The sequence below is a fragment of the Verrucomicrobiia bacterium genome (genome assembly GCA_035765895.1).
GTDB lineage: Bacteria > Verrucomicrobiota > Verrucomicrobiia > Limisphaerales > DSYF01 > DSYF01.
Genome location: DASTWL010000069.1, coordinates 1 through 56,463 on the forward strand (window position 1 = coordinate 1; position 56,463 = coordinate 56,463).

General features: G+C 62.6%; 36 protein-coding genes and 1 tRNA gene. 32 read left to right on the top strand and 5 right to left on the bottom strand.

Features of this window, described 5'->3' with window-relative positions:
* Positions 1 to 128: 128 nt before the first annotated feature.
* The gene (locus VFV96_13805) at positions 129 to 518 is read right to left on the bottom strand and encodes a hypothetical protein (GenBank protein ID HEU5071473.1); all 390 of its coding nucleotides are present in this window, start codon (positions 516 to 518) and stop codon (positions 129 to 131) included.
* A 170-nt stretch (positions 519 to 688) separates the two neighbouring features.
* On the opposite strand from VFV96_13805, the gene VFV96_13810 reads away from it, so the two are divergent.
* From VFV96_13810 to VFV96_13905, 20 genes are all read left to right on the top strand, one after another.
* Positions 689 to 832 (top strand): hypothetical protein, encoded by a 144-nt coding sequence (locus tag VFV96_13810; GenBank protein HEU5071474.1) that lies wholly within the window; start codon positions 689 to 691, stop codon positions 830 to 832.
* A gap of 45 nt (positions 833 to 877) precedes the next feature.
* Positions 878 to 1,414, top strand: a complete 537-nt coding sequence (locus VFV96_13815) for a MarR family transcriptional regulator (GenBank protein ID HEU5071475.1) — start codon at positions 878 to 880, stop codon at positions 1,412 to 1,414.
* Positions 1,415 to 1,622: 208 nt separating this feature from the next.
* Complete coding sequence (locus tag VFV96_13820; protein ID HEU5071476.1) at positions 1,623 to 2,060, top strand: DUF393 domain-containing protein; 438 nt, start codon at positions 1,623 to 1,625, stop codon at positions 2,058 to 2,060.
* Positions 2,057 to 2,848, top strand: a complete 792-nt coding sequence (locus VFV96_13825) for a hypothetical protein (protein HEU5071477.1) — start codon at positions 2,057 to 2,059, stop codon at positions 2,846 to 2,848. Before VFV96_13820 ends, VFV96_13825 begins: the two co-directional genes overlap by 4 nt.
* Positions 2,845 to 3,801 (top strand): TIGR01777 family oxidoreductase, encoded by a 957-nt coding sequence (locus tag VFV96_13830; GenBank protein HEU5071478.1) that lies wholly within the window; start codon positions 2,845 to 2,847, stop codon positions 3,799 to 3,801. The genes VFV96_13825 and VFV96_13830 overlap by 4 nt, the downstream gene beginning before the upstream one ends.
* Before the next feature lie 21 nt (positions 3,802 to 3,822).
* The gene (locus VFV96_13835; protein ID HEU5071479.1) at positions 3,823 to 4,647 is read left to right on the top strand and encodes a DUF2071 domain-containing protein; all 825 of its coding nucleotides are present in this window, start codon (positions 3,823 to 3,825) and stop codon (positions 4,645 to 4,647) included.
* Positions 4,648 to 4,659: 12 nt separating this feature from the next.
* Positions 4,660 to 6,024 carry an asparagine--tRNA ligase gene (gene asnS / locus VFV96_13840; protein HEU5071480.1) on the top strand — a complete coding sequence of 455 codons (1,365 nt, stop codon included), beginning with the start codon at positions 4,660 to 4,662 and terminating at the stop codon, positions 6,022 to 6,024.
* A 41-nt stretch (positions 6,025 to 6,065) separates the two neighbouring features.
* Positions 6,066 to 6,890 (top strand): metallophosphoesterase, encoded by an 825-nt coding sequence (locus tag VFV96_13845; GenBank protein ID HEU5071481.1) that lies wholly within the window; start codon positions 6,066 to 6,068, stop codon positions 6,888 to 6,890.
* Positions 6,891 to 7,024: 134 nt separating this feature from the next.
* Positions 7,025 to 8,035: an ABC transporter substrate-binding protein gene (locus VFV96_13850; protein HEU5071482.1), complete on the top strand. Its 1,011-nt coding sequence runs from the start codon at positions 7,025 to 7,027 to the stop codon at positions 8,033 to 8,035.
* Complete coding sequence (locus VFV96_13855) at positions 8,032 to 8,844, top strand: ABC transporter ATP-binding protein (protein ID HEU5071483.1); 813 nt, start codon at positions 8,032 to 8,034, stop codon at positions 8,842 to 8,844. Before VFV96_13850 ends, VFV96_13855 begins: the two co-directional genes overlap by 4 nt.
* Complete coding sequence (locus VFV96_13860; protein ID HEU5071484.1) at positions 8,841 to 9,605, top strand: ABC transporter permease; 765 nt, start codon at positions 8,841 to 8,843, stop codon at positions 9,603 to 9,605. Before VFV96_13855 ends, VFV96_13860 begins: the two co-directional genes overlap by 4 nt.
* 151 nt (positions 9,606 to 9,756) lie before the next feature.
* Positions 9,757 to 11,442 (top strand): NAD-dependent malic enzyme, encoded by a 1,686-nt coding sequence (locus VFV96_13865; GenBank protein HEU5071485.1) that lies wholly within the window; start codon positions 9,757 to 9,759, stop codon positions 11,440 to 11,442.
* A gap of 179 nt (positions 11,443 to 11,621) precedes the next feature.
* Positions 11,622 to 13,418 (top strand): RNA polymerase sigma factor RpoD, encoded by a 1,797-nt coding sequence (gene rpoD / locus VFV96_13870; protein HEU5071486.1) that lies wholly within the window; start codon positions 11,622 to 11,624, stop codon positions 13,416 to 13,418.
* A gap of 103 nt (positions 13,419 to 13,521) precedes the next feature.
* Positions 13,522 to 13,597 (top strand) — tRNA-Ile (locus VFV96_13875).
* A 229-nt stretch (positions 13,598 to 13,826) separates the two neighbouring features.
* Positions 13,827 to 15,821 (top strand): enterotoxin, encoded by a 1,995-nt coding sequence (locus VFV96_13880; protein ID HEU5071487.1) that lies wholly within the window; start codon positions 13,827 to 13,829, stop codon positions 15,819 to 15,821.
* A gap of 234 nt (positions 15,822 to 16,055) precedes the next feature.
* Positions 16,056 to 21,281: a LamG-like jellyroll fold domain-containing protein gene (locus VFV96_13885; GenBank protein HEU5071488.1), complete on the top strand. Its 5,226-nt coding sequence runs from the start codon at positions 16,056 to 16,058 to the stop codon at positions 21,279 to 21,281.
* 237 nt (positions 21,282 to 21,518) lie between these two features.
* Positions 21,519 to 22,544: an L-threonine 3-dehydrogenase gene (gene tdh, locus VFV96_13890; GenBank protein ID HEU5071489.1), complete on the top strand. Its 1,026-nt coding sequence runs from the start codon at positions 21,519 to 21,521 to the stop codon at positions 22,542 to 22,544.
* A gap of 13 nt (positions 22,545 to 22,557) precedes the next feature.
* Positions 22,558 to 23,520, top strand: a complete 963-nt coding sequence (locus VFV96_13895) for a cysteine synthase family protein (GenBank protein HEU5071490.1) — start codon at positions 22,558 to 22,560, stop codon at positions 23,518 to 23,520.
* Positions 23,521 to 23,540: 20 nt separating this feature from the next.
* Complete coding sequence (locus VFV96_13900) at positions 23,541 to 24,818, top strand: DUF3472 domain-containing protein (GenBank protein HEU5071491.1); 1,278 nt, start codon at positions 23,541 to 23,543, stop codon at positions 24,816 to 24,818.
* Positions 24,818 to 27,007, top strand: coding sequence for a hypothetical protein (locus tag VFV96_13905; protein ID HEU5071492.1), 2,190 nt, complete (start codon positions 24,818 to 24,820; stop codon positions 27,005 to 27,007). Before VFV96_13900 ends, VFV96_13905 begins: the two co-directional genes overlap by 1 nt.
* 74 nt (positions 27,008 to 27,081) lie before the next feature.
* Here VFV96_13905 and VFV96_13910 read toward each other — a convergent pair whose 3' ends face one another.
* The 4 genes from VFV96_13910 to VFV96_13925 are packed head-to-tail and all read right to left on the bottom strand — an operon-like array spanning position 27,082 to position 31,947.
* Entirely contained in the window at positions 27,082 to 28,455 is a 1,374-nt protein-coding gene (locus VFV96_13910; protein ID HEU5071493.1) for a sugar porter family MFS transporter, read from the bottom strand.
* A gap of 11 nt (positions 28,456 to 28,466) precedes the next feature.
* Positions 28,467 to 30,224 carry a class I mannose-6-phosphate isomerase gene (locus VFV96_13915; protein HEU5071494.1) on the bottom strand — a complete coding sequence of 586 codons (1,758 nt, stop codon included), beginning with the start codon at positions 30,222 to 30,224 and terminating at the stop codon, positions 28,467 to 28,469.
* The gene (locus VFV96_13920; GenBank protein ID HEU5071495.1) at positions 30,221 to 31,174 is read right to left on the bottom strand and encodes an ROK family protein; all 954 of its coding nucleotides are present in this window, start codon (positions 31,172 to 31,174) and stop codon (positions 30,221 to 30,223) included. The genes VFV96_13915 and VFV96_13920 overlap by 4 nt, the downstream gene beginning before the upstream one ends.
* A complete protein-coding gene (locus VFV96_13925) occupies positions 31,171 to 31,947 on the bottom strand; it encodes a GntR family transcriptional regulator (protein HEU5071496.1) in 777 nt (258 codons plus the stop codon). The genes VFV96_13920 and VFV96_13925 overlap by 4 nt, the downstream gene beginning before the upstream one ends.
* 307 nt (positions 31,948 to 32,254) lie before the next feature.
* On the opposite strand from VFV96_13925, the gene VFV96_13930 reads away from it, so the two are divergent.
* The 12 genes from VFV96_13930 to VFV96_13985 form a co-directional block, all read left to right on the top strand.
* Positions 32,255 to 35,581, top strand: coding sequence for a polysaccharide lyase family protein (locus VFV96_13930; GenBank protein HEU5071497.1), 3,327 nt, complete (start codon positions 32,255 to 32,257; stop codon positions 35,579 to 35,581).
* A 20-nt stretch (positions 35,582 to 35,601) separates the two neighbouring features.
* Complete coding sequence (locus tag VFV96_13935) at positions 35,602 to 36,804, top strand: HupE/UreJ family protein (protein HEU5071498.1); 1,203 nt, start codon at positions 35,602 to 35,604, stop codon at positions 36,802 to 36,804.
* 90 nt (positions 36,805 to 36,894) lie between these two features.
* Positions 36,895 to 39,360, top strand: a complete 2,466-nt coding sequence (locus VFV96_13940; GenBank protein ID HEU5071499.1) for a glycoside hydrolase family 2 TIM barrel-domain containing protein — start codon at positions 36,895 to 36,897, stop codon at positions 39,358 to 39,360.
* Between the two features lie 144 nt (positions 39,361 to 39,504).
* Positions 39,505 to 42,159, top strand: coding sequence for a hypothetical protein (locus VFV96_13945; GenBank protein ID HEU5071500.1), 2,655 nt, complete (start codon positions 39,505 to 39,507; stop codon positions 42,157 to 42,159).
* Between the two features lie 44 nt (positions 42,160 to 42,203).
* On the top strand, positions 42,204 to 44,549 hold the full coding sequence (locus VFV96_13950) for a hypothetical protein (protein ID HEU5071501.1): 2,346 nt from the start codon (positions 42,204 to 42,206) through the stop codon (positions 44,547 to 44,549).
* A gap of 249 nt (positions 44,550 to 44,798) precedes the next feature.
* On the top strand, positions 44,799 to 45,980 hold the full coding sequence (locus VFV96_13955) for a glycine C-acetyltransferase (protein ID HEU5071502.1): 1,182 nt from the start codon (positions 44,799 to 44,801) through the stop codon (positions 45,978 to 45,980).
* Positions 45,977 to 48,232 (top strand): carbohydrate-binding protein, encoded by a 2,256-nt coding sequence (locus VFV96_13960; protein HEU5071503.1) that lies wholly within the window; start codon positions 45,977 to 45,979, stop codon positions 48,230 to 48,232. The genes VFV96_13955 and VFV96_13960 overlap by 4 nt, the downstream gene beginning before the upstream one ends.
* Before the next feature lie 14 nt (positions 48,233 to 48,246).
* Positions 48,247 to 50,076: a hypothetical protein gene (locus tag VFV96_13965; protein ID HEU5071504.1), complete on the top strand. Its 1,830-nt coding sequence runs from the start codon at positions 48,247 to 48,249 to the stop codon at positions 50,074 to 50,076.
* Positions 50,077 to 50,086: 10 nt separating this feature from the next.
* Positions 50,087 to 52,450 (top strand): glycoside hydrolase N-terminal domain-containing protein, encoded by a 2,364-nt coding sequence (locus VFV96_13970; GenBank protein HEU5071505.1) that lies wholly within the window; start codon positions 50,087 to 50,089, stop codon positions 52,448 to 52,450.
* A gap of 297 nt (positions 52,451 to 52,747) precedes the next feature.
* Positions 52,748 to 54,331, top strand: coding sequence for a sulfatase (locus VFV96_13975; GenBank protein HEU5071506.1), 1,584 nt, complete (start codon positions 52,748 to 52,750; stop codon positions 54,329 to 54,331).
* Between the two features lie 28 nt (positions 54,332 to 54,359).
* Entirely contained in the window at positions 54,360 to 55,919 is a 1,560-nt protein-coding gene (locus VFV96_13980; protein HEU5071507.1) for an arylsulfatase, read from the top strand.
* A gap of 115 nt (positions 55,920 to 56,034) precedes the next feature.
* The coding region (locus VFV96_13985; protein ID HEU5071508.1) for a sulfatase-like hydrolase/transferase at positions 56,035 to 56,463 on the top strand (429 nt) is incomplete at its 3' end.

Sequence of the window (56,463 nt, forward strand, 5' to 3'; positions counted from 1 at the left end):
ACGACCCGACCGTGTGGCAACACGCCGAAGAAAAACTGAAGCTCAAGCAGATTCAACGCCTCCACCAATCCGCCACCGCCCTCGGCTTTAAACTCATCACCACCACCTGAACTTACACGCCTAGTTTCTTACGAGACCGCGTCCAACTCGTCAATGGCTGGTAAGTGTGCATACATGAATCCGGGTAGCTGGGCATCCCCCAGCGCGAAACCAGTGTCATCAATCTGTCGTGAGTCGCGCAATCCGAGAAGCGCGCCGAGTGCAAGGCAGGCAAACGAGCGGAAAACAGCCGCCGCCTCTCCGTGGTCGTGAAGGTCATGGTCTGAAAGCTCGCCGTCGCATCGGCGACGAATGAACTCGTAGTGCTGGCGTGACCAGTCCTTGGTCGCTCGGTGATATGAGAAACCGACAATCGCCATCTTGATGTCGTCGTCATCCTCTCGATTGGGTGTGGTCAACTGACGCGCTGCGTCGCGGGCAACTGGAAACGCACTCAGCAACCTCGCGAACTCATCCATTGGCTCGATAGAGGGCATAGGTGCGAGCGGTCTAGACAGTATGGCTTTCGTTGAAGGTGGAAGGGGTGTCTGCTCTCCGGAGCAAACGTGGGTTGCGCCGCGGGAGCGGCGCCGAGCCACCCGTTGTGGGACGCACGCCCCAGACAACGCAGGCACGAAGCGCAAACACCATGAAGACCTATCTACTCCGCCCGGCCCCGCCCGTCCAGCGCCAAACCCGCCGCGCGGCCAAGCCCGCCGCGGACGTCAGCCTTGGCCGGCCGCTGCCGCCCGCCGCGCCCAGCCCGAACTTTCAGGAAAAGAACTTGCCTTGAGTTTTAATTACGGTAATTTCAGTTCAGACAGAAATAAACGACACCATGCCAAAGCTGAGTCCAGTCCAAGAAAAGTTCATCCTGCACTGGGGCGAGATGGGCACCAAGTGGGGCATCAACCGCACCGTGGCGCAGATTCACGCGTTGTTGTTCATCGCCGAGGCGCCGCTCAATGCCGACGACCTGGTCGCGACGCTGTCCGTGGCCCGGTCCAACGTCAGCAGCAGCCTGAAGGAATTGCAGGGCTGGGGCATCGTGCGCCGCGTCCATGTCATGGGCGACAAGCGGGATCATTTTGAAAGCATGAAGGACGTGTGGGAGATGTTCCGCGTCGTGCTCGACGAGCGCAAGAAGCGCGAGATCGACCCGACTATCGCCATGCTCCGCGAGTGCGTGGCCGAGGCGGAAAAGGACAAGGCGACCAACGCATACACCGAGCAGAAGCTGCGCGAGCTGGCGGATTTTTTCGAGACGACGACGGCCTGGTATGGCCAGATCCGTTCGTGGCCGACGGCGGCGCTGAGCAAGTTTGTGAAGGCCGGTGACAAGATCCGCAAGCTGCTGGGCATCGGGGGGGACTGATGAATAGCCACGTAACAGCAGCATTGATTTCGTCCCATGGTGAACTTCCGCCTCCAACTTTGGATGCGCATTGGAGTAGTGAACCCACCCCTGGCCCCTCCCAAGAGGGGAACGCGCATGCGATCCCCACCAGTCTGGCTCCCCTCCCAGGAGGGGGCAGGGGTGGGTTGGCTCCCTGGAATGAACATTTTTTTGAGACCAATTTTCTGTGAATACCGAAATGCCAGTAAATGACGCCAGTGCGCGAGGCCGGGTGTTTTACGACGCCGAGTGCCGGTTCTGCGTCGCCGGCCGGCGGCGCTGGGGCGGGCTGTTCGAGCGGCGCGGGTTTGCCTGGGTGCCGCTGCAAACGCCGGGCACGGCGGCGCGGCTGGGCATCACGGAAAACCAGTTGAGGGCGGAAATGTGGCTGCAACGGGCGGATGGTCGCACGTTCAGCGGCGTCGGAGCCTGGAGCGAATTACTGCGCCGCGTGTGGTGGTTGTGGCCGCTCGGAATGCTGATCGCCCTGCCGGGTTTCAATGCCTTGGCGCGTCTCCTCTACCGCTGGATTGCGCGGAACCGTCATTGTCTGGGCGGGAGTTGCCAAATTCATTCGCATCCACATCCGACACATCGCCACAGCGCCTTTCTGGAATTGCCATGACGACGAACCTCCCGCCCACCGGAGCCCCGCGCCTTCGCCGGTCATGCCTGGCGGTGCCGGAGGTGCGGGGGGTGATTGAGCGGCGCGTGCTGGTCAACTTTCGTTGCGCGCCGGCAACCGTGGCCGCGCTGCTGCCGCCGCCGTTCCGGCCCAAACTTGTGGGCGGATTTGCCGTGGCGGGCATCTGCCTCATCCGTCTCACGGCGCTGCGCCCGGCCGGTTTGCCCGCCAGCATCGGGCTCACCTCCGAGAATGCGGCCCATCGCATTGCCGTGGAATGGGAGGAAAACGGCATCGTGCGCGAGGGCGTGTTCATTCCGCGGCGCGATACGGATTCGTGGTTGAACCGGCTGGCGGGCGGGCGCCTGTTTCCGGGCGTCCATCAGGCCGCAGCCTTTCGGGTTTGGGAAACCGGCCAGCGGTTCAAGCTGGAAATGCGCGGCGCGGACGGCACGACATTCGTCCGTGTCTTGGCTCGGTTGACCGACACGCTGCCGCGCGGGTCGGTGTTTGGCACGCTGGCGGGAGCGACGCGCTTCTTTCAGGCGGGCGCGTTGGGCTGGTCGGCGCGCGCCACGACGGGCGCGTTCGATGGCCTCGAACTGGACTGCGACCTGGGGCACCTGGAGCCGCTCGCCGTCGAGCATGTCGCCTCGAGTTTCTTCAACGACGCAAGATATTTCCCGCCCGGCACGGCGGAGTTCGACAGCGCGTTTCTCATGCGCAACATCGCGCACCGTTGGATCGGGCGCGGCCGGATGGAATGCGGGGGAGGCGCGGCACCATGAACCGGCGCATCGTCCTCGCAGGCGGCCGCGGCTTTCTGGGACAGGCGCTGGCGCGGTGGTTTGGCGGGCGCGGCTGGGAGGTTGTGATGCTGACGCGCACGCCGGCGCGGCGAACGGATGGCGTGTGCGAAGTGGGCTGGGACGGTGAAACGGTGGCCGATTGGGCCGCCACGTTGGACGGAGCGGCCGCGGTGGTCAACCTCGCGGGCAAGTCGGTGAATTGCCGTTACCACGAACGCAACCGCCGCGAAATTCTGGCCTCCCGGCTTGGTCCCACGCGCGTTATCGGTGCCGCCCTCGCGCAATGCACCACGCCGCCACGCGTGTGGCTGAACGCCAGCACGGCGACGATCTACCAGCACACGTTGGGTCCGGCGTGGGACGAGGCGGGTGAAGTCGGTGGGACGCCGGAGGCAAAGGACGAATTTCCCGTTGAAGTCGCCACGGCCTGGGAGCGGGAATTTTTCGATGCGCCGACACCAAACACGCGCAAGGTAGCGCTGCGCACGGCGATGGTGCTGGGCCGCGGGCGCAACAGCGTGTTCCCGATGTTGCGGCGGTTGACGCGGCTGGGGCTCGGCGGGCGCATGGGCAGTGGCCGGCAGTTTGTTTCGTGGATTCACGAGGCGGATTTCTGCCGGGCCGTGGAATGGCTCATCGCGCACGGCGAAATCGACGGAGTCGTCAACGTGGCGGCGCCGAATCCACTGACCAATGCGGCGATGATGCGGACGTTCCGCGAATTGTGCGGCATGCCGTTCGGGTTGCCCGCGACAAACTGGATGCTGGAGATCGGCGCGGTTTTGCTGCGCACGGAAACGGAACTCATCCTCAAGAGCCGCCGCGTCGTTCCGGGGCGTTTGCTGGCCGGCGGGTTTGCGTTTCACTTTCCGACGTTCTGCGAGGCGGCAGGGGATCTGATGGGGCTCAAACCAAGGCAGCCAATGGCTTGAACGGCACTGATGTCAAATGTCATGCCCACCCAAAATCAAAACATCAGCCAAGCCGCCCGCGCACGGATGCTTTCGCTGCCCCGCGAACCGTTCCTCGTCGCGGATTGGCTGAACGTGATGATGATTCACCTCGAAGTGGACGCGGACACGTTGCAGGCGGTCACACCGTTTCAACTCGATCTCTGGCAGGGGCGCGCGTTTGTGACGCTGGTGGCGTTCACGCTGCGCGGGATGCATCCGCGCTTGGGCGGGCGATGGAGCCGATGGCTTTTCCGTCCGCTCGCGACGCATCGCTTCCTGAACGTGCGCACTTACGTCAAGCAGGACGGCGAAGCCGGGATTCATTTTCTCGCCGAGTGGCTGGACAGCCGGCTGGCAGTGGAACTTGGGCCGCAGGTTTTTGGGCTGCCGTATCGGCTTGGGCGCATTGAATATCAAAACGAATGGCAGTCAGGCGGGTTGCGCGGGCGGGTGGCGGATGCAGGGACGGGCGCGGTGCTGGCGTATCAAGCCGGAGCGGAGCCCGGCGCTCCGGCGTTGAGGGAGTGCGCCCCCGGCTCGCTGGACGAGTGGTTAATGGAACGTTACACCGCATTCAATTGCATGCGCGGCCGGCGGTTGTTCTTTCGCGTCTGGCATGAACCCTGGCCGCAAGTCCCGGTCCTCGTCCGTCTCGCGGATCGCCGTCTGTTGACGGCTCATTGGCCGCTTTTTCATGACGCGCCGGTGGCGGGGGCCAATTACAGCCCCGGCGTGCGCGCGGTCTGGATGGGCTGGCCGCACCGGCTTGGTTGCGGGACTTTCAGGCTGCCAACTATGGCTTGTCGGCCCGGGGCGGTTCGCTAAGACTTTGCGCACCTGATGCGCACACTGATCAAACACGCCCTTGCCGCGACGGAGCCGCGCGAAACCATCACGCTTGGCGGCTGGGTTCGCACGCGTCGAGACAACAAAGGCTTCAGCTTTCTCGAACTCAACGACGGCTCCTGCCTCGCCAGCATTCAAGTGGTGGCCGATGCGGGCATTCCCGGCTACGAGCGCATCGCGGAATTCACCACCGGGGCCTCGGCCATCGTCGAAGGCGCGCTCGTGGCGTCCCCGGCGGCGGGGCAGAAATGGGAGGTGAAGGCCGCACACATCCGGCTCATCGGCGGTGCGGACGCCAGCTATCCGTTGCAGAAGAAGGGGCACACGCTGGAGTTTCTGCGGAGCATTGCGCATTTGCGGCCGCGCTCGAACCTGTTTGGCGCCGTCTTTCGCACGCGCAGCCAGCTGGCTTACGCGGTGCACGAGTTCTTTCAGCGCCGCGACTTTGTTTACGTCCACACGCCGGTCATCACGGCGAGCGATTGCGAGGGCGCGGGTGAGATGTTCCGCGTCACAACGCTCAAGGGCAACATCGACGATCAGCCGACGACGGATTTCTTCGGGAAAAAGGCTTATCTCACCGTGAGCGGCCAGCTCGAAGGCGAGACGTTTGCGTGCGCGTTGTCGAACATTTACACGTTCGGCCCGACGTTTCGCGCGGAGAACTCGAACACGGCCCGGCACGCGGCGGAGTTTTGGATGATCGAGCCGGAGATGGCCTTCTGCGACTTGCGGGGCGACATGGATCTGGCCGAGGAGTTCATCAAGTCACTCGCCAAATATGCGCTGGAGCATTGCGCCGAGGACCTGGCGTTCTTCGCGAAGTTCGTGGACAAGGGCCTGCACGAGCGGCTGAAGTTCGTCGTCGAACGGCCGTTTGTGCGTGTGCCCTACACCGAGGCGGTGGAAATTCTCACGCAGAGCGGGAAGAAGTTCGAGTTCCCGGTGGCTTACGGCCAGAACCTGCAATCCGAGCACGAGCGCTTCCTGACCGAGGAGCATTTCAAATCGCCGACGACGGTTTTCAATTACCCGCGCGAGATCAAGCCGTTCTACATGCGCGTGAACGACGACGGCAAAACGGTCACGGCGATGGATGTGCTGGTGCCGGGCATTGGCGAGGTGATTGGCGGCGCGCAGCGCGAGGAGCGGCCCGACGTGCTGGAGCAGCAGATGCAGCACCACAAGCTGAATCCCGCCGATTACTGGTGGTATGCCGAGCTGCGGAAATACGGCACCGTGCCGCACGCGGGCTTCGGCCTGGGGTTTGAGCGGCTGATCATGTTCCTGACCGGTGTGGCCAACATTCGCGACGTGATTCCGTTCGCGCGCACCCCCGGCAATGCCGAGTTTTGAAATTGAAACGGCGGGCGACCCGCGCTAAACCGGGTCAACCCATGAACCCATCCGGCCGCCAGCCCGTCAGTCGTCGCGCCGCCCTTGTGCGGCTGGGCCGGCTGGGGCTGATGGCGGGCGTGCTGGGCCCGCTGGCGCTGCGGAGCTGGGCGAAGCCGGCGAAGTCCGAATTCAAATTCCTCGTCGTCAATGACACCCACTACCTGACGGATGAGTGCGGGCGTTATCTGGCCGGGCTCGTGCGCCAGATGAACGGGGAAGGAGCGGACTTCGTGTTGCACGCGGGCGATCTCACCGACCAGGGCGAGCCCGCGCATCTGACGGCGGTGCGGAAGATTTTTGCCGGGCTGGACGGATCGTTTTATCCGGTCATTGGCAATCATGATTACCTCACACCGAAGGACCGGCACGGCTACACGGCCGCGTTTCCGCGCCGATTGAACTACTCGTTTGAACGCCACGGCTGGCAGTTCATCGGCCTCGATACCACGCAGGGTCAGGAGTATTTCAACACCCGCATCCAGCCGGCGACGTTCAAGGCGCTGGCCGGCATCCAGCGGCGTCTCGACAAGGCCAAACCGACGGTGGTGTTCACGCATTTTCCGCTCTGTGCCAGCGTGCGCACGCGACCCGTCAACGCCGACGATTTGCTGGTGCAATTCGACGGCTGGAACGTGAGGGCGATGTTCAGCGGCCACTTCCACGGCTTCACCGAATGCGAGCGCGGCGCGGCCCGGCTGACCACCGATCGCTGCTGCTCGCTCAAGCGGAACAACCACGACGGCGCCAGGGAAAAGGGCTACTTCGTCTGCACCGCGAAGGCGGGGGAATTGGCCCGCCAGTTCGTCGAATACAAGGGCGTCTGAGCGCGGGCGTGGCGGCGGCGGCGCGGTGGCGATTCGGGATTCCCAAAGGCGCGCCGGTGGGGTAGCTTGGCAGCGTGAGACACAGGAATGGATTTCCTGTTCGCGGCCTTGCCCGAGGTGTGCTTTGCGGGTGGATGGCCGCTTTTTTGTTCATCAGCCTCAACCTTCGCGCCGCGGAAAAAACCGTCATCCGCGTCGGTCATTTTCCGAATCTGACGCACGCGCAGGGCGTCATCGCGCACGGGCTGTCGCGGGCGGGCCGCGGCTGGTTCGAGGAACGGCTCGGCACCAACGTTACCGTGCAGTGGTTCGTGTATAACGCCGGTCCAAGCGCGATGGAGGCCATCCTGACCAAGTCGCTCGACCTGGCCTACGTCGGACCCAACCCCGCCCTCAACGCCTTCATCAAAACCGACGGGCAGGAAATCCGCATCGTGGCGGGCGCGTGCAGCGGTGGCGCGGCGTTGGTGGTGCAGCCGGACGGGCGCATCAAAACCGATGCGGATTTCAAGGGGCGCCGGGTGGCGACGCCGCAAATGGGCAACACGCAGGACGTGGCGGCGCGCGCGTGGCTGCGCAGCAAGGGTTTCAAGGTGACGCTCACCGGCGGCGACGTGCGCGTCATTCCCACCACCAACCCCGATCAACTCACGCTGTTCCAACGCGGTGATCTGGACGCGGTGTGGACGGTCGAACCGTGGGTGACACGGCTGGAACTCGAAGCCGGCGCGAAGGTGTATCTGGAGGAATCCTCGCTCTGGCCGGACACGGGCGGGCGCTACGTGACCACGCATCTGGTCACCAGCGTGCGTTTTCTCGACACGCAACGTGATTTGCTCGCGCGCTTCGTGGCGGCGCACGTGGAACTGACAGAATGGATCCGCGCGCATCCGGACGAGGCCCGCCGGTTGTTGAACGATGAATTGAAGGCCGAGATGGGCCGCGCGTTGCCCGAAACCGTTTTGACGCAGGCGTGGCGCCGGCTGGAATTTACCTGCGATCCCGTGCGCGCGTCGTTGCTGAAATCCGCCGCGGATGCGCAGCGCGTCGGGCTGCTGCGGGAAACGCCGGACCTCGCCCGGATTTATGTGCTGAATCCGCTCAACAGCGCCCTGCGCGCGCGCCAGTTGCCGGAGATCAAATGACCACGCCTGTTGTCGCTCCTGTTGAACCGCCGGCGGCCAAGCTGGTGGTGGACGGCGTTTCCAAACATTTCCAGACCCGCGAGGGCACCCTCGAAGCGCTCGGGCCCGTCAGCTTCAGCGTGCAGGAGGGGGAAATGGTCTGCCTCGTCGGCCCCAGCGGCTGCGGCAAAAGCACGATGTTGAACATCATCGCCGGCTTGGAAACGCCGGATGCCGGACGGGTGCTTGCCGATGGCCAGCCGGTTTCCGAACCGGGACCGGATCGCATGGTGTTGTTCCAGGAGCACGCGCTGTTTCCGTGGCTGACCGTGCTGGGCAACGTGTTGTTCGGGTTGAAGCTCAAGCCGAACCTGACCGACGCCGAGCGGCTGGAGGTGGCGCGGTTTTACTTGAAGCTGGTCGGGCTGGAAAAATTCGAGCAGGCGAACATTCACGAACTGTCCGGCGGCATGAAGCAGCGCGTGGCGCTGGCCCGGGCGCTGGCGCCCAACCCGCGGCTCCTCCTGATGGACGAGCCCTTTGCGGCGCTGGATGCGCTCACGCGCGAGCAGCTTTACGGGGATTTGCAGCACATCTTCGCGCAACGCCGCAAGACGGTGGTGTTCGTCACGCACAATGTCCGCGAGGCCGCGTGCCTCGGCGACCGCGTGCTGCTCTTCTCGCCCCGGCCCGGGCGCATTCACGAGGCGTTCGACATTTCCCTGCCGCGTCCGCGGGAAATCAACAACGTGCAACTGACCGAAACCGCCGCCGTGATCACGCGGGCGTTGAAGCGGCATCTCCAGCCGGCGGAGGCGGTGGGCGAATGAGAAGCGCGGTGACGGCGGTCGTGTTCTTCCTCGTCCTTGTGGCGGCGTGGCAATGGCTGGTGGCCATTGGCGTGCTCTCCCACGTGTTGCTGCCCACACCGCTGGAGGTGGTGCAATACTACCTCACGGCGGTGCGCGATGGCACGATGTGGGACGCCGTTTCGGTCACGCTCCGGCGGCTGGCGGTGGGATACCTGGCCGGCGCGGCGCTGGGCGTGCCGCTCGGCTTCATCAACGCCCGCTTCCGGCTGTGTCATGATTCCTTCGGCCTGCTGGCGCTGGGATTGCAGGCCTTGCCGAGCATCTGCTGGGCGCCCCTGGCGCTGTTGTGGTTTGGTCAGACCGAGTGGGCCATGTTTTTCATCGTGGTGATGGGCACGGTGTGGTCGGTGGCGCTGGCGACAGAATCCGCCGTGCGCAACCTGCCGCCGATTTACCTGCGGGCAGCCCGCACCATGGGCTCCCGCCGGTTGCACCTGTGGGTGAACGTCATCGCGCCGGCGTCGCTGCCGTTCATCATCGGCGGCATGAAGCAGGGCTGGGCGTTTGCGTGGCGCTCGCTGATGGCGGCGGAAATTTACATCACGATCCTGAGCGGTTTCGGCCTCGGTCATCTGCTGCACTATGGCCGCGAACTCCACGCCATGGATCAGGTGTTTGGCATCATCATCGTCATCGTGGCCATCGGCCTGCTGGCGGACAAAATTTTGTTCGGCCCGGTGGAGCGCTTTCTTCATCACCGTTGGGGGACGAATCGGTGAGCAAGTTGGGCCGAAGGTTTATTCCGCGGCCGGGTTCCCGCCCGCAAAAAAAGCCAAGCCCTTGCCAAACGCCGCGTAGTATTGCCCGCCGCCCGCTTTAGCCTGTCACTGGACTGGCGTGGCCCGGAACGGGCGGGGCCAGGCATTGACCATGAGCGCTTCCATTCCGTCGGCGCCCCGGCACTTGCGGGGTGAAACCATTCTGCGCGACCCGCGCCACAACCGCGACGCGGCCTTCACTTTGGCCGAACGTCACCAGCTCGGCCTCGAAGGCCTGCTGCCGCCGGCGGTCCTGACCCTGGAGCAGCAGGTCGAAATGGAGCGGCAGAAGCTCCAGCAAAAGACCGACCCGCTCGAGCAATACATCGGGCTCGTGGCGCTGCTCGACCGGAATGAAACGCTCTTCTACCGGCTGCTCAGCGAGCACATGGACTGGCTTACGCCCATCATTTATACGCCCACCGTCGGCCTCGCGTGTCAGCGGTTCAGCCACATCCTGCGCCGGCCGCGCGGGCTCTTCATCGGCCCGGAGGATCGCGGGCACATCGCGGACCGCCTGCGCAATTTCGCGCATCAGGACGTGCGGCTCATCGTGGTGACCGACAACGAACGGATTCTCGGGCTGGGCGATCAGGGCGCGGGCGGCATGGGCATTTCCATCGGCAAGCTCGTGCTGTATTCCGGCGGGGCGGGGATTCATCCGCGGCACTGCCTGCCCATCAGCCTGGATGTGGGCACGGACAACAGCGCCCTGCTGGCGGACCCGTTTTACTGCGGTTACCGGGCGCGACGGTTGCGCGGTGCAGAGTATGACTCGTTGGTGGAGGAATTCGTTCGCGCCGTAAAGGCCGTCTTTCCCCGCGCGCTCCTGCAGTGGGAGGATTTCAAGAAGAACAACGCCTTCCGCCTGCTGGAACGCTACCGCGAACGCGTCACGAGCTTCAACGATGACATTCAGGGCACGGCCGCGGTGACCCTGGCCGGAATTCTTTCGGCGCTGCGCCTGACGGGCCGGCCGTTGCGCGAACAACGGTTGTTGCTTGTGGGCGCCGGCGCGGCCGGCGTCGGCATCGGGCGGCTGGTGCAGTCGGCATTGCTGGCCGAGGGGCTCGACGAGGCCGAGGCGCGGGCGCGGCTGGTGTTTGTGGATTCCGAAGGGCTGGTCTGCGAGGGCCGGGCCAATTTGGATCCGCATAAAAAGGAATTCGCCCTGCCGCGCGCGAAGCTGGCGGAGTTCGGGCTGGTCAAGCCGTTGCCGAAGTCGCTGGATAAAATCGTTGAAATCGTGCGGCCGACGGTGCTCGTCGGCACCACCGGCACACCGGGCGATTTTACGCCGGCGGTGCTCCGGGCGATGGCGGCCCATTGCGAGCGGCCCATCATTTTCCCGCTGAGCAATCCGACCAGCCAGGCGGAATGCACCCCGACCGAGGCCCTGCAATATTCCGACGGCCGTGCCCTGGTGGCAACCGGCTCGCCGTTCGCGCCGGTGACGTTCAACGGGCGGCGTCACGTCATCGGCCAGTGCAACAACTGCTTCATCTTTCCGGGCATCGGGCTGGGCGTGATCCTCAGCGAGGCGAGCCGGGTCACGGACAATCTCTTTCTGGCCGCGGCCCGGGCGCTGGCCGAGTTCACGGCGGCGCGGGCCGCGGAAGGCGCGTTGTTTCCGAGCTTGAAGGAGCTGCGCGCCGTGAGCCGGCTGGTCGCGTTCAAGGTGGCGCAAATGGCACGCGACGAAGGCGTCGGCCGCACGCTCGACGACGCGGCCATCGAGACCGAGCTGGATCAATTCATCTGGAATCCGGTCTATCCCGAACTGCCATCCGAGAAATAGCCCGTGCACAATGCGGTGCGATGCCGTTTGTGACGCGCGGCGGGGAACGTGCGGACCGCTGCGTTGCCGGCGCGCGTCACGGAATTGTTGCCCGTGAATCGCCAAGGCCGCTTGACGGGGCGGCACCGCGTTTCCATATTGCACCAAGCATTCACCACCAACACGTTGCCGCACGCCGCATGTCCGCCAAAAAGTCCAAGAAATCCCCCTCCCGCAACGGCGTCAAAACAGCCCGGCCCCGCGCCGTGCACCGAATCAACGGCGCGCCCGGTCGGGGTGCGGCGGAAGCCCCGCTGACGCAGGAGTCGAAAGCCATCGGCGCCCTCGAACTGGCGTCGCGCGTTTTGGAGGCGGCGGCGCCAGTGGATTTGGACCGCATGCTGCGCGAACTCGTCAAGCTGGCGCGTGAACAGGGGTTTCTGACGTATGCGGACATCAGCGAGGCGGTGTCCGACACGCCGATTTCGGCGCGGCAACTGGACGAACTCAACAGCCGGCTGCGCAATCTCGAAATCGAAGTTGTGGAGCAGGCCGAGGAGACCAAGGCGGAAGAGGAGGAGGACGAGGAACAATCGCACCGGATGGATTCGCTGGACGATCCGGTGCGGATGTATTTGAAGCAGATGGGGCAGGTGCCGCTGCTCACGCGCGAGCAGGAGGTCGCCATCTGCAAGCGCATCGAGGACGCCGAGGAGGAAATCAGGCGGATTATTTACCGCCTCGGCTTTGCGGCCAAGGAACACCTTGCGCTGGCGGAAAAACTGGTGTGCGAACCGCCCAAGGAACGGTTTGACCGCGTGATTCTCGAACGCAAAATTCCCGTGCGCGACCGTCACCTCCGCGAGCTCCGCCGGTTGCTGGGCCGGGTGCGCCAGCTGGACGAGCAGGCCGATGCCCGGTTCGCGCAATGGCGGCAGGCGGATTCGTCCGCCGCGCGGGCGCGGCACGCCGCCGAACTCGGGCGGCTCGAGCAGCAGCTCATCAAGGAGTTTCCCAAGTTTTGCTTCAAGCAGCGGATCATCGAGGAGATGACGCAGGTGGCCGCCAACATCCGGGACAAGATGCTGGATGCCCGGCGCGGCATCGAGCGCAGCGTGGCGGGGATTCCGGGGGATGCCGGCCACCTGATGGGCGACATCGAGCGGCAAAACCTGCACGCCCTTGAAGACCTGGTGCGCCAGCCCGCGGCGGACTACCTGCAGTTGCACGTGCGCCTCACGGAATTCACCCGCCAGGCCGTCCAGGCCAAGGGCGAGATGGTCGAGGCCAACCTGCGGCTCGTCATTTCCATCGCCAAGAAATACACCAATCGCGGCCTGTCGTTCCTGGATTTGATCCAGGAAGGCAACATGGGCCTGATGCGCGCCGTGGAAAAATTTGAATACCAGCGCGGCTACAAGTTTTCCACCTACGCCACCTGGTGGATCCGGCAGGCCATCACCCGCTCCATCGCCGACCAGGCCCGCACCATCCGCATCCCGGTCCACATGATCGAGGTCATCAACAAGCTGATGCGGGCGCAGAAGCAGTTGTTGCAGGATTACGGCCGCGAACCCACGGCCGAGGAACTGGCCGACGAAATGCAGCTCTCCGTCGAGCGCATCCGCAGCATCCTCAAGATGGCGCAGCAGCCGGTTTCCCTGCACGCGCCCGTGGGTGACGGCGAGGACAGCAACGTGGGCGACTTCATCGAGGACAAGTCCACCGTCAGTCCCTCCGACGTGACCGGCTTTGGCCTGCTGAAGGACAAAATGGGCATCGTTTTGGGCAGCCTGACCGAGCGCGAACGCAAGGTGCTCGAATTACGCTTTGGCCTGGCGGACGGCTATGCCCGGACGCTGGAGGAGGTCGGCAAACAATTTCGCGTCACGCGCGAACGCATCCGGCAGATCGAGGCCAAGGCGCTCCGGAAAATGCGCCACCCCACGCGCCTTCGGCACCTGCACGGCTTTCTCGAATTGGAAAAGCCGGCGTAAGGACGGGCCGGAAATTCGTGCGTGTCCGCCGGATCCGCCGAATCTGCCGCCGTCCGGCAAATTGACTTGTGACGAGCGCGGGGCGCCGCACAATGCCGGCGGCGGGCCCGTAGCTCAGCGGTTAGAGCAGGCGACTCATAATCGCTTGGTCCTCGGTTCAAATCCGAGCGGGCCCACCACTTCACTCATCAATTGACGCGCCATTTTCCCGCAGGTGAGGTTGTGCGCATGGCTGTTTCCGTCACCCAAATGTGGTATGGCCGGTGTCGCGAGCGGGCTGTTAACGTTTTGGCGCAAGGTCAAACCACGCCCACGCCGAAACCGTCGGATGACGTGCGCCCTCGATTCCGGGTTTCGTCCGCCGCATTCGCGCGGACCTGGCGGAGGCGGACCGTGCCCGATTTTACCATGCATCACTCGTGTTCCAATTACCGGCTGTGCGCCCTGGCCCTGTTGGGCGGCGCGATTCTGGCCATGAACCCTTCGGTGTCCGCCTTGACGCTCTCCAATGATCTGGTGGTGGCGACCTGGAGCGAAAACGCCGGCGAACTGCGGCCGGAAGCGTTGTTGGATCAACGCACGGGCCGGAAGGTGGATCTGCGCGGCGAGTTGTTCAGCCTGGTGCTGACCAACGGGAACATTTTGCACAGCGCCAGCTTCACTGTGGTCGGTCCTGTGCGGACGGAGCCGTTGGCCGTCAATTCCGGCGCGGCGCGTTACGCGGAACGGCTGCCCGGCCGGCAATTGGTGGCGGAACTGGTCGGTGACAATGGCAACGTGCACGTCACCTGGCGCGGCATTTTGCGGGATGGCTCACGCTATTTGCGGCAGGAGTTTTCCTTTCATGCGGGCACCCAGGAAATTCCCGTGCACGGGATTCAACTGCTGGAAGTGTCGTCCCTGGATGCGCGGGCGAGCGGCACGGTGGAGGGTTCGCCAGTCGTGACCGAGGACGCATTCTTCGGCATCGAACATCCGCTCTCCATCAACCGCGGCGAGATGGGCTTTGTGCGCTGCTTCCTGCCCCGCGGCACGGCCATCCGGCCGGGCGAAAGTTACACGGCCTCGCTGGTGGTGGGATTCTATGATCCCGGCCAGGAACGCCGCGATTTTCTGGCCTATCTCGAACGCGAACGCGCGCACCCCTACCGGCCGTTCCTGCATTACAACTCCTGGTATGACCTCGGCTATTTCAACAAGTATGACGAGAAGGGCGCGCTGGATGTCATCAACGCCTTCGGCCAGGAACTCGTGGTCAAGCGCGGGGTGAAGCTCGATTCGTTTCTCTTCGACGATGGTTGGGACAACGACGCCACGCTCTGGCAGTTTGACAAGACCAACTTCCCGGATGGCTTTGCCAACGTGAAGGTGGCGGCCGAGAAATACGGCGCCGATCCGGGCATCTGGCTTTCGCCCTGGGGCGGTTACGGCAAGCCCCACGAGGAGCGCATCAAATTCGGCCGGGAACAGGGCTTCGAAATTCGCGACAACAACTTTTCCCTGGCGGGCCCGAAATATTACGCGCGCTTCCGCGAACTGTGCGTGAGCGTCGTCCGGCAGTATGGCATCAACCAGTTCAAATTCGACGGCATCGGGCAGAACTCGGGCACGGGCGGCGGCGGGGCCATGCGCGACTTCGACGCCATGCTGAAGCTGATTGCCGAGCTGCGCTCGCTGAAACCGGACATTTACATCAACCAGACCACCGGCACGTGGCCGTCGCCCTTCTGGCTGCTCTACGCGGATTCCATCTGGCGCGGCGGCGAGGACCATTCGTTTGTGCCCGGCACCGAACCCGAACGCGAACGCTGGATCAGCTACAAGGACAACGACGTGCATGATGAAGTGGTCGGGCGCAGCGATTTGTATCCGCTCAATTCGCTGATGCTGCACGGCATCATTTACGCCCAGAAGGCCCACGGGCTGAACTACGACACGAACAACATCCTGCGGTCGGAAATCCGCGCGTATTTCGGCAACGGCACGCAGTGTCAGGAACTCTACATCACGCCCCGGCTCATGACGCAACAGAACTGGGACGACCTGGCCGAGGCCGCCAAGTGGTCGCGCGAGAATGCGGACACGCTGGTGGACACGCACTGGATCGGCGGCGCGCCGGCCGAGCACCAGGTTTACGGCTGGGCTTCGTGGTCGCCGCGCAAGGGCATCCTCACGCTGCGCAATCCGTCGGCCCGGCGGGCGGGCATCAAAATTGATCCGGCGAAGGCCTTCGAACTGCCGGCCGGGGCGCCGCAGCATTACACGATTGTCAGCCCGTTCCGTGACCAGCACTGCGCGGTGACCCGGCTGACGGCGGGAGTCGAAACGGAATTCTCGCTCGCCCCCTTCGAGGTGCTGGTGGTCGAGGCGCGGCCCGGTCAGAACCTGGGCCAGACAAACTGAGCCCGATTGGAAGTCCGGCATTCCGGCGCTTCGTGCGGGCCGGAGGGTGATTTAGAGCAGCCATGAAGGGCTGCTCTTTTTCTTTTCCAGGTTCGCCACAATGCCACGGGATTTGTCGTCCCGCAGTGTCATTGCACTCCCCCCAATGTGGTATTTAATCGTGAGAATTAGCGGGTATAACAGGCCAAACAAATGTTCCCCCGACATCCTGTCGCATTTGTTCCAACCAATCCCATGAAACCAACCCACTCCTCATCCGACCATCACCATTCTCTTGCACGACTGTTTTCCCGTCTGCGGTTCATCACTCTCAGCTTGTGTCTCCTCTGCTCATGGCGGGCGGCGGCCGGCGGCACGTGGACGCCGCTGGCCCATCCCGCACCGGGCGGGATTTCCTTGATGCTGCTGCTGTCGGACGGCACGGTCATGTGCCAGAACGGCGGCAACACAACGTGGTATCGACTCACGCCGGACATTCACGGCAGTTACGTTAACGGCACGTGGACGACGCTCGCGCCGATGCATGATTCGCGGCGGTATTATGGTTCGCAGGTGTTGCGCGATGGCCGGGTTTATGTCGCCGGCGGCGAATACGGCACCGGCGGCGGCAAGATGGAGCTTTATGATCCGTTGGCGGACGCGTGGACGCCACCCATGACGGTGCCGAACGGTCCGATTGACAGTTGCACCGAGACGTTGCCGGACGGAAATGTGCTGCAAGGCAATGCGGGCCGGGACACGCGGATTTACGATGTGACGAACAACAGTTATTCGTCCGCCATCATGTCCCTGGGCGGTCAAGACGAGCCCTCGTGGGTGAAGCTGCAAGATGGGAGTTTTCTGACCCTGACGGACACGAACTCCGAACGGTTTGTTCCGTCGCTGAACCAATGGGTCGCCGACGGCAACGTGCCGACGACGCTCTTTGGCTACGGCTATGAAATCGGCGCGGCCTTGCTGCTGCCCGATGGCAAAGTCTTTTACATCGGGGGCACCAGCCATACGGCGATTTACACGCCCTGGACGAACATTGCTGGGGTTTACACGCCGGCCGGCACGACCAATGCCGGCACCTGGGTGGCCGGACCGGACATCCCTAACAACGATGGCGCGGTGGATGCGCCGGCGGCCATGCTGGTCAACGGCAAAATCCTTTGCTGCATGGCCAATACAACCACCAACTTCGGCTCGGCCTCGACATTTTACGAATATGACTACACGGCCAACAGCTTCACCCAGCTCAACGGTCCCACCGGCACGGCCGAGTTCGGGGCGGTGGCCTACGGCTGCACGATGCTGGATTTGCCGGATGGCACGGTGCTGTTGTCCAGCGGCAGCAGTCAGGTTTATTCCTACCAGCCCGACAGCGCTCCGTTGGCGGGTGCGGCGCCGGCGATTCTTTCAGTGACCACGAACCTGGACGGCTCGTTTCACGTGACCGGCACGCAGCTCAACGGCATTTCCGAAGGCGCGCATTACGGGGACGATTCACAGATGAATTCGGATTATCCGGTCGCGCGCATCACGAATGGCGTGGGCAACGTGCTCTACTGTCGCACCTACAATTGGAGCACCTGCAACCTCATGACCGGGACGAATGTGGTGACCACGGAAATGACGCTGCCGGCCGGCTTGCTGGCTGGAACGTATCCACTCGTGGTGACGGCGAACGGCATCGCCTCCGCGCCCTTCCTGCTGAGCATTCCTGGAACCCCGTTGCCGCCCGTGGCCAATTTGATGTTCACCGCCAAATCTCCGAATCAAATGGCCTTCCAGTGGAGTGCGATCGGATTGACGGAAGCGGGCTATGTGGTGCAACGCTCCACCGACGGAATTAATTTCAGCACGCTGGCCAGTCTGGGGCTCAACGTGACGAACTACACAGACAACACGGTTACGCCGCTGGAGCAGTATTATTACCGCGTGATGGGCACCAACGCCTACGGCCTGGGCAAGGCGGCGATGATTTTTGCCGCCTCACCGGCGTTGGTGAGCGTGCCTGCGCCGTGGCAGTCGGACGATGTCGGCGCCGTGCAGGGCAGCGGAGCGGTGGGCACGAACGGCGGCACGTTTACGGTCATCGCTTCAGGCACCGGCATTGGCGCGGATGACGATCAGTTCCGCTTTGTGTATCAGCCGGTCGTGGGTGATGTGACCATCACCGCGCGCATCACGGGCAGCCAGAACTCCGGCAGCAACGCGCTCGCCGGTGTGATGATTCGCAGCAGTCTGGGATCGGACGTCGCCGGGGCGCTCATTGGTTATGATGCCGGCACCCAAAGCACGGTGTTCGAGCACCGGGCCGCCGCAGCCAAACAGGCGACCTACGGATTGAAAGTTTACGGCGAACCAGACGAGGATCTCAGTCGCAACGCAGGCGTCGCCATCCAATCGTTTGGGGCCGAGGCCGCCAGCACCCCGCTCTGGGTGCGACTCGTGCGCAATGGCAACGTGATCACGGGCTACACTTCGACCGACGGCACGAACTGGACCCAAGCCGGCGTCACGACGCTTGACGCGCTGGCGCCTGTCGTGGAAGTCGGCCTGGCGGTCAGCAGCGGAACCTACAATTTGCTGAACACCTCGACCTTCGACAACGTCACGGTCACGGGAATGCCCGCGGTGATTCCGCCCCCGCTCGCCGAATGGAAACTGGACGAAACCAGCGGGACGGCGGCCAAAGATGCGGTGGACAGCTTTGACGGTCTTTACGAAAATATGGTGCTGAATCAACCGGGCGCCACCTTGAACACCGGCACAGCCGTGAGTTTCAACGGAACCAACGCGGATGTTTCCATTCCGGCCTTGGGCCTGACGACCACGAATTTCACCATCACCGGCTGGGTGAAGCGCACCGGCGCCCAAACATCCTTCTCCGGGCTGGTCTTCAGCCGCAACGCCGGCAATCGCGGCGCGGGCCTGATGCTGGCCAACAACGGTGCGAACGTGGAACTGCGTTACAGTTGGAACGACGTCAGCAGCGAATGGAACGCGGCCACCGGCTTGAATCTGCCGGACGGACAGTGGGCGTTTATCGCACTCACAATCAGTCCGACGCGTGCCATTGTTTACCTGGCCACGAATGGCGTGGTCAGCGCCGTCACCAACAACACCGCCCCCAGTGCGCTCACGTTGAGTGGGAACCTTTATTTTGGCTACGATGCCGCATCCTCCTCGCGCCGTTTGGTCGGGCAGATGGACGAAGTGGCCGTGTATAACCGAACCCTGACCGGGACGCAGATTGCCCAGCTTGCCGGCGCGCCCACCATTGTGGTTGCCTCGCCGGCGAACGGGTCCGAGTTTGCGACCACGGACAACATTCCCGTGACGTGCAACGTGGCGGGCACCAACGGACACACCGTCAACCTCGTGCAGATCCTGAGCAATGGGACGCCCGTGGGGCAGTCGAGTGTGCCGCCCTACACCGTGAATTTGAACAATCTGCCCGTGGGACCCAACGTGCTGACGGCGCGGTTGTTCTACGATTCCGGGCTCGCCGTGGTTTCCACGCCGGTCAGCTTGAGCATCACGTCGGGCTTTGCGGTGCCGTATCCGGGCCTGCTCGCCGCCTACGGGCCGGCCAGCTACTGGCGTTTCGGCGAAACCAATGGCAGCACAACGGCCGTGGACGCCATCAACGGCCACAACGGAACGGTGCAGGGGAGCGGCCTCGCGCTTGGCGTGACGGGTCCGCGCCCGCCCGCCTATCCGCAGTTTGACGCCACCAACACGGCCGCGCAGTTCAATGGAACGAGCAATTGGATCGCGTGCGGCACAGCCGCGTCGCTGGCGGGCACGGACGATTTCACCCTGGCCGCCTGGATCAAAACCACGGCCACGAGTGCCGGGGTGATTTTGCAACAGCGGGACGGTGGTTTTAACGGCGAATATGGCCTGTCCGTCAATGCGAATGGCACGGTGAACTTCTACCTGTATGGCAACAGCGCCTACCAATACAGCTTTGCCACTACCCAAACGGTCAACAACGGCCTGTGGCACTTCATCGTCGCCGAACGGAGCGGCGGCACCAATGGTTACCTCTACATTGACGGCGTGCGCGCGGCGTCGGCGACCGGCACCGCCCGTGCCTTGGATGGTTCCATCGGCACTTACATCGGCCGGGACGTGCGCGATGGCGTCAACAACTTCAACGGGCAGATTGATGAAGTGGCCATCTTCGAGCGGGCCTTGACGGCGACGGAAATTGCCCAGCTCGCGAACACGAATCAATCGGTGCAGCAGTTCACCCTGGCCTACCTCGCGGGCGCCAACGGCACCCTGTCCGGCAATACCAACCAGACGGTCAATGACGGTGGCACCGGCACCGCCGTGACCGCCGTCCCCAACACGGGATACCATTTCGCCGGTTGGAGCGACGGTTCCCAGGCCAATCCGCGCACGGACAGCAACGTGACGAACAACCTCAGCGTCACGGCCAGCTTTGCCATCAACACCTACACCCTGACTTACACCGCGGGCGCCCACGGTTCTCTCAGCGGCACCCGTCCGCAAACGGTGAACTACGGCGCCAGCGGAACAGCGGTTACGGCCGTTCCTGACACGGGCTATTACTTCGCCAATTGGAGCGATGGTTCAACGGCCAATCCACGGGCCGATGCGAACGTGACGAGCAACGTCAATGTGACGGCCTACTTTGCCAACGGGCTGCCGGCTCCGTGGGTGACCAACAAGATTGGCACCGTGGCCGCGGCCACGACGGCGAGCTATGCGAATGGATCCTTCACCGTTGCCGGTGCCGGAGCCAACATCTCCGGCCGGAGCGACAATTTCTGGTTCGTCAGCCAGCCGTGGACAGGTGATGTCACGATCACCGCCCGGCTCGTCAGCGAACAGAACACCGGTTCGGCCGCACTCGCCGGCGTCATGTTGCGCGAAATCACCGCGAGCGGTTCGCGTTGCGTGTTTATGGGGCTGAATCCGAATGGCGGCGCCCAGTGGGTGCGGCGAACGAAGACCGGCAACGCCAGTTCGAGCACGACGGTTTCCGGACCAACGGCGGCGTATTGGGTGCGCCTGACCCGCAGCAGCAACACGCTGGCCGGCTATCTTTCGGCCGACGGGGCGACCTGGACGCAGGTGGCCAGCGTCACGTTCAGCCTGAATACGAGTTGCAGCGTCGGCATGGCCGTTTGTTCTGGTTCCAGTTCCACGCTGAACACGTCCGTGTTCGATTCGGTGAGCGTGACCAACGCCGTCCTGACGCCCGCTGCCCAGGTTCTGCCGCTGGCACCGGCTGAACTCGGCCCGATCACATTTGATGCCGATACGGTCCGCTTTGCCGTGACCGGGGAGACCAACAGCGTCTGGCAACTGGAGGAATCCGGCGACGGTGTAACGTGGAGCACGTTGCAATCCGTGACGCTCATCAATGGGACGGTTCAGCAAAGCGAAGCGGATGACGCCCGGCCAATGCGGCTGTTCCGGCTTTCTGCGCCGTGACGGGCGGACCGGTTGGGACAGTGTCAGCCCTCGACCGAACCGCCGGGGATTCGGTCGGGGGTTTTGTTTCAACGCGCAGTGCCTCCCCCGAATGTGCGATACCGGCGGCGGACTGCGTTGGGCTAGCGTGGTCATCGCCAAAGAACGCTGGCCTGACTGCGTTCCTCCCGGAAACGGCAAGTCCCGCTGCGAGCGCGGAGGTGTTGTCGTGGGAGAATGACTGATCCCCGTTCACCAATGAAAGCACTGGTCAAAAAAGAGCGAAAACCCGGCTTGTGGCTGGAGGACGTTCCCGCGCCTGAAGTGGGCATCAACGACGTGCTCATCCGCGTGGACCGCACGGGCATTTGCGGCACGGATTTCCACATCTACAAATGGGATGCCTGGGCGCAGAAGACCATTCCTGTGCCGATGGTCGTGGGCCACGAATTCGTCGGCGAAGTCGTGCAGGTCGGCGCCAATGTGAAGGATTTTTTTCCGGGCGAAGTGGTCAGCGCGGAAGGGCACGTCGTGTGCGGGCGCTGCCGCAACTGCCTGGCGGGCCGGCGCCATCTGTGCGCGGACACCAAGGGCATCGGCGTGAACCGTCCGGGTGCGTTTGCAGAACTTATCGCGGTGCCCATGACGAATGTCTGGCACCACAAGCCGAACATTGACCGCGATGTGGCATCCATTTTTGATCCGTTCGGCAATGCGGTGCACACCGCGCTGTCGTTCGACGTGCTGGGCGAGGATGTGTTGATCACCGGCGCGGGGCCCATCGGCATCATGGCCGTGGCCATTGCGAAACACGCCGGGGCGCGGCATGTGGTGGTGACCGACGTGAACGAGTTCCGGCTCGAACTGGCCCGCAAAATGGGCGCCACGGTGGCCTTGAACGTGAGCCGGGGTTCGTTGCGCGAGGTGCAGCGGCAGCTCGAAATGAAGGAGGGCTTTGACGTCGGCCTCGAAATGTCCGGCAACGCCGCCGCGTTCAGCGACATGATTGACAACATGGCGCACGGCGGCAAAATCGCGATGCTGGGCATCCCCGCCGAGCCGATGGCCATTGATTGGAACAAGGTGGTTTTCAACATGCTCACAATCAAGGGCATTTACGGCCGGGAGATGTATGAAACGTGGTATAAGATGACCGTGATGCTGGAGAGCGGGCTCGACATCCGGCCGGTCATCACCCATCGCTTTCATTTCACCGAGTTTGAAAAGGGATTCGAAGTGATGAAGACCGGCCAGTCGGGCAAGGTGATTCTCCATTGGCGGTGACCGCGCAATTCCCGTGAGCACGAATGCCATTCCCATTCCGCCGCGCGCCACGACCGTGCTGGGCTTGATCGGCAACACGCCTTTGGTGCCGCTGCGGTTTGCGTCCGAGGGCGTCACGATCCTGGCCAAGTGTGAATTCTTGAATCCCAGCGGCAGCATCAAGGACCGGCTGGCGAAGACGGTGCTCGTGGACGCCTGGCAGCGCGGTCTGGTGGGGCCGGATTCCGTGGTCCTCGAATGCACGAGCGGGAACACCGGCATCGCGTTGTCCATGGTGGGCGCGGCGCTGGGCTGTCACGTGACGATTTTGATGTCCGCCGGTGCCAGCGAAGAGCGGCGCCGGCTCATCCGGCAGCTGGGTGCGGAGCTGATTTTGTTTGAAAGCGAAGGGCGTTATCAGACGGGCATTGAAATGTCCCGGGCGATGGCGGCGGCGGATCCGCGCTACTTTTTGCCGCGGCAGTTCGAGAACCCCCTGAACATCGAGGATCACGAACACGGCACCGGCCAGGAGATTTTGCGGCAGGCCGACGGACCGATTGATGCGTTCGTCAGCGGATTCGGCACCGGCGGCACGCTCGCGGGCTGTGGCCGCGCCATCAAACATTGCTGGCCCAAGGCGCGCATCGTGGCGATGGAGCCCGCGGAGCAGGCGTTGCTGGCCGGAGAATGTCCGTGCTGCCACTACATCGAGGGCGTGGCGGATGGTTTCCTGCCCCCGCTGGTGCGCGAGGCACCGATTGACGGCGAGGTGAAGGTGCGCAGTGCGGAAGCGCTGGCCATGACGCAGCGGCTGCACCGTGAGTTTGGCCTGCTCGTCGGCACCTCCTCGGGCGCAAACGCCGTGGCCGCCCTGCGCGTGGCGACGGAACTGGGACCGCGCGCCACAGTCGTGACCATTTTGTGCGACCGCGCCGAACGCTACTTCAGCACCAGTTTGTTTGCCGGGGCCGACTCTGCCGCGCCCCGTTCGTGATCGCCAATCCTTTCCCCCCCATGAAGAAATTATTCGCCACCGCCCTGTTGTTTCTCCCGCTGTTGGCTGTTCGGGCAGAAATGCGCATCCCGGCCGGCACGGCCTATCTCGAACCCGACCCCGACGGGGCGCGCGTGTCCGAGCGCCGCGGCATTACCGGCTGGCGCGATCCGCAACTGCAGGTGGTTTGGTTTGGCGACTTCCAGACGCCCGGAGAACTCAGTTGCGCGCTGGATGTGCGTTTGCCGGCCGGGCAGGAATCAAAGCTCCGTTTGAGCGTGGCCGGCACGTCCCGCGAGGCCACGGTGGTCGGCTGCACGAACACCGTGCGCGTGTCATTTGGTCCGTTCCGAATTGCGATGGCGGGTTACCAGCGTTTCACGCTCGCGTCGCTGAATCCCGCCGGCGTGGGGGCCGGTGACATCGAGGCGCTGGTGCTCGATGGTCCGGCCACGCAGCAGGCGCATTTCAATCTCAAGGAACGGCGCAATGCCGCTTCGGTGCATCTCGCGTATCCCACGGGCGGCGCGACCAACGTTGACGCGTTCTATTGTGAAGTGACCGGCGTGGACACCCCGTTGTGGACGTATTTCGAAGCCTGCGGCTGGCATCGCGGCTATCTGGGCATGCAGGTGAACAGCCCCACCGAGCGGCGCATCATCTTTTCCGTTTGGGACAGCGGCAACGAGGGCGTCGACCGCAACAAGGTGGCGGCCGAAGATCGGGTGACGCTTGTCGCGAAGGGTGAAGGCGTGGACGCGGGCAGCTTCGGGAATGAAGGCACGGGAGGTCACAGCCATCTGGTCTATGATTGGAAAACCGGCGAGCGGCAGCGATTCATGGTCACCGCCAAAGTGAATGACCGCACCCATACCACGTATTCCGGCTATTGGTTTCATCCGGAGCAGAAGAGGTGGATGTTGATTTCGAGCTGGAAGGCGCCCAAGGACGGCCAGTATCTCCGCGGACTTTACAGCTTTTGCGAAAACTTCGGCGGCAGCAACGGCGAGCTGCGACGCAAGGCGCTTTATGGCAACCAATGGTATCACACGACCGACGGTCAATGGCATGAACAGCTGACGGCCAGGTTCAGCCACGACCCGACGGGCCGGGCCGACCGGCGGGATCGGTTCATGGGCGTTGAGGACGGTCAATTCTTCCTGTCAACGGGCGGCTTCATTCCCGGCTACACCGAGTATGGAACCCTCTTCACACGACCTCCGACCGGTCCGGCCCCACCGGACTTCATGCCGGCGGAACTTTTCCAAGGCGGCAGCGCCGTGACCACGGGCCATTGATGAAAATGGCCCTGTCAAGGTCGCGGCAGGCGGCGTGGCTGGCCGGCCTCGTGCTGGGGCTGCTGCCGTTTAAAATCCCCGCCGCCGACTGGCTGGTCGATCCGACGCCCTTCCGTGCGACCGTTGGAACCAACGCCGCCGGCGGCGAAGTGATTCTGGAAAACGGTCTGGTCCGTCGCGTCATCAAGCTTGCGCCGAATGCCGCAACGGTGGCGTTCGACAATTTGATGACCGGTGAATCCATTTTGCGTGCGGTGCGGCCGGAGGCGCGGATTGAACTGGAGGGGAAAGGGTTTGATGTGGGCGGGCTGGTGGGCCAGCCGGTGCAAAACTATTTCGCCCCGGACTGGCTGGCGCAGATGCAGGCGGATCCAGCGGCATTCCGCTTTGTCGGTTTGCAAATGGGATCCGCCGAACCCCGCTTCCCGTGGCGGAAACATCCCGAATGGCTGTCGCATGAGGCTCCGTGGCCGCCACCGGGCAGGGCTGTGACACTGATGTTCGCCGCACCCGCCAACGCCGGTGCCGTGGAAGTCGAGGTGCACTACGAAATCTACGACGGCCTGCCGTTGATTGCGAAATGGCTGACCGTGCGGAACCACTCGGCAAAACCGGTCATGCTCAATTCCCTGACCGTCGAACAGCTCGCGTTCATGGAACCGGAGTCCATCGTGGACGGTCCGGCGGCCAATTTTCGCGGAAGCTACCGCGCCTTTGATGCGTTCAGTGATTATTCCTTTGGCGGCAACATGAGCGCCACCGCCGACGCGCCCGCCATTCATTGGACAAAGGACCCGCTCTACAAAACCCAGGTCTCCTACAATCTCGAAACGCCCTGTCTGCTGGAATGTTCCCCACCCATCGGACCGGAGCAGGAAATCGAGCCGGGCGGCGCTTTTGAATCCTTCCGCGTGTTTGAACTCGTGCATGACAGCACCGATCGCGAACGCCGGGGTCTGGCCGTCCGCCGGGCGTATCGCGCGCTCGCCCCGTGGGTGCAGGAAAACCCGATCCTCATGCACGTCCGCAGTGCCCGGCCGGACGCGGTGAAAACCGCCGTGGACCAGTGTGCCGAGGTTGGCTTTGAAATGGTCATCATGACATTCGGCAGCGGCTTCGACATCGAAAACGAAAGCCCGGAATACCTGGCACAGCTCAAATCGCTCGCGGATTATGCGCGGAGCAAAGGCGTGGCGCTCGGTGGCTATTCACTGCTCGCGAGCCGGTCCATTGATGCGAAAAATGACGCCATCAATCCAAAGACCGGCAAACCCGGTGGCATGCGCTTCGGCGATTCGCCGTGTCTCGGCAGCGAATGGGGCGAAAATTATTTCCGCAAGTTGCGGCAATTCTTCGAACGGACCGGCTGCGGCGTTTTGGAAAACGACGGCTCATATCCCGGCGACGTCTGTGCCTCGACAAATCATCCAGGTCATGCCGGCTTGGCGGATTCGCAGTGGAAGCAGTGGAAAATTATTTCCGGATTTTATGAATGGTGCCGCGGGCGGGGCATCTATCTCAACGTGCCGGACTGGTATTTTCTGGCCGGCTCCAGCAAGACGGGCATGGGCTATCGCGAAACCGACTGGTCGCTCCCGCGTGCGCAGCAGGAAATCATCGAGCGGCAAAACATATACGACGGCACCTGGGAAAAAACGCCGGGCATGGGCTGGATGTTCGTGCCGTTGACGCAATATCACGGCGGCGGGGAGGCGGCGACGATTGAGCCGCTGAAGGACCATCTCGAACATTATGAAACACGGCTGGCCAATCTGTTCGGGGCCGGCGTGCAGGCGTGCTATCGCGGACCGCGCTTGTTTGATGGTCCACAAACTGAAGCGGTCGTCAAAAGGTGGGTGGATTTTTACAAGGCGCATCGCGCGATTCTCGACAGCGACCTCATTCATCTGCGCCGTGCGGATGGCCGTGACTGGGACGGGTGGCTGCACGTCAACCCGCAGCTTCCGGAACGCGGTTTGGCGATGTGCTACAATCCGCTGAACGTTCCGATCGAGCGCCACCTCAAACTGCCGCTGTATTACACGGGATTAACCAATGCGGTGGCCGTGCATTACGAGAACGGGGCGATTGAGAAGGTCAATCTGGACCGCGATTACTCGGCCGAGGTTTCGGTGAAAATTCCGGCGCATGGGCGAACCTGGCTGGTCCTTGGCCCGCCGGAAAATTAAAGACGAACGTCACAAGCGATAATCCCGGGCATTTCCTTCTTAAAGCTGCCGCACTTCGGTCAGGTTGGGAGCGCTTACGCCTGGCGGACAAAGTGAGTTTCAATTTCCTCCAGCGTCCGGCCTTTGGTCTCCGGCAACCACCACCAGACCAGCACCAACGTCACCGCCGAGCACAGCGCATAAGTCCAAAACGTGTTTCGCGGTCCGATCGTTCCGAGCAGGGCAGGGAAGGTCTGCGCCACCAGCAGGCAGCCGGTCCAGATGCAGAATGTGGCCACGGACATCGCGCGACCGCGGAGTTTGGCCGGGAAAATTTCCGAGCAGACAATCCACGGCAACGGTCCCATCGCCATCGCAAAGGCGGCGATGTAGAGGATGACAAAGCCCAGCAGCGCCGGAGAGTGGGGATTCGACGCATAGATGATCCCCACCGCCACCAGGGCCAACACCTGCACTGCGTTGCCGATCAGCAGCAGCGGCTTGCGTCCCGCCTTGTCCACAAACCCGATGGCGATGAATGTGGCGATGAAGTTGACCAGCCCGATCCACACTGAGCTGTTGAACGCCGCATTCGCGTTGCCGGTCGCATTTTTGAAGATCTCCGTCGAGTAATACATGATGGCGTTGATGCCGCTCAACTGGGAGCCGAACATCAATACCAGCGCGATCAATAACGGGAGCCGGTAGCGACGCGAGAACAACTCGCCGAACCCGCCTTGTTCCTGTTGCAGCACCGCCTGCACCGCTGCGATCTCGGAATCGGCGTAGCTCTTGCCGCCCATGCGATCCAGCACGCGGCGGGCATCGCCTTCGCGCTTCGCCTGAATCAGCCAGCGCGGGCTTTCGGGAATCGGCACCAGCAGCGCAAGAAAGATGAAGGCCGGGATGGCCTCGGCCGCCAGCATCCAGCGCCAGCCGTAAGCCGCGTTCCACGCCGCGTCATCAGGCCGTTGAATCCAGCCGTTGATGAAGAGGGTGACAAAAATGCCCGTGACGATGCCGAGTTGAAACAGGGAACCGAGCCGTCCGCGCCATTGCGGCGGGGCTATTTCCGCAATATAGACCGGACAAATCATCGAAGAGACGCCGATGGCGATGCCGCTCAAAACGCGCGCCGCGATAAATTGCCCGAACGTCTGCGGAATCGCCGACAGAATGCCGGCCAGCGCGTAGAGCACCGCGCAGAAATACAACACGCGTCGCCGGCCAAATCGGTCGCTGATGAAGCCCGCGCTCATCGCCCCGGGAATGCAGCCGAGAATGGCAGACGCCGTCGCCAGTCCGATCCGCAGGGCATCGCGTTTCGCATCAAGTGCGAAATGGGTCTGGAGAAATGTGTTTGCGCCGTTGATGACAGCGGTGTCGTAGCCGAATAGAAATCCGCCGATGGCCGCGACGGCGCTGGCGAACAGGACAAACCGCAATGAACCATGGGTGGAGGCATGCATAACAAAGCCGTTCAGGTCCGCACAAAGGCCTTCATCGTCGCGCATTCCTTCCCCACGGACGGGCCGTGCGGACGGATGGTGTAGGGGCCGACGGCGGCGGGGACGATGAACGTTTCCGCATAGTGAACCACGAAGGGGGAGAACGCCTCGTTCGGGCTTTCCACAATGGCTTCCTCACCTTCGACGAGGTTGAGCACATTGACTCCGCCCTGCGTGTCGTGCGGCACGATCTTTGTGAACCAGTGGCGGCGCGTCTCGATGAACTCCCGCTCGTGCAGGCCGGTGCGTTCTTCGCGCCAGCCGTCGCCGGAACGGAGCGGTTCGCAGCGGTTGATGAGTTCGCGCTTCACCCAGTCCGTTGTTCGCTCCCATTGAACGTTGGCGAGGCCATGTTCGAGGTGAATCGGACGCGGCTGGCCGTCGAGTCCCAGACGTCCCCAGTCCCACAGCTTGAACGTGAAGAGGTAGGGCGTCGCGCTGATTTCGAGCACCATGGATTCCGCGCCGCTGCAATGAACCGTGCCGGCGGGAATGAGGAAATGGTCGTGCTTCTTGGCCGGGAACTGGTTCGCGTATTTCCCGGCCGGAAACGCAGCTCCGCCAGCCTGCGCGATTTCCAGGTCGCGCCGGAAGGCCGCCGGATCAACGTCCTCCTTCAAGCCGAGATACACGCTCGCGCCGGGCCCGGCCTCCAGCAGGTAATAGCTTTCGTCCTGCGTGTAGTGCATGCCGAAATGTTGCTGGATGTATTCCGTGAGCGGATGCACCTGGAACGACAGGTTCCCGCCGCCCATCGTGTCGAGGAAGTCGAAGCGGATCGGAAATTCGTCGCCAAAACGCGCGTGAACCTTGTCGCCGAGCAATGCGCGCGGCTGGTGGAAGACAAGGTCGAGCGACGGGAGTTCCATGCGCACCTCGCCAAAACCGAGGAACAGGCTGTTTTCCTCGGGAACACAATCAAAGCACCAGCCATAATTCTTCGGCGTGCGGTCGAGGTCGCACACCTCCTTCATCCACTGGCCGCCCCACGGCGCGGGATCGAAGAACGGCACGACGCGAAATGGCCGTTTCACCGCCTCGCTCAAGCCTCGTCGCACGGCTTCGCCGTCGGCCAGTTTGGGTTCGGCGGGATTGTGGGTGTCGAGGACGTAATTCCAGCGGGCAATGAGCGGACGCTTCCAGCGGTCGGCCACGCGCCAATCCACGAAGAACGCCCGTTTGTATTTCAGGCTCGCGGCGAGCGTGCGGTTGTCAGCGCCGAGATTGCCGGTCTCGTTCCGGCGAAAGCGCTGCTGGGCTTCCCAGCGGGCGAGGTCGGCATAAACCAGAATGTGTCCCCATGCGACAAGCGAAGCGCCGCAACCCACGATGAGCACCAGTCCTTCCTTGAGTTGCTCAATCTCGCGGCGCAAACGCCAGAGCGGTTCCGCGTCGAAAAAATGCACCAGCGACAGGCCGCTCAGAAATCCAAACACGGGATCGTCGCCGCCCAGAAACGGCGCCACGAGCGCATCAATCTTCTTCGGCGGATACAGGGCGTCCCGGGCCGAGATCGTCAGCGCGGGCTGGAGTCGTTGTTGCAATTCGCGGAGCACGGCGGCTTCGTCCACGCCGGGATAACATTCGACGACCAGGATGGGTTTCTGCGCGCGGTGCGAGTTGAGGTCCTTTTGCAGTTGAGCCGCAATGGCGTCCCAGCCGACGACGCAGGCGTTGTCGCTCTCCGGGACGGTGACGAACGGAAGCTTGTCGTAATTCGAACGTCTCATTGGGCCGCTGTGAACAGACTGGCAACGCCGATCATGCCCGCGTCGTTGCCGAACGTGGCGGGCTTGATTTTCACCCGGCCCCAGGGGGTCCAGGCATGTCGTGCAACATGCCGGCGAATTTTGGGCAGAATGATGTTTGCACTGCGCATGATGCCGCCGCCGATGACGGCGCATTCGGGGTCGTAGGCATGGATTAAATTGACCAACGCCGCTGCCCAGAGGCGGATGGCCCGCTCGCGCAATTCAATGGCCACCGGGTCTCTCCCGCGGGCGGCACGGAACACGGCGGCGTAATCCAGAACCGTTTCACGCGCCAGCCGGCTCGCGGTGAAACCCGGATGTGCCGCTGCCTGTGTGGGCAATGCCCAGGTGGAGGCTTCAGACTCCGCGCAGCCGAGATTGCCGCAAAGACACTCGCGGCCCGGCCAGATGGTCGTCAGATGTCCGCCGAGGCAGCCGGCCTGACCGTGCTGACCCCGCAGCGGAACACCGTCAATGATCGCGGACGTGCCGATGCCGGTGCCCAGTGTCATCATGACCACGCTGCGATAACCGCGCGCGGTGCCCAGGTTCCATTCGCCGGCCAGCGCGGCGTTGGCGTCGTTGCAAATGCGCGTCGGCAGGCCGAGCAAACTTTCAACGAGCCGCGGAACGTCCAGCGACTTTGCGTCGTCGAATTTGCCGGCCGGCGTGGACAGGATTCTTTCCGAGTGCGGCTGGATGATGCCGGGAAACGCCAGCCCGAAACCGGCCAGCTCCGACATTTTCCGGCCGCTTTGCCGGCACAAAACGCGGGCGGCCCTTTCGATGCGCTCCAGCGCATTTCGCAGGCCCAAATCAACGCGGGCCTCGATTTCGCGCCGTGCCAGCAGGCGTTCGTTGCGCACGAGGCCGAGTTTGAGTTTCGTGCCGCCGACGTCGCAGGCCAGGATGAGCGGCGTCCGTTTCATGAATTTCCCACTCCGTCCCGGCGCAAATCCAAGGTGAGCGTGAACCGCCCGCTCACGTAATGGACTTGTGCGAATTCAATGGGGCGGCCGCCGGCATCGAAAACCGTGTGCGTGCGCAACAGCAGCGGTTCGCCCGGTTTGGTTGCCAGCAGTCCGGCCATCGTTTTGCTGGCGGCCACGGCGGTAAAGTCTTCGCGGGCCTGTTCGGCAACGACGCCGGTCTCGGCTTCGATGACATCGTAAAGCGGGCGGGAAAAATCCTCGCGCCCCGTCAGCCCGAGGCGGGGATGAAACCAGGAACGCGTATGCAATACGGGCTGTCCGTTCCAGCCGCGCACGCGGTCCAGCCGCCAGAGCTTCGTTCGGGCGTCAATTTGCAGCGCGCGGGCGGCGATTTCATCCGGCCGCACCGGCTCAAAGCGCTGACGAAAGTTTTCGACGCGAATGCCCTTGCGGCCCATTTCGCGCGAGAAGCTGCGCCAGGCGCCGATGCCCGACTCGGCGGATTGCGGGCGGACACGCGTGCCCACGCCCGCCTTGCGTTCCAGCAGGCCGTCATGAACCAGGCGCGCGATGCCGGCGCGCAACGTGCCCCGGCTGATGCCCAACCGGGCGGCGAGGGAAAGCTCATCCGGCAACAATGCGCCCTGCTGGTATTCCGGCTGGCGGATCAGGTTGAGCAAAAACACACGCACCTGCGCGTGCAGCGGCATCGCACTGGCGTGATCGAGTCGCGCAGGCGCGGTGACGGATACGGATTGTGTTTTAGGCATGGGTTGCGGGGTGGTGTTTAGCCGGAACATGCAGTTGAAATGGGGAGCGCGCCCGCCTCGAGCGCGGTCAGCCGCGTCCTCGCGGCTGACATTGGCGCTCGAAATGGCCCACCCGCTTGGTGCCTGTCTATCGTTGTGTTCGGCGCGAGGGCGCACCGAACGGCAGCCGGGGCGGCTGCACTCCCCATGCCTTCAACAGCGTAGTTCTGCTTCTGATGTGACCGACACGCGCGCTGAAACGATTGGTGCATTGACAACGCAGCCAATACTTGTCTAAATGTTTAGACAAAGCAACCCAAATCCTTTCATGCGCCCAATTGCATTCCTGTTCCGCCGGCTCCCCACGTTCGCACTGTTGGCGGCCGTTTCTGCCTGCGCCGCCGACAGCCAGCTGCTCTGGCAAATCGGGAGGCCGGACCGCGCCAACGCTGAATTTGCGCTCGCGCCCCGCGGCTATGCGCAGTTCAAAGACGACGCGGTGTTTGTGGTGGGGCAAACGGATCCCCAACAGGGCTGGCCATACGTGCAGCCCGGGCCGGTGGATGCCTGGGCAGGCAGCCAGCTGCATACGTTCACCGTGGTGTTTGGAATCGTTCAACCGGTGGCCGGTGGCATGTGCCGGCTCGTGTTCGACCTGCTCGACACCCAGCACCAGGCCCCGCCCCGCTTGCGCATCGCCATCAACAGCCAGGCGTTTGACCGGCAGCTGACGGCGGGCGCGGGCGATGCGTCCGTGGAGGGAGATCCGGCGCAGGGTCGTCCGCAGCATTTCGAAGTGGAGTTTCCCGCGGACCTGCTTCAGGCCGGAAACAACATCGTTACGATCACCACCGCGGAGGGTAGCTGGATGCTTTACGATTGCGTGGCGTTGGCAGCGCCAGCTGGCCTCGCAACGAAGCCCGTGGACCGGGCGGTGATGGTGCGTTCGGTTGAGGCGCAGGCTGCGTTGCTGGAGCGGGACGGAAAATTATTCCAGCCGCTTGAAGTGACGTTGCTGTCCATCGGTGAGACGCGTGCTGCTGCCGTGAATCTCGACGACGCGGAAGTGGGCCGGGTGACTTTGAAGGGGGGCGTGCAACAGCTCGAAGTGCTTGCTCGCGAAGTTGCCAAAGAAAGCAAAGCCACGCTCTCGCTCGTCATCGACGGCAAAATTCAGGCGAGCCAGACGGTGACGCGCCAGCCGGTCCGCAAGTGGGAGGTTTACATCCTGATGCATTCACACACGGACATCGGCTACACCGATCTCCAGCCGAACATTGAGCAGAAGCAGGCGCACAACGTGCTGCGCGCCCTGGAACTGATTCGGCAGACAAAAGATTATCCCGTGGGCGCCCGTTTCAAATGGAACCTGGAGGTGATGTGGACGGCGGATCAGTTTTACCGCATCGCGACGCCCGGGCAGAAGCGGGAATTTGAACAGGCCGTGCGTGACGGTTACATCGGCGTGGACGCGATGTATGGCAACCTGCTGACCGGTTTGTGCCGTTCCGAGGAAATGATGCGACAAATCAGCCTCGCCACCGACCTGGGCCGTCATTGCGGCGCCACCGTGGATTCGATGATGATCAGCGACGTGCCGGGTCTGACGTGGGGTATCGTCCCGGCTTTGGCGTCGCACGGGGTGAAATACATTTCCGACGGACCCAACGCCTCGCGCACGATGGCTGGCGACCGCATTGGTTATGTGCGCGTGCAATGGGAGAACCATCCGTTTTACTGGCTTTCGCCTTCGGGCACCGAACGGGCGCTTTATTGGGGCTCGCAAGGCGGCTATTCCTTCGGACACCATTTTTCTTCGCTGAAGGAGGGTCTGCCGTTTTTGTTGAACCGGCTGGAGGAACAGCAATATCCGTATGACATCGTGCAGTTGCGTTGGACCAAAGGCGACAATGGTCCGCCCGACGAAGGCGTGATGCCGTTCGTGCGCGACTGGAATGCAAAATACGCCTGGCCCAAGCTGGTCATCGCCACGACGAGCGAGGCGTTCCACGCTTTTGAAAAGCGCTACGGTGCCGAGTTGCCCACGTTCCGCGGCGACCTGACGCCGTATTGGGAAGATGGGGCGGGCTCATCCGCGCGCGAGACGGCGCTCAATCGCCATTCGGCCGACCGCCTGGTGCAGGCGGAAACGATTTGGGCGCTGCGCCAGCCGGGCCAATTTCCGAATGATGAATTCGCCGGCGCGTGGAAAAACGCCGCGCTCTACAGTGAACACACGTGGGGGGCCTACAACAGCATCAGCCAGCCGGACCTGCCGTTCGTGAAGAAGCAGTGGGCCTACAAGCAAGGCTACGCGCTCAAGGCCGATCAGCTTTCCCATGAACTGCTCAACCGGGCACTGGACGCGACCGAATCCGCTGCCTCAAAATCCGTGGACGTTTACAACACGGCGTCGTGGGCGCGAACCGACCTGGTGACGTTGCCGAAGGAAACAACGGGCGATGCAGTGACGGATGCATCCGGCCGGCCCGTGCCGTCCCAGCGGCTTTCCACCGGCGAACTGGTTTTTCTCGCCCGGAATGTTCCGCCGCTCGGCGCCGAGCGTTTTACCATTTCGTCCGGCGCGCCCACGGCCGGTGGGAAAGCCACGGTCGACGGCATGACCCTTTCCACACCCCTGCTTACCGTGAAGTTGGATGAGCACACCGGCGACATCGTCAGTCTGCGTGCGCACGGCATCGACGCCGAACTCGCTGATGGTTCGCTCAACAATTACCTCTACCTGCCGGGGCACGACCTGCAAGGCGTTCAACCGAGCGGCCCGGCGCGCGTCACCGTCAAGGAATCCGGTCCGCTCGTCGTCTCGTTGGTGGCCGCATCCGACGCGCCCGGCTGCAACCATCTGGCGCGCGAGGTTCGGCTGGTGGACGGCCTCGACCGGGTGGAGATCAGCGATCTGATTGACAAAAAGGCCGTGCGCTCCGTCGAGGGCGTGCATCTCGGGTTCAGCTTCAACATCCCGAATCCGGCGGTGCACATCAACAGCCCGGGCGCGATTGGCGAACCGGAGAAGGATCAGCTTCCGGGCGCGTGCAAAAACTGGTTCAGCGTCGAACGCTGGGTGGACATTTCGGGTTCGAACTATGGCGTGACGTGGTCCACGGACGACGCGCCGCTCATGGAACTGGGCGGGCTGACGGCCAACCTGCCGCGCAGCCAGCCCGACCCCAATGCGTATCTCAAACACATCGAGCCGTCGGCGAAGATTTATTCGTGGGTCATGAACAATCATTGGCATACGAACTATCGGGCCGACCAGGAAGGGCCGACCTGGTTTCGCTATGCAATACAGGTGCATGGCGCCTACGATCCCGTCGCGGCCACGCGCTTTGGCGTGAACAGCACCGAACCGTTGCTTGTCGCGCCGGCGGCGGGGGACGCCCCGGTTGGGTCGATGCTGAACATCGAGCCGGCCAGCATTGTGACCACGGCGTTCAAACCCAGCGACGACCGCAAGGCGCTCATCGTGCGGCTCTATAATCCCACCGGCACCACGCAGCACGCGCGCTTGAAATGGAACCGTCCGGTCCGCCACGTCTGGCTCTCCAGCGCCTGCGAAGAACAGGGTGGGGAAGCGCCGGCCACCATTGCGGTGCCAAAGCTCGGCATGGTCACACTGCGCGTGGACGAATGACGGACCGGCTGGCAATCCTATTGTCGGCCGTTCGCCGTCGCGCGTGGTGGTCGCGGGTGGCCCGCTGGCGCGTGGTCCGTCCGGGTTGGATCGGACTCGCGCTGTTGCTGGCCGCGTTCCCCGCGTCGGCGCACCTGCCCACCATGGCCTCGGCGCAGATGACGATTGTCTCAAATGGCACGTTCACGCTGGATTTGACCTTCGACGTGCCGCCGTTTGTCCTCGGCGTCACACCGCAAGCGGCCACCGACACTGAGATGAACGTGTGGCTCGACGGCCCCACCAACGCCATCGGCTTGAGCCTGGACGCAGCGCAGGCGCAATTTCAGCGCGAATTCTCGGTCACGACCGACCAGGGGACAGGGCAGCTGGATACGATCATTTTTCCCAGCGTCGCCGATTTGGAGCGTTACAAGGAGTCCCTGACCATCGTCCGATTGCCGGTGATGTTGATGCTTTCGGCCGAGGGGCATCTGCCGCCGTCGGCTCACCAGGTGTCGCTTTGTTTTCCCGAGATCATGGGTGTGGTCGCCGTCACGGTGGATCGTCCGGGACAGGAGCCGGCGACGCTGGTGGCCAATGCGGGCGAGGTCACCCGGCCGATTCCGTTGCAACTGGAAGGCGGTGCCGCAAATTCAAGCGTTGCAGAACCGGGTCGCTGGCTGGTCGCGCGCCAATACCTCGTGCTGGGGTTCACGCACATTTTGCCGGAAGGCACGGACCACATCCTGTTTGTGCTGGGCTTGTTTCTACTAAGCTGCCGCATCAAGCCGTTGCTGGCGCAGGTGACCGCGTTCACGGTGGCGCATTCCATTACACTGGGGCTCGCGATGTATGGCATGATCCGGCTGCCGTCGTCAGTGGTGGAACCGCTCATCGCCGCTTCCATCGCATTTGTGGCCGTGGAAAACATCTGCACGCCGGAACTGAAACCCTGGCGCCCCGTGGTGGTGTTTGGCTTTGGGCTCATCCACGGTCTTGGTTTTTCCAGCGTCCTGCTGTCGCTTGGCCTGCCGCGCCAGGATTTTGCCACGGCGTTGATTTCCTTCAACGGCGGCGTGGAACTTGGCCAGTTGACGGTGATCACGGCGGCGTTTCTGGTGGTCGGCTGGTGGCGCGGGCGGAAATGGTATCGCCGTGCGGTTGTCATTCCGGCGTCAGCCTTGATCGCAGGCACGGGCATGGTGTGGACCGTGCAGCGAATCCTGCTGGCCATTCGGTGAAAGGGTTTTCACCCGTATGTGGTATGTTTCGCCCGCTCCCTGAGACGTATTATTCGCCCGCAAACCCATGGTTTTAACCCGGACAAATTCATGAATTGGGCAGCCGCCCGCCGTTTGGTCCTTGCCGTTGCGATGGGCGCGATGTCGCAGCTGCTTGGTCTTAACGCGAAAGCGACCGCCGCACTTTGGAACCAGGGCTGGGTTTTTCACCTGGGAGATACGGCTCAGAACGCGCCGGACGATGGCTGGGACAAAGTGGTGCTGCCGCACACGCCGCGCATTGAACAGCCGATGGAGGCCGGCCATCACTTCCAGGGGGTGTGCTGGTATCATAAACATTTTCGCACGGAGCCCGGCTGGCGCGGCAAAAAAATCCAGCTTCGCTTTGACGGGGCGATGCAGATGGCCGAGGTCTGGCTCAATGGCCAATCGCTGGCCGTCCATGAGGGCGGCTATTTGCCCTTCACCGTGAACCTCACTCCGGAGCTGAACTGGAAAGGGGACAACGTCATCACGGTCCGTCTTGTTAATCGAGATCAGCCAGACGTGCCGCCCGGCAAACCGCTCAAAAATCTCGACTTCACGTATCAAGGCGGCCTTTACCGTGACGTGCATCTGATCGTGACCGACCCGTTGCATATCACCGACGTCTTCGAGGCAAATCGCATTGCCGGCGGCGGGCTGTTTGTTCGCACGGAATCCGCCGATGCCACGAATGCCGCCTTTTTGCTGCAAGCCGATGTGCAAAACGATTTGCCGGCGGCCGCGGCGGCGCAAGTCCTGTTCACCATTCTGGACGCGCAAAATCGAATGGTGGCAACGGCCGGCACGGCGGCGGAAACCATTTCCGCAGGGGACCACCTTGCCTTCACAGCGAAGGTCGTAGTCGCTCGACCACAGCTCTGGCATCCTGATCATCCGTTCCTTTACACACTCAAGGCTGAACTGCGTCGCGGACGGAAGATGCTTCAGGCGGAGAAAACACGTTTTGGCCTTCGCACCCTCGCTTATGACGACCAGCGGGGCTTTGTCATCAATGGTGAATCGCTGACGATCCGCGGCGCCAACCGGCATCAGGATTTTCCGTGGCTCGGGAACGCCGTTCCGGACAACGCGCAGTATCGCGATTTGAAACGTCTCAAGGACGCGGGCTTCAATTTCCTGCGTTTGGCGCATTACCCCCAGTCCCAGGCGGTGATGGACGCGTGCGACGAGTTGGGGTTGATGGTTTCGGTCTGCACGCCCGGCTGGCAATGGTTCAAGGCGGACGAAACGTTCACCGATCTCGCCAAACAAAACATCCGCGACATGGTGCGCTGGCATCGGAATCATCCCAGTGCCATCATGTGGGAGGTCAGCCTGAACGAAACCTACGGCCACGACCAATTCTACGCCGAATGCGCGCGCATCGCCCGCGAAGAATATCCCGGCGGCCAGCTGTTCACCGCCGGCGACAGCTATGCGAGCAAGGACGTGAGCCACTACGATGTGCCGTATGCCGGCTGGGGCGGATTTTATGAGCGCGGTGCCGCGCCCGGTTTTGAAGCCCGGAAACGCTCCTTCGCCCGTGAATACGGCGACTACGAATTCGGCGGCGAACACAGCACCACCCGCGTGGCCGTCGGCGCGGGCGAAACGGCGTTGCTGCTCCAGGCGTGGAATTTCATCTGGTCCCACAACCGCAACGCCGCCATGCCGTGGCTGATCGGCGACTGCCTCTGGGTGGGGGTGGATCACTTTCGCGGATGCAGCGAGCAGAATCCCATCAGCCGTTGCGGCGTTCTGGATTACCTGCGCCGGCCAAAATTCTCGTATTCTTTTTTCCAGAGCCAGCGCGACGTGAACCAACCGGCCATCTTCATCGCCAACTATTGGACGCCGCGGTCATCACCGACGAAGGTGGTGGTTTTTTCCAACTGCGAGGAAGTCGAGTTGCGGGTGAACGGCAAAACCGTTGCGCGACGGAAGCCCGATGCCGGCCCCGACTCCGATTACGGCGTGTGGCATCCCGAGGCCGACCCGGTTTACATGGCCAGCGGCAAAAACGTCCGTGACGACGAAGCCGCCACGGCGAATTCGCTGAAGCAACAAAAGGGCGAAGAATATCGGGCGATGTTTGACGGCGGCAATGCCCGGCACATGGCGCATCCGCCGTTCACCTTCGCGCCGGTGCCTTACGAAGCGGGTGAACTCAAGGCCGTCGGCTACGTGAGGGGGAAGCAGGTTTGCGAATTTGTCCGCCGCACACCGGGTGTGCCCGTGGCACTAAAGCTGGAAGTGGAAACCTGCGGGCGCGATCTCACCGCCGATGGCACGGACGCGGTATTCGTCCGCGCCCGGATCGTGGACAAGGATGGCCAGACCGTGCCGACAGCCGAGTCGTTGGTGACCTTTTCCGTGGATGGCGCGGGCCGAATGGTCAGTCCCGCCGAAGTCAAAGCCGAAGCCGGCGTGGCCACGCTGCTGTTGCAGGCAGCGGGCAGGGCTGGGAAAGCAAAAATCTCCGCCCGCGCCGGGGGATTGACCGATGCGCTCCTTGTGGTGCGTTCAAAGTGAAACCCGGATGGCGCTGGTATAACCTGATGGTGGCATTTCTGGCTGCTGCGGCAGCAATATCCTGTGGCTAGTCCCTGTTCACAGTCTGCCATGGCGCGGTGGCGTCAATAAATCCGAAGCAGATTCGGTTCTGAAAACAAAAACATGAAAACCTGTTCAACCAACCGTTTTGTGGCCGCCACGTTGCTGGCGGTGCTGCTCGCATTGCCGGCGCGCGCCGAGAATCAGGTCAAGGAAATCGTCGTCGTCTTCAAGACGCATTACGACATCGGCTACACCGACCTTGTCACGAACATCCTCACCCGCTACCGCACGACGTTCGCTGACCGGGCGCTGGCGGTGATCGAGCAGTCGCGGTCGCTGCCGCCGTCGCAACAATTCACCTGGACGGTGCCAGGCTGGCCGTTGAAGGAAATGCTCTGGCCGGGCCAGACGCCGGAGCGGCGCGAAAAATTATTGCAGGCAGTGAAAGAGGGCCGGCTGGCCGTCATCGCCATGCCGTTCAGTATCGAGACAGAAACGCTCGATCTGGAAGACTTGGTGGAAGGCATGACCTATTCCGCAAACCTCACGCATGAACTCGGCCAGCCGCTGCCGCGGGCGGCGAAAATGACCGACGTGCCGGAGCACACCTGGGTTCTGCCGACGTTGCTCAAGCACGCCGGCGTGAATTTTTTGCAGGTTGGCTGCAACGGCGGCAGCAAGCCCATGCAGGTGCCGCCGCTGTTTTGGTGGGAAGGCCCGGACGGCTCGCGCCTGCTCACGGCTTACTCGCCGGAATACGGCACGCCGTTGCTGCCGCCCGAGGACTGGCCCTATCCCGTGTGGCTGGCCGTGATCATGACGGGCGATAACCATGGCCCGCCAACGGCAGCGGAAGTGAACAAGCTGATTGTGCAAGCCGCCAAGGAAATGCCCGACGTCAAAGTCAAATTCGGCAGGCTGGAGGATTTTTACAATGCGTTCATGGCGGAAAACACCAGGGACATCCCCGTCGTGCGCGGCGACATGCCGGACACGTGGATTCACGGCTTTGAATCCATGCCGGTTGAAACCAAGACCGGCTGCAATGTCCGTCCGCTTGAAGGCGCGGTGGCAATGCTCGATACGGAACTGCGGGCCGCCGGATTGGAAACCGCTCCACTCGCACAACCGCTGGCGCGCGCCTACGAAAACAGCCTCCTCTACAGCGAACACACGTTCGGTTATTACGGCAGCCAGCCCGGCGGTTTCTGGTATGGCGACGAATGGAAACAAAAGCTCGCCGAAGGCAAATACGCGCGGTTCCTGCAATCGTTCAATGACAAGCGCGCCTACCTCCACACCACCGAAAGCATCATCACCAACGCGCTGGACGAGCGGATGCAACGGCTCGCACAAAGCGTGGACGCCGACGGCCCGCGCATCGTCGTGTTCAACCCGCTGCCGTGGGCGCGCGGCGGCGAGGTGCAGGTGAACGTGCCGGACGACGGTTGTTCCAGCGTGCGCGATCTGGCCAGTGGAAAAATCCTGGACGCCGTGGTGACGGCCGGCAGGACCTTGCGCTTCTTTGCCGGCGATGTTCCGGCGGGAGGCTACAAGACGTTCCAGCCGGTGGCGGGCCGTTCGCCGGCTTCCGTTGCATCCGGCGGCCAGGGCGTGATTGAGAATGCATTCCTCCGCCTCAAAGTGGACGCGGCGCGCGGCGGCATTGTTTCGCTTGTCGATTTGAAAACCGGCCGCGAACTCGTTTCGCCGAAAGACGAAAACGCCCTGGGCGCTTACCTGCACGAACGCTTCGCCAAGACGAACGTGGATGCGTTTACGAAAGCTTACACGCGCGGCTGGGCTTCACATCCCGGCAGCGATTTCGACAAGCCGATTCCGCCGGCGCTGCAACAGCCTTACGCCGCGATCAAGCTGACGAACTGGACGGTGGCAACGCAGACCACGCCGTTGGCGAAAACGATTGTCCTTCATTCCGCCGCCGCCGCGCCGCTCGCAGAATCCGTCACCCTCAAATACACGCTGTCCGCCCGCCAGCCGTATCTCGACATGGAATGGACGATTGACGACAAGACGGCCGATCCGCTGCCCGAGGGCGGCTGGCTCTGCTTCCCGTTCAACTTGGAGCATCCAAAATTCGAACTTGCGCGCCTTGGCTCGCTGATTGATCCGGCCACGGACATCATTGACGGCGGCAACCGCCATCTGCTCTGCCTCAACTCCGGCATGACCGTCGCCGGCCCGGACGGTTTCGGCGTGGGACTTTGCCCGCTTGACTCGCCGCTGGTGAGCCTGGACGAGCCGGGTTTGTGGAAATTTTCGCTGCACTACGCGCCCAAACGGGCCCGGGTGTTCATCAACCTTTACAACAATCAATGGGACACGAATTTCCCGCTCTGGCAGGACGGCTCGTGGAATTCGCGCGTGCGCCTCTGGGTTGTGCACGGCGGCGACGCGGCGAAAAACATCATCACCCCGTCCTGGGAGGCGCGTGAGCCGCTGGTTGCGACTTATGTTGACGGCGGCCGTGGAAAACTTCCGGTTTCCAAAACTGGGTTGCAGCTCTCGCGTCGCGGCGTGTTGGTGACCTTATTTGGTCCCGATCCCTACAGCGACAAGACGCTGCTGCGCGTTTGGGAACAGGCCGGAAACTCCGGGGCACTGACAGCAAAGCTGCCCGCTGATTTCAAGGCAACCAAGGCGGTGCCCGTAAATCTGCGCGGCGAACCGGCGGGTGACGCAGTGAAAATCCGCAACGGCAGCTTCGAGTTCAAGCCGGGCGCCTTCGCCCCGGCGAGCTTCCGGCTGGAATGAATGTGAACAATCGCCAGCCCCGGGAGGCAAAGCAAAAGAAGAACATGATTAAGGCGATTGCTGCCAGCTTTGGCTTGTTTGCCTTTGTCCCGTCGCTGCGGGTGGCGGCGGTTGAGCCGCCAGCCCGGACGGACGCTTCCACCGCCGGCAAGTGGCTGCCGGCCAAACCACCGGTGCATGACCAGATGCGACCGCTCGTGTGCCGGTATGATGGGGCAAGGCTCGTCGCCGGTCGGGAATTCACCAACGGCGTTTTGCGGGCCGGCTCCAATCGTTGGACGTGCCTTGTGCAAGAGCGCCCGGTGGCTGGCGAGCCGGATGCGCGCGACTTGACGGCGACGTTCACACTGGCTGAAGGAGCGGCAAAGTCGGCGGGCGTCGCCGTGGCGTTCGATTTCGCGAGCTGGAGCACGAACCACTACGTGCTCATTCCCGCTTCCGTTTACAACGGCAACCGCCTGCGCACCGTGGCGCGCGGTTACAACGCGGGCCTCGACCGGGGCGATTATTACCGCAAAGATTTGCCGCTCACGCAAACATCCGTCCCGCGCCTGGCCGTCGAAGCCGGCGCGCCGTCGAAGTTGGAAGTGGCCGCGTGCAACACCGCGACCCCGGCGGTCTGCATTTTTGACCCGGTGAAAAAACGCGGATTCATTTTGCTTGCCGAGCAGGCGGGCCGCCATGCGTCCGGTGATTTCATTCGCAAAGCCAGCGGCGAAATCATGGACAACGCCTTTGCCGTCGAGGAAAACGCCGGACGTTCGCACGCGACCGTGGTTGTAAGTGCACCGGGCGTGCGCGAGCGGAAGCCCGAATTCATCGGCTTCAGCGCCAGCCCGGATCGCGGCCTGGATTTGCGGGCCGGCGACGAAATTGTTTTGCACTTGCGCGTTTATTCATTCGCCACGCCGGACATTCCAGGATTGCTGGAAGAATTCATGTCGGTGCGCAAGGCTGTTACAGGTCCGAACCATCCGCGTGATTTGGTTCCTGCCAGCCAGGTCGAGAAGTGGATGACGGACCGCATCGACAGCCGGTTTTATGACAGCGCCGCCAAGTTCTATTGTCCCGAAAACGCCCCATGGATCGCGTTTGGCTGGATTGGCGGCTGGATTGACACGTTTCCAATGCTGGCGCTCGGTGACGCGATGCACTTGGAGCGGGTCAGCGGGACGTTTGATTACGGCCTCAAGGCGCAGGAGGCGTCGGGTTATTTCCATTATGCAATCGATGCGAAGGGCAACGTCACTTTTCGCGATCCCGCGCCGGACATGAACCTCGCGCGCACGAGTGGCGACACGCTGTTCTGGATGATCAAGCAATTCCAGCTGCTCAAGGCGCAGGGCCGGGGCGGCGCCATCAAGCCAGAATGGGAAGCGGCGATGAAGAAACTCGCCGATGCGATGGTTGCCACCTGGAAGAAAGACGGCCAGTGGGGCAAGCTCATCAACGTCAACACCGGCGAAGTCGGCGAATACAACACCACGGGTGGCGCCATGATCATCGGCGGGCTCGCGCTGGCGTCGGACTATTTCAAAAATCCTGAATACCTAAGGATCGCCTGCGAAGCGGCCCGCTATTATTACCGGCGCGATTTTGTGGGGCAGGGTTTTACCACCGGTGCGTGCGCCGACATTTTACAGAACGCCGAATCCGAAACCGCCGCCGGTTTCATGACTGCGCTGATGGCACTTTACGAAACGACGGGCGACCCGGCATGGCTGGAGAAATCGCGCAATCTCGCCAACCTGGTCGCGACATGGACTGTGTCCTACGATTACGAGCTGCCGAAGTCCACCGAACTCGGCGGGCTCGACGCAAAGCTCGCGGGCGTGGTCTGGGCCAGCACGCAAAACAAACACGGCGCGCCGGGCATCTGCACCAGTTCAGGCGATCCGCTGTTCAAGATTTATCGCGCCACGGGTGACATCCGTTACGCGGAGCTGATGCGTGACATTGTCCACGCGCACGGCGAGAGCATCCGGCCCGGTGGGTATACCAATGAACGGCTCACCTACTGCGATGCGGACAGCCGCGGTGCGCGCGGCAATTCCGTCACCGGCTGGAACGAGTGCAACGGAGCGCTGATGGCGTTGGAATTGCCGGGAATCTATTTGCAGACCGACACGGACAGATTCTTCGTCTTTGATTCCGTCGAGGCGAAAGTTGTGAAGCGCGATGCGACGGGCGTGACGTTCACCGTGACAAACCCGACACAATATCCAGCGCAAATTTCGGTGTTTGGGGAATCTTCGACGCGGGCCCGTCGGCCGTTGGGCTGCACCGCCTTTTTGCGCTGGCCGCGCATTGCGTTGCCAGCCGGTCAGCGCGGCCTGTGGCATGTGGATGAGCAAGGCAGCTTGGCACCGGTGCTGTTGAACCTGAAATGACGCGGGGGTGGTTGCCTGACCATCACGTTTGGGCTCCTTGCGGTGGAGGAGTGACGGAAAACCTGGCAGGGTCGTGCCATCGTCATCCGCGCACCGGCCCTGGTCGCAGCCCGGGAATCTTCTGGACGGTGGAGCGGAGGTTGCTGGCGGTGCGTTGGCGCTGCTTTCACCCTTTTGTGGTATTCCGGGCAGCGGCGCTGCCCGATAACGTGATTGCCACGACCTGAACTGGCGCCCTACGTTTTGTGTATGTTCACCAACAAGTCCCATTTAGAAACCCAGCTTGCGGACATTCGCAAGGCCGGCACCTACAAGAACGAACGGGTCATCATCACGCCGCAGGGCGCGACCATCCGGGTGGCCGACGGTCAGCCGGTGCTGAATTTGTGCGCCAACAATTACCTCGGCCTCGCGCAGCATCCCGCCGTTGCCGCCGCCGCGAAGGCGGCGATTGATGAATGGGGCTACGGTTGCGCCAGCGTGCGGTTCATCTGCGGCACCCAGGGTGTGCACAAGGAACTGGAGCAGAAACTGAGCGGGTTTCTCGGCACCGAGGACACGATTCTCTATTCCTCGTGCTTCGATGCGAACGGCGGCTTGTTCGAGACGCTGCTCGGCGAGCCGGATGCGATTATTTCCGACGAACTGAATCACGCCAGTATCATCGACGGCATCCGCCTCTGCAAGGCGCAGCGACACCGCTATAAAAACAACGACATGGCCGACCTCGAAATGAAATTAAAGGCGGCGGCCGGCTGCCGTTTCAAAATGATCGCCACCGACGGCGTGTTTTCGATGGATGGCTACATCGCGAATTTGAAATCCATCTGCGACCTCGCCGATCGTTATGGCGCGCTGGTGATGGTGGATGATTCGCACGCGGTTGGCTTTGTCGGCAAAACCGGCCGGGGCACGCATGAATACAACGGCGTGATGGGGCGCGTGGACGTCATCACCGGCACCCTCGGCAAGGCGCTGGGTGGTGCCAGCGGTGGTTACACCAGCGGGCGCCGCGAAATCATTGAACTGCTGCGCCAGCGGTCGCGGCCGTATCTGTTCTCCAACACGCTGGCTCCGGGCATCGCGGGCGCGTCGCTGAAGGTGCTGGAATTATTGAGCGGCTCAACCGAATTGCGCGACAAACTCGAGGCGAACACGAAGTTTTTCCGCGAGGGCATGGGCAGGCTCGGCTTCAACCTCCTGCCCGGCACGCATCCGATTTGTCCGGTGATGCTCGGCGACGCCGCGCTAGCCGGCAAATTCGCCGACGCGATGTTGCAGAAGGGCGTCTATGTAATCGGCTTCAGTTATCCGGTGGTGCCTCAAGGCAAGGCGCGCATTCGCACCCAGATTTCCGCCGCCCATTCGCGGGCGGATTTGGAGCTGGCGATCAATGCGTTTGCCGAGGTGAAACACGAATTGAAACTGTGAGCTCGTTTCCTGTTGCCGGGATGTTGCTGGTCGTTGGGTTTCACGCGGTGAACGTTGGCAACGCGGCCGAATTTCACGTCGCCGTCAACGGGAACGATGCGAACGCCGGCGCCCAAAACACGCCGTTCCGCACCATCCAGCATGCGGCGGACCTGGCGCAACCGGGCGATGTCATCACGGTGCATGAGGGGGTTTACCGCGAGCGGGTCACTCCTCCACGTGGTGGCACGTCGGACAAACAGCGTATCGTTTACCGGGCCGCGCCGGGCGAGCAGGTCGTCATTACCGGTTCAGAGCCGGTCAAGGGCTGGGAGCGCGTCACGAATGACACGTGGCGGGTGACGATTCCCAATGCCTTCTTCGGCAAGTTCAATCCCTACGCCGACCTCATCCATGGCGATTGGTATGGCAGCAGCCGGCCGAATCACACGGGCGCGGTTTATCTGAATGGCGACTGGCTGACGGAGGCGGCACGCCTGGATGAAGTATTGGCCCCGGCTGGCGGCAAGCCACTATGGTTTGCAACGGTGGACGGTGCAGACCGCGGCGACTATCTGCTTAACATGGCTTCGTTCGCCATCGGCAAACACCGCATCGCAGCCGACGCCTTTGCCGCCCGGAGCGGCGAGCTTCACGCGGCGCCGTGCACGGAGGGTGGCAATTGCATCGGCTGGATTCGGAGCGGCAGCTGGCTTCGATTTGACGCGGTCGATTTCTCGGGCGCAGACCGGATGGAATTCCGCGCGGCCTCAGTCACGGACGGCGGCGACATTGAAGTTCACCTGGATGCGCCGGACGGCGAATGGATCGGCACTGCGTCCATTGCCGGCACGGGCGACTGGCAGAAATGGAATTCCTTCCTGACACGCATCAAGCCTGTCCGCGGGGTGAAAACGGTTTTTCTCGTCTTCAAGGCGCACCAATCCGGGGGCACGAATACCACCATCTGGGCCCAATTCCCAGGTGTGAATCCGAACGGACAATCCGTGGAAATCAACGTCCGCCGGACGGTATTCACGCCGGAGAAGACCGGCATCAACTATCTCACCGTGCGCGGTTTCGACCTGCGCAACGCCGCCACGCCGTGGGCGCCGCCTACGGCCGCGCAGATTGGCCTCATTTCCGCGTATTGGTGCAAAGGTTGGATCATTGAGAGCAATCGTATCAGCCATTCCACCTGTAGCGGCGTGGCTCTCGGCAAATACGGTGATGAATGGGACAACCGCGCCGAGTCCGCCGAAGGCTATGTCGGCACGCTCACACGCGCGCTGACGAATGGCTGGAACAGGGCGACCATCGGCAGTCACATCGTCCGGAACAACGAGATTTCCCACTGTGAGCAAACCGGCATCGTCGGCAGTCTCGGCTGCTCGTTCAGCGCCATCACCGGCAACGACATTCATGACATCCATGTCCGGGGATTGTTTGGCGGCGCGGAGATGGCCGGCATCAAGTTTCATGGCGCCATTGATGTCATCATCAGCCACAACCACATTTACCGCTGTGGGTCCGTTGCCGGCATCTGGCTCGACTGGATGGCGCAAGGCGCTCAAGTGACGGGAAACCTCCTGCACGATAACAGCTCGCAGGACATTTTCTTCGAGATGCAGCACGGGCCGGTTCTGGTGGCCAACAATCTGTTCCTGTCGAAGCCCCGCTCGTTTGAATTGAATTCACAGGGCATCGCTTTCGCGCACAACCTGATTCTGGGGCCTATCAAAAGCTATCGTGGTGATACGCGCAGCACGCCGTTTCATCCCGCGCACAAGACGGATGTGGCCGGACTTTATCCTGCCGCCGGGGGCGACAGTGGCGATCACCGCCTTTACAACAATCTTTTCCTCGCGCCCAGCAGCCTTCAGGCACTGGACAACACGGCGTTGCCCTGCGTGGCCGCCGGCAACGTGTTCACCACGGGAACGCAGCCCTCAAAATTCGACACCAGCCCATTGCTCAAGCCTGATTTTGACCCGGGCGTCCGGTTGACGCAAAAGCCGGACGGCTGGTATCTCACGCTGCGCGAAGACAGGGCCTGGCGGGATGAAGTAAAACGCCAGTTGGTGACCACGGGCCTGCTCGGCAAGACCAGGGTTTCCCATTGCACTTACGAAAACCGCGACGGCACGCCGCTGAAGATTGACGCTGATTATCTTGGTCAGAAGCGTGACGAGCACAACCCGTTTCCCGGTCCCTTTGAAAATATTGGAAATGGCCCGCAGGAAATCAAAGTCTGGCCGGTTGCTTCCGAGTGAACCGCACTGCCGACATGAAAATTAATCTGGCAACGCTGCTTCTGGGAATTTTTCTGGCCGGGACGGTCCGACCATTGGCCGTGCGCGCGGCGGACTATGACGGGGCGGCCTGGGGCTTGGTTCCAGGCCGCACGCAGGACTGCACCGCTGCGTTTCAGACAGCGGTGGATGAACTGAGCCGCCAGCCCGGTTCGACGCTCAAGCTCGCGCCCGGCGTTTATCATTTTCATGCGGCGCATGCCCGTCAGCGGATCGATTACCAGTCGAACACCACCGTCGTATCACCGCGCCGCTATGCGATTCTCGTGGAGAATGCCAATCGCCTGACGATTGACGGCCAGGGGGCGACGCTGCTGTTGCACGGCGAAATGACCGCGCTCGGCATTGATGCCTCCGAGAGGGTGACGCTCAAGAACATCAATATCGATTGGGACCGGCTGCTGACGTCGCAGGCCAAAGTCGTGGAGCAGCGACCGGACTGGCAGGTCATCGAACTGGACACGAATCGGTTTCCCTGCACCGTGGCCGATGGAAACCTGCAAATGATCGTTGAGGGAAACCAATCAACTGTTTGGGCGACGATGGAATGTGACGCGGGCACCGGCAGGAATCTGGGAGACGGCGGCGGCATCCGGCGCGCGGAGGCCATCGCGCCGGGCCGATTCAAGATCTGGGGCGCGCGGCGCGTGGAAAAAGTCGGGAACCTGCTGGTCCTGCGGCATCATTTGCGCAGCCACGCGGGAATTTTCGTTCATAATTCCCGAAGCGTTTCACTCGAAAACGTCGAGCTGTGGGCGTCCTGTGGGCTGGGGATGCTCTTTCAGCACAGCCGCGATGTGGTGCTGCGGAAAACTTCCGTCCGCCCACGCCCCGGCTCCGGGCTGGTGGTGGGGCCGAAGGACGACGGTTTCCATTTCTCCGGCTGTGCCGGCAAGATTTTCATCGATGGCTGCCGCATCGAGGGCACCCCCGATGACCCCATCAACATCCACGGCACGTGCCTGCCCGTGGACGGCCAGATGGCGGGCAACACGATTGCCGCGCATTTTGGCCATGGCCAATCCATCGGCCAGGCCTGCTGGGGGAAACCGGGGGACATGGTCTCGGTGTTGGATCGCGAAACGCTGTTGCCGGTGGAGCGAAACGTGGTCAGAGCATTCCGTTTAATCGACCCGCGCAAGGTGGAGATTATTTTTGAAAAACCCTTCGCCCGTGCCGTCACTTCCCGGCAGGCGCTCGAGAATCTCTCGGACACGCCCAGCGTGACCATCCGCCACTGCTGGTTTGGCAACAACCGCGCCCGCGGCATTCTCTGCTCAACGCCGCGCCAGGTCGTCATCGAGGACAACACCTTCGCGATTCAAGGGGCGGCGATTCTTATTCCCGGCGATGCCAATGGCTGGTTCGAATCTGGCGCCGTCACTGATGTAACGATCCGCCGCAATGTGTTCGAAAACTGCCTCATCGCGCCAACCCAGTTTTCCGACGGTGTGATTGCGATCTGGCCGGAAATCCAGCGGGATGTGCCCGGCAGATTTTTCCATCGCAACATCCGGGTGGAGGACAACACGTTTCAGGTCTTCGATCGTCCGATCCTTTACGCGCGCAATGTGGATGGTCTGACTTTCCGTGGGAACCGGATTGTCCGCACTGATTTCCGGCCGCCATGGCACCCGAACCACGATGCGATTTATCTCCGGCACTGCCGCGCCGTTCGCGTGGGCAAGAACCGGACTGAAGGCGAACTCTTGAGTTACGACGTCGCGCATCCGGACACACCGGCCGCCGAAGTCAAGATCGAGGCGGGTTCGATCTTCCACTTAAGTCCGGAAACTGCGAACTGATCTTTGCCTAATGTTCACGCACACCAAAATCGTCCGTTCGTTGGCAGGGCTTGGCTCCGCCGTATTGCTCGGGTTCAACGCGGGCGCCGGTTCGCCGTTGCCACCGGACGCCGCGCTGAATCTCAAACTCACCGCCCCGATCAAGACGTGGGACGAGGCGGTGCCGTTGGGCAACGGCGCCATGGGCGTTTTGCTTTGGGGCGAGGGGAATGTGCTGCGGCTTTCGTTGGATCGCGGCGATTTGTGGGACGAGCGCCCATCCAAGGCGTTCCTGCGCGTGCGGGATCGATTTAACTGGGCCACGATGCAGCAGCTCGTCGCCAGCAACCGCATGGGCGAATTCAATGACGTTTTCGATGCCAACTACGATTACAATGGTCCGCCGACCAAGCTTCCGGCCGGGCGGGTTGAAATCACGCTGGATTCATCGCAATCCATCGAGGCCTTCGAGCTGAATCTGGCAACGGCCGAGGGCGTGGTGCAGGGAAAGACGGGGGAATTGGCGCGGGCCTTTGTCAACGCGGCCGATGTGGCGCATCCCGTTGCGGTGTTGCTCCTGCAGGGGCCGCCGTTGCAGGACGTGCGCCTGAAAACCCCGGCTTCGGTGAAGCAACTCGGCTACGCTGAGCCGCGAGCCGGCGAGGCGGAAGGCATGCGCTGGTTTGAACAACCGGGGGCCGAAGGGTTTTCCTACGCCCTTTGCGTCGCATGGAAGCGGGCGGGCGATTCCACGCTGATGGCCGTGACGGTCGCAACCAGCACAGAGGGCAAACATCCCCAGGCGGTGGCGGAAACTCGGGTCAAGACCGCGCTCAAAGCCGGTTACCAGAAACTTCTGTCCAAACATGCCCGCTGGTGGGACGAGTTCTGGGAACATTCCAGCGTCCAGGTGCCCGAGATGGACATGCTGCGACAGTATTATCTCGTTCGCTACTTCTACGGCGCGGCTTCACGACGGGGCGCGCCGCCGATGCCGTTGCAGGGCGTGTGGACGGCCGATGCCGGTTCGCTGCCGCCGTGGAAGGGGGATTACCACAATGATCTCAACACGCAGATGACGTATCTGGCCTATCGCACCTCTGGCGACTTCGATGAGGGGCTCTGCTTTCTGGACTATCTCTGGGACCGGCTGCCGGTGTTCCGCAAGTTCGCGGGAGACTTTTACAACGCGCCCGGCGCGGCGGTGCCCGGCGTGATGAGCCTCGCAGGTCAACCCCTGGGCGGGTGGGGGCAATACAGCCTGTCGCCGACGATGGGCGCATGGAACGCGCATTTATTCTATTTGCACTGGCGCGCGACGGATGATGAGCGTTTCCTCCGCCGCCGGGCGTATCCATTTTGCCGCGCGATCGGCACGTGCCTTCGCGCGTTGCTCAAGCCGGATGCCAGTGGCGTGCTGGTGCTTCCGTTGTCCAGTTCGCCGGAGTTTTTTGACAATTCCCGCCGCGCCTTCCTCAAACCGGACAGCAACTACGACCTTGCCTGCATGAAAATGCTCTTCCTCTCGCTGGCGGAAATGGCCGATGCCGTCGGCAACAAGGAAGAATCCGCCGGGTGGGTGGCAACGGCAAAGCAGCTGGGCGATTTCCACATGAAACCGGACGGAACACTGTTGCTCGACGCAACCACGCCGCTGCCGGGCAGCCATCGGCATCTGTCGAATCTTATGGGGATACACCCGTTCAATCTCATCACGGTGGACGGCGGTGAGCGCGACCGGCAGGTCATTGCCGCGAGCCTGAAGGATTGGGACCGCCAGGGCACCGGCGCGTGGTGCGGTTATTCTTTTTCCTGGATGAGTTGTCTCCGCGCCCGCGTGGGCGACGCCGAGGCCGCGTTGCGCAATCTCGATGTTTACGCTCATGCGTTCACGCTGCGGAACGGCTTCCACGCGAACGGCGACCAGACCCAGTCCGGCTTCAGTGGTTTTACCTACCGCCCCTTCACGCTGGAGGGGAACTTCCTGGCGATGGAAGCCGTCCATGAAATGTTGCTGCAAAGCTGGAGTCCGACGCCCGGCCGGCGGGACACGGAAGTCGTCCGCCTCTTCCCGGCGACGCCGTGGCGCTGGCACGAGGCGTCATTTGAAAACCTTCGCGCCGGGGGCGGATGGGTGGTTTCCGCGCGCCGGGAAAATAATGCCACTTCTTGGTTCAAAATCACGGCCCGCCACGGCGGGGTGCTGCGCCTTCGGGACAACTTTGCCGGACGGACGCCACGGTGGAGCCGCTCCGGCGTGATCAAGGTTGGTGATAATTTCGAAATTAGGATGAAGGCAGGCGAAAGCCTGGAGGCGGAATTGCCCAAGCCGCCGGCTACTCCGCTGGCGCCGGAAAATGCCGCCGTGCCAGTGATCATTCGCCGGCAGCGATGATCCCAATTGCCGTTGAGTGCATTGCCGGCTCCCCATTATGGGGGATTTCCCGGCCTGACAATGTTGAATAGGCTTCAGGGACGCAAGCCGACGGCCCTTGGCGATGGCCATTTGAAGCAGCATGCAAAACAACATCCCAGCAGGAGCTCCAATTGTCTTCCGTCGAAGGTTGCACGATGCGAGTCCGGTGGCGCCCGTATCGCTTCCGGCGGGTTGCGAAAAGACCGATGCGTTGTTCCGGAACCGCGAGGCAACTGATTCCCGGTCGCATTGGCATTTAAAAACCTCCATGACATCATGGCGATCATAAAAAGACCCATCATCCCGGTTGCGTTTCTCCTTTTCACAATGGCGCTGGCCGCGGCGCAGAAACCGAACATCCTGTTCATCATGGCCGACGACCACGCGTGGCAGGCCGTCAGCGCCTACCATGAGTCGCGCCATTTGATCCAGACACCAAACATCGACCGGCTGGCGCACGAGGGCATGCGTTTCGACCGTTGCTTGGTGAACAATTCGCTCTGCGGGCCGAGCCGCGCGTCCATCATCACGGGCACCTACAGCCATTTGAACGGCTTTTACAACAACGCCAACTGCCGGTTTGACGGGTCGCAGGTCACGTTCCCCAAGCTGCTTCAGCAGGCGGGTTATCAGACCGCGATGGTTGGCAAATGGCACCTGGGATCCAATCCGACCGGCTTCGATCACTGGGAGATTCTGCTGGGGCAGGGCGTTTACTACAATCCGCCGATGCTGCGCGATGGGGAGCGCGTGAAACATCAGGGTTACGTGACCGACGTCATCACCGACCTTTCGCTGGACTGGCTCAAGCAGCGCGATCCGAACAAGCCGTTCATGCTGCTCTGCTGGCAGAAGGCGCCGCATCGCAACTGGCAGCCCGCGCTGCGCGATCTGGATTTTGACCACGACCGCAAGTATCCGCTGCCCGACAGCCTGTTCGATGATTACGCCGGGCGCGGCCTCGCCGAGCGCAATCAGAACATGACCATAGCGCAGACCATGCAGTTGAACTACGACAACAAGCTCACGCCACCGCCGGGTCTGACGCCGGAACAAAAGCGGACTTGGGACGCCTACTACACGCCGCGCAATGAGGCGTTCCGGAAGCAGAACCTGTCCGGGCGCGCGCTGGTGGAGTGGAAATACAACCGCTACCTGCACGATTACCTCGGGTGCATCAAGGGCGTGGATGACAATGTGGGCCGGCTGTTGCGCTACCTGGACGACACGGGCCTGGCCACGAACACCATCGTGATTTACTCCTCCGATCAGGGCTTCTTCGTCGGCGAACACGGCTGGTTCGATAAACGCTGGATTTTTCAGGAATCCGCCCGCACCCCGCTGCTCATCCGCTGGCCGCAGGTCATCCAGGCGGGCAGCGTGAATTCAAATCTCGTGGCCAACATTGATTTCGCCGAGACGCTGCTCGACGCGGCGGGTTTGCCGGTGCCGGCCCGGACGCAGGGCCGCAGCCTTTTGCCGCTGTTGCACGGCACGACGCCGGCGGACTGGCGCACGGCGTTCTACTATCATTATTACGAGTATCCCGACGAGCACCACGTCCGCCCGCATTACGGCCTCATCACCGACCGTTACACGCTGGTGCGCTTCTACAAACCGGACGTGGAAATCCCCGACGCCGGGCCCTGGTCCGTGGCCTCCATTCCGAATGATTACTGGGAGCTGTTCGACCGGGAGAAGGATCCGCAGGAGATGAAAAGCGTTTTCGGCGATCCCGCCTACACCGACGTGCAGGCGAAGCTGATGCAGGAAGTGAGCCGCCAGCGCGCCGTCTTGAAGGAACCGGCGCAGGACGAATTGAAGGCCTACGGCTTTCAGCCCAGGAAGCCGGCGCAATGAGCCGCGAACATCAACCCGCACCTTGCTTATGAATGGATTCTCCAGCTGCGCCCTTTTGCTGGCGGGGCTGCTGGCCGGACCCGTTGGGGCTGCCACGCCCAAACCGAACATCGTGTTGATCTACGCGGATGATCTTGGGTTCGGCGATTTGTCATGCTACGGCGCTCATCGGGTGGCCACGCCCAACGTGGACCGGCTGGCGCGCGAAGGGTTGCGCTTCGTCAACGGCTACGCCACCTCGGCCACCTGCACGCCTTCGCGGTTTTCCCTGTTGACGGGAGAATACGCCTTCCGCCAGTCCGGCACTGGCGTGTTGCCGGGCAATGCGCCGCTCATCATCCACGCCGGCACCTTGACGCTGCCGGGCATTTTGCAGCGCGCGGGCTACACCACTGCGGCAATTGGCAAATGGCATCTGGGTCTGGGCGCGACGAATGCGGCGCTCGACTGGAACGGCGACATCCAGCCAGGGCCGTTGGAGGTCGGCTTTGATCATTGTTTCCTCATTCCGGCCACACCGGATCGCGTGCCGTGCGTTTATGTCCAGGACCATCGCGTCCGCAATCTCGATCCGGCCGACCCCATTCGCGTCAGCTACGGAAAACCCATTCCCGGCGAAGTCACCTATAAAACCGTTGATCCTGGCACGCTGAAAATGACTTCGGACGCCGGCCACAACAATGCCGTGATCAACGGCATTGGACGCATCGGTTACATGACGGGCGGTCGGGCGGCGTTGTGGCAGGATGACAAGATCGAAGACGAACTGGCGCAGCAGGCCGTGCAGTTCATTGAAAAGCAGAAGGACCATCCGTTCTTTCTCTACTACGCCTCACACGACATTCATGTGCCGCGCGTGCCAAACAAACGTTTTGCCGGTAAAACCGGCATGGGGCCGCGCGGCGACGAAATTGCCGAGTTCGACTGGGCCGTGGGCCAGATTCTTCAGACGCTCGACCGGCTCAAGCTCACCGACAACACGCTGGTGATTTTGAGCAGCGACAACGGTCCGGTGCTCGATGACGGCTACAATGACGACGCGAACGAGAAGCTGGGCGATCACCGGCCGGCGGGGCCGTTGCGCGCCGGCAAATACAGCATCTTCGAAGGCGGAACCCGGGTGCCGTTGATTGTGAAGTGGCCGGGCCAGGTCAAACCCGGCGTGTCCGAGGCGCTGGTCAGCCAGGTGGATTTTGCGGCATCCCTGGCGGCATTGACGGAGCAGGGGCTGGCGCCAGCCGACGTGCCCGACAGTGAAAACGTGCTGCCCGCATTGCTGGGGCAATCCGCCACCGGCCGCGTCAGTCTGGTGCAATACGATCAGCGCCGCGAACGGGCCTTGCGGGCCGGCCATTGGAAATTCATTCCGCCGGGCGCCGCGAGCGACGGCCTGGGGCCCTGGCAAAACGTTAAAATTCCGGCACCGGGCCTGTTGTTTGATCTCGCGAAAGACCCGGGCGAAACCAACAACCTGGCCGGCGCCTTTCCCGACAAGGTGGTCGCCATGGCGGCTGAGCTGGCGGCCATCACGGCGAAGCCGCCGGCCCGACCGGCCACGCCGAATCAACCGGTTGCGAGCAAAGAATGAACGGCGTGCGCGGGCGAGATTCCGTCGGCTCTGTTTTGAAATGAATCGTTCTCGAACCAACTCCCGTTCTGGGGCCGCGCTCTCTTGGGCGCGCGTGTGGTGCTTGGTTGGAGCCATGGTGGGTGGCGCCGGGCCGGTCCACGCCGCGCCGCCGGCGCATCCCAACATCATTTTCATCCTGGCCGATGATCTCGGTTGGGGTGATTTGGGGGTGTTCTACCAGAATGACCGCCGTGCGGCCGCCGTGCGCAGCCGGCCTTGGATGGTGACTCCCCATCTGGACAAGCTGGCGGCGGCGGGGGCGCAACTCCGGGATCACTATTGTGCCGCGCCGGTTTGCGCGCCCTCGCGGGCGTCGCTGCTGCTGGGCGTCAGCCAGGGCCATGCGAATGTGCGCGACAACCAGTTTGACAAGGCGCTGGAAAACAACCACACGCTGGCCACGGTGCTCAAGCAGGCGGGTTACACCACTGTGGCGGTGGGCAAATGGGGATTGCAGGGCGATGACCCCGCGGCTGACAATCCCGCGGCGTGGCCGGCCTTC

Bases quoted from the DNA above. Each gene is read 5' to 3' on its own strand.
- VFV96_13805 (HEU5071473.1), bottom strand. From the start codon at position 518: ATGGATGAGTTCGCGAGGTTGCTGAGTGCGTTTCCAGTTGCCCGCGAC.
- VFV96_13810 (HEU5071474.1), top strand. From the start codon at position 689: ATGAAGACCTATCTACTCCGCCCGGCCCCGCCCGTCCAGCGCCAAACC.
- VFV96_13815 (HEU5071475.1), top strand. From the start codon at position 878: ATGCCAAAGCTGAGTCCAGTCCAAGAAAAGTTCATCCTGCACTGGGGC.
- VFV96_13825 (HEU5071477.1), top strand. From the start codon at position 2,057: ATGACGACGAACCTCCCGCCCACCGGAGCCCCGCGCCTTCGCCGGTCA.
- VFV96_13830 (HEU5071478.1), top strand. From the start codon at position 2,845: ATGAACCGGCGCATCGTCCTCGCAGGCGGCCGCGGCTTTCTGGGACAG.
- VFV96_13835 (HEU5071479.1), top strand. From the start codon at position 3,823: ATGCCCACCCAAAATCAAAACATCAGCCAAGCCGCCCGCGCACGGATG.
- VFV96_13845 (HEU5071481.1), top strand. From the start codon at position 6,066: ATGAACCCATCCGGCCGCCAGCCCGTCAGTCGTCGCGCCGCCCTTGTG.
- VFV96_13850 (HEU5071482.1), top strand. From the start codon at position 7,025: ATGGCCGCTTTTTTGTTCATCAGCCTCAACCTTCGCGCCGCGGAAAAA.
- VFV96_13855 (HEU5071483.1), top strand. From the start codon at position 8,032: ATGACCACGCCTGTTGTCGCTCCTGTTGAACCGCCGGCGGCCAAGCTG.
- VFV96_13860 (HEU5071484.1), top strand. From the start codon at position 8,841: ATGAGAAGCGCGGTGACGGCGGTCGTGTTCTTCCTCGTCCTTGTGGCG.
- VFV96_13865 (HEU5071485.1), top strand. From the start codon at position 9,757: ATGAGCGCTTCCATTCCGTCGGCGCCCCGGCACTTGCGGGGTGAAACC.
- rpoD (HEU5071486.1), top strand. From the start codon at position 11,622: ATGTCCGCCAAAAAGTCCAAGAAATCCCCCTCCCGCAACGGCGTCAAA.
- VFV96_13880 (HEU5071487.1), top strand. From the start codon at position 13,827: ATGCATCACTCGTGTTCCAATTACCGGCTGTGCGCCCTGGCCCTGTTG.
- VFV96_13885 (HEU5071488.1), top strand. From the start codon at position 16,056: ATGAAACCAACCCACTCCTCATCCGACCATCACCATTCTCTTGCACGA.
- tdh (HEU5071489.1), top strand. From the start codon at position 21,519: ATGAAAGCACTGGTCAAAAAAGAGCGAAAACCCGGCTTGTGGCTGGAG.
- VFV96_13900 (HEU5071491.1), top strand. From the start codon at position 23,541: ATGAAGAAATTATTCGCCACCGCCCTGTTGTTTCTCCCGCTGTTGGCT.
- VFV96_13905 (HEU5071492.1), top strand. From the start codon at position 24,818: ATGAAAATGGCCCTGTCAAGGTCGCGGCAGGCGGCGTGGCTGGCCGGC.
- VFV96_13910 (HEU5071493.1), bottom strand. From the start codon at position 28,455: ATGCATGCCTCCACCCATGGTTCATTGCGGTTTGTCCTGTTCGCCAGC.
- VFV96_13915 (HEU5071494.1), bottom strand. From the start codon at position 30,224: ATGAGACGTTCGAATTACGACAAGCTTCCGTTCGTCACCGTCCCGGAG.
- VFV96_13920 (HEU5071495.1), bottom strand. From the start codon at position 31,174: ATGAAACGGACGCCGCTCATCCTGGCCTGCGACGTCGGCGGCACGAAA.
- VFV96_13925 (HEU5071496.1), bottom strand. From the start codon at position 31,947: ATGCCTAAAACACAATCCGTATCCGTCACCGCGCCTGCGCGACTCGAT.
- VFV96_13930 (HEU5071497.1), top strand. From the start codon at position 32,255: ATGCGCCCAATTGCATTCCTGTTCCGCCGGCTCCCCACGTTCGCACTG.
- VFV96_13940 (HEU5071499.1), top strand. From the start codon at position 36,895: ATGAATTGGGCAGCCGCCCGCCGTTTGGTCCTTGCCGTTGCGATGGGC.
- VFV96_13945 (HEU5071500.1), top strand. From the start codon at position 39,505: ATGAAAACCTGTTCAACCAACCGTTTTGTGGCCGCCACGTTGCTGGCG.
- VFV96_13950 (HEU5071501.1), top strand. From the start codon at position 42,204: ATGATTAAGGCGATTGCTGCCAGCTTTGGCTTGTTTGCCTTTGTCCCG.
- VFV96_13955 (HEU5071502.1), top strand. From the start codon at position 44,799: ATGTTCACCAACAAGTCCCATTTAGAAACCCAGCTTGCGGACATTCGC.
- VFV96_13965 (HEU5071504.1), top strand. From the start codon at position 48,247: ATGAAAATTAATCTGGCAACGCTGCTTCTGGGAATTTTTCTGGCCGGG.
- VFV96_13970 (HEU5071505.1), top strand. From the start codon at position 50,087: ATGTTCACGCACACCAAAATCGTCCGTTCGTTGGCAGGGCTTGGCTCC.
- VFV96_13975 (HEU5071506.1), top strand. From the start codon at position 52,748: ATGGCGATCATAAAAAGACCCATCATCCCGGTTGCGTTTCTCCTTTTC.
- VFV96_13980 (HEU5071507.1), top strand. From the start codon at position 54,360: ATGAATGGATTCTCCAGCTGCGCCCTTTTGCTGGCGGGGCTGCTGGCC.